The following is a 52,839-nucleotide window of genomic DNA, read 5'->3' as shown; positions in this document are numbered from 1 at the left end:
CCTGGTCCTGGAGGCGCACCGGGCCGGCGCCCTCGTCATCGGCGAGGACCTCGGCACGGTGGAGCCGAGAGTGCGTCAGGCGCTCGCCGAGCGCGGGGTGCTGGGCACCTCGGTGCTGTGGTTCGAACGGGACTGGGTGGGCGACGGCCGGCCGCTGGCCCCCGCCCGCTGGCGGGCCGACTGCCTGGCCACCGCCACCACCCACGACCTGCCGCCCACCGCGGCCAAACTGGCGGGCGCCCATGTCGAGCTGCGCGACCGGCTGGGCCTGCTGACCCGCCCGCTCGGGCAGGAGAGCGCCGAGGACGCCGCCGACACCGCCGAGTGGCTGGACGTGCTGGCGGGGCTCGGCTTCGACACCAAGGGCGAGGAGGCCGCCGTGGCCGCCCTGTACGGCTTCCTGCTGCGCACCCCCGCCCGGCTGGTCGGCGTATGGCTGCCGGACGCGGTGGGGGACCGCCGGCCGCAGAACCTCCCCGGGACCTGGGACCAGTACCCCAACTGGCGGCTCCCGCTCGCGGACGCGGCGGGCCGGCCCCTCACCCTGGAGGCGCTGAAGGCCTCGCCCCGGGCGAACGCCCTGCTGAGCGCGGTGCGGGAGGGGGCGCATCCCCGTACGGCACCCCCGGGCGCGCGCCCCGTTTAGGTGTTCGCTACGTTTGCACCGTGGACAAGAAGAACGCTCTGCGCGCCGCGGCCGTCACGGCCGGATCTGCGCTGATGATGCTGCTGATGACGTCTCCCGCGCTCGCGGTGACCCGCGACGACGGCGACGACCCGGGCCAGGGCATTAGCGCCGGCGTGACGATCGGCCTGTACGTGGTCCTGCCGGTCGTCATCTTCCTGGTCATCGCGGGCCTCGTGATGGTCGGCGACAAGTCGCGCAAGCAGCAGAAGCAGGGCTGACCCGCCGCCGGGGCGGCAGCACCGCTCCGGCGTTCTCAGTACCTTTCACATGACTTCCGGGGCGCCGGAGGTCCGCGGGCCGATGCCGTCGGCCGTGGGGCGGACCTCCGGCGCCCCGTCGTGCGCCCGGACGGGCGCCTCCGCCGGCCCGTGCATACGGGCCTAGACCGCGGCCAGCAGCTTGCGGAGCAGGCGCGACAGGACGGCGACCTCCTCCTGGCTCAGCCCGGTCAGCGCCGCCCGCTGCACCTCGACCCCGGCCGTGACCGCCTCGTCGATGAGGGCGAGCCCGCGGTCGGTGATGGTGACCTGCAGTCCGCGCCGGTCGTGCGGGTCGGGCTTGCGGCACAGCAGCCCGGCCTTCTCCAGCTTGTCCAGGCGTCCGGTCATGCCGCCGGTGGTGAGCATCAGCGTGGCCGACAGCTGGCGGGGTGAGAGCGTGAACGGCTCACCCGAACGCCGCAGCGTCGCCACGACGTCGAACTCGCCGCGTGAGATCCCGTACCGGCCGTAGGCGTTGTCCATGGCGTCGCCCATGGCCTTGGCGATCCGGTAGATGCGCCCGAAGAGCTCCATGGGGGCGGTGTCCAGGTCCGGGCGCACGGCGGCCCACTGGTCGATGATCGCGTCGACGGCGTCCTTGTTGGCCTCGTTCATGGCGGCAGTATCCCGATTCCCCTCGATCGTCCGCAAGAAAGTTGCTTGACGAAAAGTAGCTTAGGAGTAAGCTACTTGCTATCAACCTACTTGGGGGGCGGGGCGTTATGAAGGTCCAGGACCGGGTGCAGGGCGAGCGGCCGCTGCTCGTCGGCATCGGTATCAGCGCGATCGGGATCGGCATGTACGTGCCCTTCTCCCTCGTCTTCTTCCACCAGGTCACCGGCCTCTCCTTCGCCCTCGTCGGCCTGGTCCTGACCGTGACCGGCCTCGCCGGGCTCGCCGCCATGCCGCTGGCCGGCTCGGCCGTCGACCGCTTCGGCGCCAAGCGGGTCAACCTGCTGCTCTACGGGCTGCGCGCCCTCGGCTTCGCGCTCTACCCGCTGGCCCACTCGCTGCCCGCCTTCGCCGCGGTCGCGCTGGTCACCGCCCTCGCCGACCGGTCGTTCCCGGTGGTCCAGCAGTCCCTGATCGGCGAGGTGGCGCGCGGCTCCGCCCGCGACCGGCTCCAGGCCTCCCTGCGGGCCCTGCAGAACGCCGGGATGGGTGCGGGCGCCCTGCTCGTCTCCGGGGTGCTGGGGCTGTGGGGGACCGGCGCGTTCACGTACACCGCCTGGGGCAACGCGCTCGCCTTCGCCCTCGCCGGGCTGCTCGTCGCGCGGGTCCGCACGGTGCGCGGGGAGCAGCCGGCCGGTGCGGCGCGGCCGCAGGCCGGGTACCGGATGGTGCTGCGCGACCGGCCCTTCCTCGGGCTGACCGCCGCCAACTTCCTGACCGCGCTGGGCTACTCGGCCCTCTCCGTGCTCTTCCCGCTCTACATCGCGACCTGGCTGCACGGCCCCGACTCCGTCACCGGCGCCGCGTTCACCGTCAACACCGTCCTGTGCGCCGGGATCGGCGTCCTCGTCGCCGGCCGGGTCCGCCGCTCCGGAGCCCGCCGGACCCGCTCCGCGGCCCTCGGCTCGCTGCTCTTCGCCGCCGCCTTCGTCGGGCAGATCGTCCTCGGCACCGTCCGCCCCGGGCAGCGCGCCACCCTGGTGGCCCTGCTGGCCATCGTCGTCGTCTACACCCTCGGCGAGCTGGTGCACAGCCCCTCCGGCGGCGCCCTGTCCGTCTCCTCCGCCCCCGAAGCCGTCCGCGGCCGCTACCTGGCCACCTACCAGCTCTCCTACTCGCTGGCCACCGCCCTCGCCCCCTCCCTGTTCACCTCCCTGCTGTCCGTCGACGGCCGCCTGCCCTGGGCCGTCCTCGCCCTCGCCGCGGCCGGCGCCGCCCTCGCCCTGCTCCGCCTTGAGCGGCACCTGCCCGCCGAGGCCGTGCACGCCGAGCCGCCCGCCGCCGCCGTGGCCGCGGCTGCGGCCGGCGCCCGGCTGGGCGCCCCGCAGGCCCCGGCCGCCGCCTGACCGGCCGCCGCCTGACCGGCCGCCGCCTGACCGGCCGTCGCCTGACCGGCCGTCGCCCCAGCGGCCCGGACGCCGCCGCGCCCGCACCGTCCTCCACCGTTCCTCACAGCTCTTCCGAGGAGTCACCTGCCATGAAGCGCCTCGCCACCGTCGCCCTGACCGCGCTCGCCCCCGTCTCCTGGGGCACCACCTACGCCGTCGCCACCGAACTGCTGCCGCCCGACCGGCCGCTGTTCACCGGCGTGATGCGGGCCCTGCCCGCCGGGCTGCTGCTCACCGCCCTCTCCCGGACCCTGCCCACCGGCAGGTGGTGGTGGAAGTCCGCGGTCCTCGGCACGCTCAACATCGGCGCCTTCTTCCCGCTGCTGTTCCTCTCCGCCTACCGGCTGCCCGGCGGTGTCGCCGCCGTCCTCGGCTCCGCCGGACCCCTGTTCGTCGTCGGGCTCGCCGCCCTCCTGCTCGGGGAGCGGGCGCGGCTGCGGACCGTCCTGGCCTCCGTCACCGCCGCGCTGGGCGTGAGCATGGTCGTCCTCACCGCCCAGGCCCGGCTGGACGCCGTCGGCATCGCCGCCGGGCTCGTCTCCTCTGTCTCCATGGCCGCCGGCACCGTCATGACCAAGCGCTGGGGGCGGCCCGAGGGTGTCGGCCCGCTGGCCGTGACCGGCTGGCAGCTCACCGCCGGCGGGCTGGTCATCATCCCGGTCGCGGCCCTCGTCGAAGGGGCGCCGCCCGCGCTCGACGGCAGCGCCCTGCTCGGCTACGGCTACATGATGCTGATCAACACCGGGATCGCGTACTGGCTCTGGTTCCGCGGCATCGGCAAGCTCAGCGCCACCTCGGTCACCCTGCTCGGTCCGCTCTCCCCGCTGACCGCCGCCGTCATCGGGTGGGCCGCCCTGGGCCAGGACCTGACGCCCGTCCAGCTGCTGGGCATGGCGATCGCGTTCGGGGCCACCGTCACCGGGCAGCTGTTCGCCGCCAAGGCCGCCGCGCCCGCCGCACCCGCCGCCCCCGCCGTGTCCGCACCGGCGACCGCCACCGTACGCCGATCGTTCAGTTCTGCTGAAAAGACAGATCGAAACATTTCGATGGACCTGATCTATAAGGGGCTGCGACGGTAGGGACATCCCAGCCGAACACCAAGCCCCGAGGGGGAGACGCACCGTGGCCGTCATGGACCGGGTCCGCACCGCCGCCCACCACACCAGCACCACCGACACCGGCGCGGAGAAGGGGGCCGCCACCGGACTCGGCGTCCTCCTCGCGCTGGTCGCCACGGTGGTCTGGTCGGGCAGCTTCGTCGCCACCCGGGGCATGGCCGACAGCGTCCCGCCCGTCCAGGCCGTCTTCTGGCGGTGGGTCATCGCCGCCGTCGCGGTCGCCCCGTTCGCCGCCCGCCAGGCCTGGCGGCAGCGGGCGCTGATCCGCCGCCACCTCGGCTACACCGCCCTCGCCTCGCTGTTCGGGGTGGCCCTGTACAACACCCTGGTGCACCAGGCCGGGCTGACCACCTCCGCCTCCAACATGGGCATGATCATGGCCGCCTCCCCGGTCATCATGGCGCTGTACGCCCGACTCGGCGGCGAACGCCTCGGCGCCCGGCGCACCCTGGGCCTGCTGACCGCCGCCTTCGGGGTGCTGCTGCTCGTCGGCGACGGCTCGATCGGCTTCGACTTCGGCGCCGGCGACCTGTGGATGTTCGCCGCCGCCCTGTGCTTCGCCACGTACAGCGCCCTGCTCAGGCGCAAGCCCGCCGAACTCGGCGGCCTGGCCTTCCTGCTGACCACCTTCGTGCTCGGTGCACTGATGCTGGCCCCCGCGTACGCCGCCTCCCTGCACATCCAGGGCGGGTTCGAGGCCACGCCGGGCACCGCGGGCATGCTGCTCTACGTCGGCGTCATGTCCTCCGCGGTCGCCTTCTTCGCCTGGAACAAGGCCGTCTCGCTGATCGGCGCGGCCCGTGCCGGAGTCGTCTACTACCTCCAGCCGGTCTGCGTCGCCGGACTCGGCCTGCTGCTCCTCGGCGAGCGCACCGGCACCGCCCAGCTGCTGTGCATGGCGCTGATCCTGGGCGGCGTGGGCCTGGGGGCCCGGCGGTAGGTTCGGGCCCATGACCGAGTGGGACATCAAGAAGCTGCGGATCCTGCGGACCCTGGCCGAACGGGGCACCGTGACCGCGACGGCCGAGGCGCTGCACATGACGCCCTCGGCCGTTTCGCAGCAGCTGACCAACCTCGCCCGGCAGCTGGGCGTCGTCCTGCTGGAGGCGCACGGCCGCCGGGTCCGCCTCACGGACGCCGCGCACCTCGTCCTGCGGCACACGGACGCGGTCTTCGCCCAGCTGGAGCGGGCCGACGCCGAGCTCGCCGGGTACCTGGCCGGGGACGCCGGGGAGGTGCGGATCGGGGCCTTCTCCACCGCCGTGCCGGTGCTGGTCGTCCCCGCGGTCGCTGCCCTGCGCCGGACCCACCCGCAGGTGGAGGTACGGGTCCGGGAGACCGAGGCCGCCGAGTCCTACGAGCTGCTCTCCGCCGGGACGGTCGACCTGGCCCTGTCGCTCGCGGCCCACGCCCCGACCGCCCGCGACGCCCGCTTCACCCGGATGGTGCTGCTGGAGGACCCCCTCGACGTCGCCCTGCCCCCGGACCACCCGCTGGCCGCGGAGCCGGAGCTGCGGCTGGCGGACCTGTCCGGCGACCCGTGGATCTACGGGGGCAGCGGCCCCTGGCAGGAGATCGCCCGCAGCGCCTGCGAGGCGGCGGGCTTCGTCCCCGAACAGGCCCACGCCGCGGCCGGCTGGACCGCCATCCTCGCCATGGTCCAGGCGGGCATGGGCGTGGCCCTCGTCCCGCGCATGGTTTCCAGCCGCGCCTCGGGCGTCGCCGTCCGGGTCCTGGCCCACGACCGCCCCACCCGCCACGTCATCGCAGCCACCCGTCGCGGGGCGGAGACCGCCCCGGCCGTCGCCCGGGTGCTCACCGCCCTTCGGGAGGTGGCCGCGGCCCGGCGCGACCCGTGACGCGGCCGCCGTCGGGCCCGCCGCGCAGACGGGCGGGAATGCCGCGGGGCCCGGCGCGCCCTTGCGGGCGGGCACCGGGCCCCGCGGGGGTGTGCGTCAGGCGCGGCCGGCGGCGGCGTCCGCGGCCTGGGCCTTCAGGGCGCGCTCGACGCCCGAGCGGGACTCAGAGACCAGGCGGCGCAGGGCCGCGTTCGGCTCGGCCGAGGCCAGCCAGGCGTCCGTCGCGGCCAGCGTCTCCTCGGAGACCTGGAGCGAGGGGTAGAAGCCGACCGCGATCTGCTGGGCGATCTCGTGGCTGCGGCTCTCCCAGATGCCCTTGACCACCGCGAAGTACTTCTCCGTGTACGGAGCCAGCAGCTCGCGCTGGTCGGACTGGACGAAGCCGCCGATCACGGCCTCCTGCACCGCGTTCGGCAGGTCCGCGGACTCCACCACCGAGGCCCAGGCCGCGGCCTTCGCCTCGGCCGTCGGGCGCGCGGCCCGCGCCGTGGCCGCGTGGCGCTCGCCCGCCGCCGTCCGGTCGCGCTCCAGCTCCGCGGCGATCGCCGCCTCGTCCGCGCGGCCCGTCGCGGCCAGGCGCTCCAGGAACGCCCAGCGCAGCTCCGTGTCCACGACCAGGCCCTCGACCTCGGCCGAGCCGTCCAGCAGCGCCGCCAGGTAGGTCAGCTGGGCGTCGGTGCGGGCGGTCGCCGCGAAGGCGCGGGCCCACGCCAGCTGGTGGTCGCTGCCCGGCTCGGCGCCGCGCAGGTGCTCCAGGGTGGCCTCGGTCCAGGCCGCGAGGCCCTGCTCGCGCCACGCCGGGTCGGCGTACAGGTCCACGGCCAGCTTCACCTGGCGGTGCAGCGACTGGACCACGCCGATGTCCGACTCCTTGCCGATGCCCGACAGGACGAGGGAGAGGTAGTCGCGCGTGGCCAGCTCGCCGTCGCGGGTCATGTCCCACGCCGACGCCCAGCACAGCGCCCGCGGCAGCGACTCGGTGAAGTCACCCAGGTGAGCGGTGACGTTGGCCAGCGAGACCTCGTCCAGGCGGACCTTCGCGTACGACAGGTCGTCGTCGTTGAGCAGCACGACCGCCGGGCGGGTCCGGCCGACCAGCTCCGGCACCGCCGTCAGCTCGCCGTCGATGTCCAGCTCGATCCGGTCCGTGCGCACCAGGCGGCCGCCGTCGAGGTCGTACAGGCCGATCGCGATGCGGTGCGGGCGCAGCGTCGGCTGGCCCTGGGCGCCCGCCGGCAGCGCCGGGGCCTCCTGGGCGACCGCGAACGCGGTGATGACGCCGTCGGCGCCGGTCTCGATCCGCGGGCGCAGCACGTTGATGCCGGCGGTCTCCAGCCACGCCTTCGACCAGGCGGTCAGGTCGCGGCCCGAGGTCTCCTCCAGGGCGCCCAGCAGGTCCGACAGGCGCGTGTTGCCGAACGCGTGCGCCTTGAAGTACGCCTGCACGCCCTTGAAGAAGGCGTCCATGCCGACGTAGGCGACGAGCTGCTTGAGCACCGAGGCGCCCTTGGCGTACGTGATGCCGTCGAAGTTGACCAGGACGTCGTCCAGGTCACGGATGTCCGCCATGATCGGGTGCGTGGACGGCAGCTGGTCCTGCCGGTACGCCCAGGTCTTCATCGAGTTGGCGAACGTGGTCCACGCGTGCGGCCACTTCGTGCCCTCGGCGTACGCCTGGCAGGCGATCGAGGTGTAGGTCGCGAACGACTCGTTCAGCCACAGGTCGTTCCACCACTCCATGGTGACCAGGTCGCCGAACCACATGTGCGCGAGCTCGTGGAGGATCGTCTCGGCACGGGTCTCGTACGCCGCGTCCGTCACCTTCGAGCGGAAGACGTACTGGTCGCGGATGGTGACCGCGCCCGCGTTCTCCATCGCGCCCGCGTTGAACTCCGGCACGAACAGCTGGTCGTACTTGGCGAAGGGGTAGTCGTACGCGAACTTCTCCTGGAACCAGTCGAAGCCCTGCCGCGTCACGTCGAAGATCGCCTCGGCGTCGAGGAACTCGGCGAGCGAGGGCCGGCAGTAGATGCCGAGCGGTACGACCTGGCCGTCCTTGCCCTCGTAGGTGCTGTGCACCGAGTGGTACGGGCCGACGATCAGCGCGGTGATGTACGTCGAGATGCGCGGGGTCGGCGCGAAACGCCAGACGTTGTCCTTGACCTCGGCGGGCTCCGCCCCCTCAGGAACGTCCCGTGGGGAGTTCGAGACGACCGTCCAGCCCTCGGGGGCCGTCACGGTGAACTGGAACGTCGCCTTCAGGTCGGGCTGCTCGAAGCTGGCGAACACCCGCCGCGCGTCCGGCACCTCGAACTGGGTGTACAGGTAGGCCTGCTGGTCGACCGGGTCGACGAAGCGGTGCAGGCCCTCGCCCGTGTTGGTGTAGGCGCAGTCCGCGACGACCTTGAGCTCGTTGGCCCCGGCCTTCAGGCCCGCCAGCGCGATGCGCGAGTCCCGGAACACCGCGGCCACGTCCAGCGAGGTGCCGTTGAGGACGACCTCGTGCACGGCCGGCGCGACCAGGTCGATGAAGGTTTCCGCGCCCGCCTCCGCGGACCGGAAGCGCACGGTGGTCACGGAGGGGTACGTACCGCCCTCCTGCGCCCCGCTCAGGTCGAGGTCGATCTCGTAGGAGTCGACGGTCAGCAGCTGCGCCCGCTGCCGAGCCTCTTCACGGGTCAGATTCGTGCCAGGCACGCGTTCATCTCCTTCGATGGTGACGTTCCCGGCCATCCTTGCACGCGGGCCCGACCACCGCGCCGGTGTAACCCGAGGGCGAACGCTGCGTCGGGCCGCTGTGGGGTGGCACCCGCAGTAGCTCTGTTGGCAGCATCCAGGGTATGAAGATCAAACCGGATGGCGGACCGTGCCGGCCGGGTGGTTCTTGCCGTCGTTCCGGTGACTTCGAACGTCCAGCATCTCCGCACGTTCCAGATCTTCCTGGCCGCGGCGGACTGCGGTCTCGACCTCGACTCCAAGGCACGGTGCGAGCAGATCCGGGCGCTGGACCTGTCCAGGTTCGGACGGCGGATCGGCGCCGTACCCGCGCAGGCGTTGAAGGAGATCGACCGGGCGCTGCGCCGGCAACCGGCGCTCTGGCCGCAGACGCACCGAGGGCGGCACCGTGACGGTGCCGCCCTCGGTCGTGCGGGGCAGGGTCAGCCCTGCTGGAGCTCCTCGGCGACCAGCTCGGCGATCTGGACCGCGTTCAGGGCCGCGCCCTTGCGCAGGTTGTCGTTGGAGAGGAACAGCGCCAGGCCGTGCTCCACGGTCTCGTCCACGCGGATGCGGCCCACGTACGAGGCGTCCTTGCCGGCCGCCTGCAGGGGGGTCGGGATCTCCGACAGCTCCACGCCCGGGGCGTCCTTCAGCAGCTCGTACGCGCGCTCCACGCTGATCGGGCGGGCGAAGCGGGCGTTGACCTGGAGGGAGTGGCCCGAGAAGACCGGGACGCGCACGCAGGTGCCGGAGACCTTCAGCTCCGGGATCTCCAGGATCTTGCGGGACTCGTTGCGGAGCTTCTGCTCCTCGTCGGTCTCGAAGGAGCCGTCGTCGACGATCGAGCCGGCCAGCGGCAGCACGTTGAAGGCGATCGGGCGCTTGTAGACGCCGGGCTCGGGGAACTCGACGGCCTCGCCGTCGAAGGCCAGCTGGTCGGCCTGCTCGGCCACCGCGCAGGCCTGGGTGCGCAGCTCGGCGACACCGGCCAGGCCCGAGCCGGAGACGGCCTGGTAGGTGGTGGCGACCATGGAGAGCAGCCCGGCCTCCTCGTGCAGCGGGCGCAGCACGGGCATGGCGGCCATGGTGGTGCAGTTCGGGTTGGCGATGATTCCCTTGGGGCGGTCCTTGATCGCGTGGGCGTTGACCTCGGAGACCACGAGGGGGACCTCGGGGTCGCGGCGCCAGGCGGAGGAGTTGTCGATCACGACGGCGCCCTGGGAGGCGACCTTCTCGGCGAGGGCCTTGGAGGTGGCGCCGCCCGCGGAGAACAGCACGATGTCCAGGCCGGTGTAGTCGGCCGTGGCGGCGTCCTCGACGGTGATCTCCTTGCCCTCCCACTCCAGGGTGGAGCCGGCGGAACGGGCGGAGGCGAACAGCCGCAGCTCGTCCACCGGGAACTTGCGCTCGGCGAGGATGCTGCGCATGACTCCGCCGACCTGGCCGGTGGCTCCGACGATTCCAACCCTCACGGTGACTCCTTCTGGTGCGTACGACGCGGGCGCGCTGAGGCCATCATGCGTTCGACCCCACGAGGCTTGTCCAATCCATTGTCCGAGGAGCGGACCGGGTTCCGATTGTGAACCCGCGTGACGAATCCGTGGCGGCCCTGTTGCGACTTCCCTGAACACCCGTTTTGCCTGGTCGAGGCCGGTTACGGTCCGTTCTGCCGTTGTCCGCTATACGGGCATCTGTTCCGCACTTCGAACTCGGGGAGAATCATCGTGCGTGACTTCCGCCGTCGCCACCGCCGGTCGATACCGGCCCTCGCCGCCCTCGCGGCCGCAGCCGTCGCCGTACCCGCCCTGCTGACCGCCACCGCGGCCCCGGCGGCCGCCCGCCCGCACGAGGGCCGGCTCGCCAAGGAGCTGGTGAAGGAGGTCACGGCGCGCGGCGCCTACCGCCACCTGGCGAAGTTCCAGCAGTTCGCCGATGCGGCCGCCGGCACCCGCGTCGCCGGCTCGCCCGGCCACGCGGCCTCCGCCGCGTACGTCCACGACACCCTGGAGAAGGCCGGCTACCAGGTCTCCTACCAGGACTTCGACATCTACGAGGCCCGCACGAAGACGGAGAAGGCCACCGTCCTCGGGAACCAGCCGCGCGAGCTCGCGACCGCCGCCTTCAACTACACCCCCTCCACCCCGGCCGGCGGCCTGACCGCCCCGATCGCCCCCGCCCGGGTCGACGAGACCCCGGGCTGCGACGCCGCCGACTATCCGGCCGGCGTCTTCGCCGGGAAGATCGCCCTGGTCAAGCGGGGCGCCTGCACCTTCGTGGAGAAGCAGCGCGCGGCCGCCGCGGCCGGCGCCGTCGGGCTGATCGTCTACAACCACAGCGGTACCACCCCGGTGCGCGGAGGGTTCTCCACCCCCGCGAACGGGATCATCCCGAGCGCTGGCATCACCCTCGCCGACGGGGAGGCGCTGACCGAGGCCGCTGCCAAGGGCGAGGTTCAGGTCCGTCTGGAGCTGGACCAGGAGCACATCAAGCACCCCACCCGCAACGTGATCGCCGAGACCCGCGGCGGCCGCGCCGACCGGGTCGTCACGGTCGGAGCCCACCTGGACTCGGTCATGGAGGGCCCGGGCATCAACGACAACGGCTCCGGCTCGGCCGGCCTGCTGGAGGTGGCCCTCAAGCTCGCGGAGGCGACGAAGGGCAAGGGGAAGCAGCCCGCGAACAAGGTCCGCTTCGCCTGGTGGTCCGCGGAGGAGCTGGGCCTGCTGGGCTCCGAGCACTACGTGGCGCAGCTGTCCGCGCAGCAGAAGAAGGACATCGCGCTCTACCTCAACTTCGACATGATCGCCTCGCCGAACCCGGTGCAGTTCGTCTACGACGGCGACGACTCGGACCGGACGGGCGCGGGCGCCGGGCCGGCCGGCTCGGCCCAGATCGAGGCGTTGATCAACGGCTTCCTCGACCGCAAGGGCGCGCCGCACGAGGGCACCGACTTCGACGGCCGCTCCGACTACGGCCCGTTCATCGCGAACGGCATCCCGGCCGGGGGCACCTTCACCGGCGCCGAGGGCATCAAGACCGCCGAGCAGGCCAAGCGGTACGGCGGCACGGCGGGGGTCCCGTACGACCCGAACTACCACGGGGCCGGCGACACGCTGAAGAACCTCGACCTCAAGGCCTTCGACACCAACCTGGACGTCATCGCCCACGCGGTGGGCACCTACGCCCAGGACCTGAGCTCGCTGGGGAAGTAGGGCCGCGGCACGCGGAAGGGGCGGGCGCCCGATGGCGCCCGCCCCTTCGTCATGCAGTCACACGGTCATGCAGTCATGCAGTCACCGTGTTACGGGGTGACCTTCTCGATCTGCACGCTGCCGGTGCCGGCGGCGGTGCCGCGGCCGTTGAGCAGCTTGATCTCGCCGAAGAACTGCCGACCCTCGGGGGCCGCGCTGTTCGCCACGACATTGGCCGCCACCGCCGCCGAGGCGCCGTTGGCCAGGTTCACCGCGGCGGCCTCGTCGACCTGGACGGAGCCCAGCGTCGAGGAGAAGTACACGTCGCGGTAGTTGTACGTGGTGGAGCCGGACGGAACCGCGTAGCCGGCCACCTCGATGGTGTACGTGCCGGCGGCCGGGTTGAGCAGGGTCACGGCCTCCTCGGAGTCGCCGTCCGCGGAGGAGCCCACCTTCACGCCGTCCTTGAGGACGGTGAGGTCGAGGTCGGCACCGGTGTCGGAGACGCCGCCGATGGCCACGTCCAGGCGGGAGACGCCCTCACCGATGGTGACGGTGGTCGTCTGGGTCTCGCCGTTGGCGATGGTCGGCTTGGCGACCTTCGCGGAGCCGAGCGGGCCGCCCTGGAGCTTGCCGCCGGAGATGGCCGCGCCGTCGTTCTTCACGGTCCACTGGACCGGGGCCGGGGTGCCCTGCTTGACCTCGGGCAGGACCTTGACCGCCGGGTCGAAGCCCGCGCCGAGGACGGAGACGTCCAGCTTGAACGGGTTGTCGAGCAGCGGCGACGTGCGGCGGGACTCGACCTCGATCTCCCAGACGCCCGGCGTCGGGTTCTCGTACGAGCGCAGGTCGGGGCGGCACTTGTTGGCCGGGTTGTCGTAGTTCGGGTAGCACTGGGTGGTGGCGCTGTCCTCGACGCCCACGCCGTACGGGTGGATCGAGATGAAGCGCGTCTGGCTGCCCGCCGCGAGACCGCCGAGGGCGACCTCGAGGGACTTCGCGCCCTGCGGCACGGTGACGAAGTACGACTTGTGGCTGTTGCGCTGCACGGACGAGGTGTCCGACAGGGTGAACGACGGCTTCGCCAGCGGGGTGGAGACGACGACGGTCGACAGGATCTGCTTGTCGATGCCCTCGGTGGTCTCGTCGTCCAGCTGCAGGATGCCGCTGTGCACGCCGGCCGTCTTGGCGTTCGCCTCGACCTTGATGGTGACGGGCTTGTTCAGCGGCAGGGTGACGTAGTCGTAGCCGCCGACGACCTTGAAGGTGCCGTCGTTGTTGCGCCAGCTCAGGTTGTGGCGGGTGCCGTACTTGACGCCGGTGGTGCGGGTGACGACGACGTCGTAGACCTTCTTCTGGCCGACCTTGAGGCCGCCCTCGCGGTCGTAGATGCCGGTGCCGAAGCCGGGGGTCTTCAGGAACTGGTCGATCGCGGTGTCGACCGGCGCCTTGACGGTGAACTCCTCGGCCTTGGCGCCGCGCTGGATGGACTCCCACGCGCCGTTGATGTCGATCAGGCCCGCGCCCTGGGCGTGCGCCGGGACGTCCTCGATCTTCTTGGCGGTGCTGGTGAGCGCCACGCGCAGGCTCGCCGGGGTCAGCTTGATGTTCTGCTGCTTGGCGGCCGAGATCAGCAGGGCGCTCGCGCCCGCCGCCTGCGGCGAGGACATCGAGGTGCCCTGGAGCATCGAGTAGCCGGCCGGCAGGTCGTAACCCGCCTCCTTCACCGGGGAACCGGGCAGCCAGGTCTGCGTGGTGTTGATGGCCGCGCCGGGGGCGGTGATGGTCGGCGTGAAGCCGCCGTCCTCACGCGGACCGCGCGAGGAGAACGGGAACATGTTGTACTTCTTGGTCACGCCGGAGCCGTAGTTGGCGGCCCACGTCTCCTTGGAGACGGCGGCACCCACGGAGATGACCTTGTCCGCGAGGCCGGGGTCGCCGATGGTGTTGACGCCCGGGCCCTCGTTGCCCGCCGAGATGACGAGCTGGACGCCGTAGGTGTCGATGAGGTTCTTGTAGAGCTCGGCACGGGCGTTGTTGCCGTCGTTCAGCGCCGGCAGGCCGCCGATGGACATGTTGACGATGTCCACGCCGCGGTTGACGACGAGGTCGATCATGCCCTCGGTCAGCGCGATGTTGGTGCAGCCGCCCGACCAGGAGCAGGCGCGCGAGGAGACGATCTTCGCGCCGGGCGCCTCGCCGTTCATCTTGCCGCCGAAGAGGCTGTTGGCGGCGGTGATGCCGGCGACGTGCGTGCCGTGCTCGGACTCGATGATGCCGATGTTGACGAAGTCGGCCTTCTTGCCGACCCAGTCCCCGCCGAGCGGGTCCATCGGGACGTCCTTGCGGATCTGGATCACGAACGGGATGCGCTCGACGACGTCGGTCGCCGGGTTGTCCGTGCCGAAGTAGCCGATCTGGAAGCCGTCCTTGTACGGCTTCATCGGCTCGTTGTTCGTGAAGTCGTTGTCCTGGTCGGTGTCGACGCGGACGGTCCCGGCGGCCGGGTCGTAGAGCATGCCGAACTTGTCGGTGGTGTCGCCGTCGCGGTTGACGTCGCCCTTCATGTCACCGGTGGCGGTGATCGACTCGCTGAAGCGGCTCCACTGGAAGTTGCCCTCGGGCGCCTTCCAGCTCTGGCCGCCCGCGGTGAAGGAGCCGCCGGAGGGGGCGACCGGGGTGATCTGCGCGCGCCACGTGGCGTCGTTGTCGGCGATCGGGTCGGTCGCGGTGACCCAGTCGACGATCTTGCGCTCGCCGGTGGTGGTCTTCTGCAGCGCCGGGTGGGCGATGTCGACGCCGGAGTCCAGGATGCCGATGGTCACGCCGCGGCCGTCGGCCTGCGGGTTCTTCGCGACGAAGTCCACCGCACCGGTCTCGAAGGACGGGTTGTACGGGTTCTTCGCCGGGGTGTTCTTGTCCGGCGCCGGGTAGCTCTCGGTGGCGGTCTTCTGCGCCTGGCCGGACTCCTTGCCCGCGTCGGGGCGCGGGTCCGGGAGCTGGATCTCGTGCTTGAGGTCCAGGGCGTGCACGGAGGACAGCTTGGCGGCCGCCTTCAGGGCGGCTTCGGCCTTGCCGGTCGGCAGGGTGGCGCGGACGTAGCCGAGCTTGTCGTTGGTCTGGCCGACCGACGCGCCCTGGACCGCGGTGAGCTGGTCCGCGACCTGCTTGGTCTGGCCGGGGGCGGTGGCCACCATGACGGTGACGGTCGCGTCGCCCTTGGCCTTGGCCTCCTGCAGCAGTTCGGCGTCGGCCGAACCGAGCTTCTGGTCGGCCGACTTGACGGCCGGACCGGTGCCCGGCGTACCGGTGCCGGTGCCGGTCGCCGCGAACACGGGCATGGCGCCCGCGGTCGCGAGAGCGGCCACCAGACCGGCCGCGGCCGCGACGCGTGCGACGCGCCGGGCCCCGGATATCGAACTGGGGGATTCGAAGGTCATCAGCATCCCTGGATAAGTGAAAGATACGGTCCGGATTTCGGTGCCGGATGACCGGTCAGCTTTGCGCACGTGACAGGTGTTTGGGGAGCCTTGTCATTGACCGAGACCTGACATGGCGGACACCCGCCAGGTCGCTGTGTGCGCCACTGGGGACGTATCGGGGCATAACGCTGCGAAACGCAGGGGCTGATGAGTTGCTTTGTCGACTTACCGGCCTTGTGACACGTGTGAGCCGTCGATCACCTGCGGGGCGGGGTGTGACAACTTTCGGCGTCTCAGCGCTCGCGCGTGCGCGCGTAGTGGCGCGAGGCCTTCGCCCGGTTTCCGCACACGGCCATCGAGCACCAGCGCCGCGTGCCGTTGCGTGAGGTGTCGTGGAAGTGCAGCACGCAGGTCTCCCAGGCGCACTTGCGGATCCGCTCGGGGGAAGTGCCCAGCAGCTCCAGGTAGTTGCGGGCGGCCGTCCAGGCGGGGCCCCACGACGGGTCGTCGAACTCGGCCCGCTCGCCCGGACCTTCGGCGGTCAGCGTCGCGCGGATGCGGCCGTGCTCCAGCACGGCGTCCACCAGGGTGCGCGCACTGTCGTCGGTCGGGTCGGCGACCGCCCGGGCCAGGGCCTCGCGGGCGGTCAGCAGGTGGATCAGGGTCGGCGCGTCGGCGCGGAAGCGGCGCTCCAGCCCGACGCTGCGCAGCCAGAGGGCGAGGCCCTCCATCCGGGTCAGCCCGAAGGCGCCGGCGAAGAGGTCGGTGAGCTCGCCCTCGCGCATCCAGCGGGTGTTCAGCAGGTCCAGGCAGATCGGCTCGCCGGTCAGGGGGCGGGGATCCGTCGCCTCGGTCGCCATCTCGCCCCTCCTTCATGCCCTGTACGGACTGCTCTGCCCGCCTTGCTAACCCGTCAAGGGTACGTGGCCGGTTGACGGGCGCGCCTCTAACCATTAATGTCAATTTAGAAGGTTAGACAACATCGCCCGAACCTGAAGGGGGGACAGCCGTGACGGCTGTCATCAGCACGCTGCGCACCGGCCACATCGGCCTCAACGTCACCGACCTCGCCCGCTCGCTCGCCTTCTACCGCGAGGCCCTGGGCTTCGAGCTGCTCGGCGAGGGCACGGAGGAGGGCCGCCGCTTCGCCTTCCTCGGACAGGACGGCGAGCTCGTCCTCACCCTGTGGCAGCAGGCCGAGGGCGCGTACGTCCCGACCGCGGCCGGACTGCACCACCTGGCGTTCACCGCCGGCGGGATCGACGAGGTCGAGGCCTACGAGGTGCGGCTGCGCGAGCTCGGCGTCGCCTTCGCCTATGACGGCGTCGTCGCCCACCGCGAGGGCTCCGCCTCCGGCGGGATCTTCTTCCACGACCCCGACGGCACCCGCCTGGAGATCTCCGTACCCAAGGGCGCCGAAGGCGCCTCCGCCCCCACCGCGGGGGCTCCCACCTGCGGCTTCTTCTAAACCCTCGTAAGTCGCATCCTCGACAGGAGGTCACCGTGGACCGTGTGGACCGCTACCACCAGGGCTCGCTGGCCGTGCAGGAAAGGGTCGGCGTACGCGAGCTCGCCGAGCGCGTCGGCCGCTCGATCGGCGCGGGCATCAAGGACGTCGCCGCCGACTTCCTCGCCCGCCAGCCCCACCTGGTCGTCGGCGCCGCCGACGCGGCCGGGCGGCTGTGGGCCTCGCTGCTCACCGGCCCGCCCGGCTTCGTCCGGGCCACGGGCACCGACCGGATCGCGGTGACCGGCGGGCTCCCGGCCGGCGACCCGCTCGCCGGGGCGCTCGCCACCGCCGGCACCCGCGTCGGGACCATCGCCCTCGACCCGCGCACCCGCCGCCGGATGCGGCTCAACGGAATCCTGGAGCCGGCCCCGGGCGGGTTCGAGGTCGCGGCCGAGCAGGTCTTCGCCAACTGCCCCAAGTACCTCCAGAAGCGGCAGCCGCTGGAGCTCGCCGCCGAAGGGCCCGGGGTCGTACGGCGCGGGGCCGCGCTCACCGCCGGCCAGCAGCGGGCCGTCCGGGCCGCCGACACCTTCTTCGTCGCGACCACCGCCGAGGACGGTACGGACGCCAGCCACCGCGGCGGGCTGCCCGGCTTCGTGGAGGTGCTCTCGCCGGCCGAGCTGTCCTGGCCCGACTACCCGGGCAACGCCATGTTCCTCACCCTGGGGAACCTGGCCGCCGACCCGAGGGCCGGGCTGCTGTTCCCGCACTGGGAGACCGGTGCGGTGCTCCAGCTCAGCGGCCGGGCCCGGACGGAGTTCGCCGCCGACGGCAGCCGCAGCGTCCGCTTCCGCATCGAGTCCGTGGTGGAGGCCCTGCACCCCGGACGGCTGCGCTGGAGCGCTCCGGAGTACTCGCCGGCGAACCCGGCGCCGCCCTCTCACCGCGGCAGCACCACCAGGTAGGCGGCGGGCTCCCGGCCGCCCGAGGCGGTCAGGGCGGCGCGGATGACCGCGGCCTGCTGCTCGGGCCAGTCGCGGAGCTTGCGCGGGGTGATGTGCAGGACGGTCACCCCGAGCCGCTCCAGCGTCTCGCGCTTGCGCACCGCCTCCGACCACTCCTCGTCCTCGCCCTGCCGGGGCGCCCGGGTGTCGATCTCCACGGCGACGGCCTGCTCCGGCCAGTACGCGTCCACCCCGCCCAGGTGCGGGCCGCCGGGCAGGCGCAGGTCCACGTTCCAGACCGGCTCGGGGAGCTCGTGGCCGCCGACCAGCTGGTACAGCCGGTCCTCGGCAATGGCCCGCCCCTCGGCGAGGAGGGACTCGACGGCGTCCACGACGTGCGGCCGGTTCAGCAGCCGTGCCACCGTCAGCTCCCGCACGACGGCCGCCGGTTCGCAGTGCCCGGCGCGGACGGCCTCGCTGAGCAGGCGGCGCACGGTGCCGGCGTCGGACAGCTGGGCCACCGCGTCGGCCAGGGCCCGGGCCACCGGGGCCACGGGCAGGCCCGTCACCTCCAGGGGGCGGGGCGGGGTGTGCGTGCGGACGATCCGCACCGTGCCGACGGAGCGCAGGCGGCGGGTGTGCGGGACGAGCACGTCGATCTGGGGGAGGGAGAGCAGGGCGGGGGCGGAGGCGAACCGGTACAGCGCGAGCGCCGCCAGGCCGGTGATCATGGCCTCGCCGCCGCGGCGGGCCGCGTACAGCAGGGAGGCGTGCAGCCGCTCCTCGGTCGTCGCGACGCCGGGGTGCAGGAGGAAGACGCCCGGGAGGATCTCCTGCCAGGAGCGGTCGGCGGCGTCGGAGGCGCTGACGCCGTGCTCGCGGAGCTGCGCGAGGGTCAGCACGCGGGGGCGGCTGTCGGCGAGGTGGGCGAGGGGGAGGGGTGCGTTGTGGTTCATGTCGCGGAGTTTCCCGCCCGGGGGCGGCTCCCTAACCACTGTTACGGTTCCGTCGACAAATCAGGACAAGCCCGCACTAAAGTACGGCCGTTCGATCGCCGATACCGCTGTTCGCCTGTCGGGGTCGCCGCTGCGCGGGGCCCGTCCCCTCCCTGCCCCTTCCCGAAACCGGGGCTCCGCCCCAGACCCCGCGCCTCAAACGCCGGCGGGGCTGATTTCAGCCCGCGCGGCGTGTGAGCGCTTTCGGGAAGGGGCGGGGCTGGGGAACGGCTCCGCGCAGCGGTCAGCGGTCAGCGGTCAGGCGGTGGCGGCGGCCGCGTCGCAGGACTGGGCGCGCAGGGCGCGGGCCAGGTCGTCGCGGGCCTCCAGGACCAGGCGCCGCAGCGCCGGGGCGGCATCCGCGTGCGCCGCCAGCCACGCGTCGGTGGCCTCCAGCGTCCGCGGATCGTCCTGCAGCGCCGGGTACATCCCGCGCACCACGTGCATCCCGATCTGGATCGACCGCTCCGCCCAGATCCGCTCGATCACCTCGAAGTAGCGGTCGGCGTACGCGGCCAGCAGCCCCCGCTGCGACGGCTGCTGCATGCCCGCGATCGTCGCCTCCACCAGCGCGTTCGACAGCGCGTCCGACTCCACGACGGCGGCCCACGCCTGGTCCTTGACCGCCTCCGAGGGCCGCGCCGCCAGGCACCGCACCTGGTGCCGCTTGCCCGAGGCCGTGTCGTCGCGCGCCAGCTCCGCGTTCAGCGCGGCCTCGTCCACCGCGCCGTGCGCGGCCAGCGGCAGCAGGAAGTCCCAGCGCAGCTCCTGGTCGACCTCCAGCCCGTCGATCCGCGCCGACCCGTCGAGCAGCCCCAGCAGCAGCTGGAAGTCGCCCTCGCTCGCCGCGCCCGCGGCGAAGAACCGGGCCCACGTCAGCTGGTGCTCCGACCCCGGCTCGGCCCGCCGCAGCTCCTGCAGCGCCCCCGCCGCCAGCACCCGGCCGCCCTGCTCGCGCCATTCGGGCGCCGCGTAGTGGGTGACCGCGGTGAGCGCCTGCGCGTGCAGCATCTGCAGCACGCCGACGTCGCTCTCCCGGCCGGCGTGGGCCAGGACGAGGGAGACGAAGTCCCGGGCCGGCATCAGCCCGTCGCGCGTCAGGTTCCACAGCGCCGACCAGCACAGCGCCCGCGCCAGCGTGTCCGCGACGTCGCCGAGCCGCAGCCGCAGCGTCTCCAGCGAACGCTCGTCGAAGCGGATCTTGCAGTAGGTCAGGTCGTCGTCGTTGACGAGAACCAGGTCGGGCCGATCCTGCCCGGCCAGCTCCGCCACGGTCGTCCGCGCGCCCGCGACGTCCGCCTCGGCCTGCGCGTAGCGGACCAGCGCCCCGTCCTGCAGCCGGTACAGGCCGACCGCGACCCGGTGCGGGCGCAGCTCCTCGCCCTCCTGGAGCACGGCCAGCTCGGTGATACGCCCGCCGGCGTCGTACGTCACCACCGGCGTCAGCACGTTCACGCCCGCTGTCTGCAGCCACGCCCGCGACCACTCGGCCATGTCCCGCCCGGAGACCTCGCCGAGCACCGACAGCAGGTTGTCCAGGGTGGTGTTGCCGTAGGCGTTGGCCTTGAAGTAGCGCCGCGCGCCCTCCAGGAACGCCTCCCGGCCCACGTACGCGACGAGCTGCTTGAGGACGGCCGCACCCTTGGAGTACGTGATGCCGTCGAAGTTGAGCTTGGCGGCCTCCAGGTCGCGGATGTCGGCCGTGATCGGGTGGGTGGAGGGCAGCTGGTCGGCCCGGTAGGCCCACGCCTTGCGGTTGTTGGCGAAGGTGACCCACGCCTGGTCGAAGCGGGTCGCCTCCACCTGCGAGAAGGAGCCCATGAAGTCCGCGAAGGACTCCTTCAGCCACAGGTCGTCCCACCACTTCATGGTGACGAGGTCGCCGAACCACATGTGGGCCATCTCGTGCAGGATCGTGTTGCAGCGCCGCTCGTACGCCGCCCGGGTGACCTTGCCGCGGAAGATGTACTCCTCGCGGAAGGTCACCATCCCCGGGTTCTCCATGGCGCCCAGGTTGTACTCGGGCACGAAGGCCTGGTCGTACTTGCCGAACGGGTACGGGAAGTCGAAGTGCTCGTGGAAGAAGTCGAAGCCCTGCTTGGTGACGAGGAAGACGTCGTCGGCGTCGAAGTGCTTGGCGAGCCCCTTGCGGCACATCGCGCCCAGCGGGATCGTCAGGTCCCCGCGGGTGTAGGTGTCCGTCACGTAGTGGTACGGGCCCGCCACCACACAGGTGATGTACGTGGAGATCGGCGCGGTCTCGGCGAACCGCCAGACCCCGCCCTCGCGGGACTCCTCGGCGCCGTTGCTCCACACCTGCCAGCCCTCGGGCGCGGTCACCTCGAAGCGGTAGGGCGCCTTCAGGTCCGGCTGCTCGAAGTTGGCGTAGACCCGCCGGGCGTCGGCCGGCTCGTACTGGGTGTAGAGGTAGACCTCGCCGTCCTCGGGGTCCACGAAGCGGTGCATGCCCTCGCCGGTCCGGCTGTACGCGCAGTTCGCGTCGACGACGAGGACGTTCTCGGAGGCCAGGCCGTCCAGGGCGATCCGCGCCCCGTCGAAGACGGCGGCCGGGTCCAGCTCCCGCCCGTTGAGGGTGACGCAGTTCACGGACGGCGCGATCAGGTCCGCAAACGTGGAGGCGCCCGCCGCGGCGGCCCGGAAGCGGATCGTGGTGACCGAGCGGAACGTCCGCGGGCCCTGCTCCGGCTCGGCCTCGTCGACGGCCGACCGCAGGTCGAGCACCACCTCGTACCCGTCGACGGACAGCAGTCCGGCCCGCTCGCGGGCCTCGTCACGGGACAGATTCTCTCCGGGCACGTGCACTCCTTCGTGCGTGGTCGCGATACCTGATCGAATCCTCCCACGGGGGAATGCGGGCGGGTCCGGGCCGGTTGGGCAGGAGGAACACGACCAGACATGCCTTACGTGACGCAAGGAGAGACATGGCCGACACCCAGGTGCGCGAGAAGACCCCGGTCGACTTCTGGTTCGACCCGCTCTGCCCCTGGGCCTGGATGACCTCCCGCTGGATGCTGGAGGTCGAGAAGGTCCGTGACGTCGAGGTCCGCTGGCACGTGATGAGCCTCGCCGTCCTCAACGAGAACAAGCTGGACGAGCTGCCCGAGCGCTACCGCGAACTGCTCGGCCCCAAGGGCTGGGAGCCCGTCCGCGTCGTGATCGCCGCGCAGCAGAAGCACGGCGACGAGGTCACCGGCAAGCTCTACACCGCGCTCGGCACCCGCATCCACAACGAGGCCCTGGGCGCGACCCGCGAGGTCATCGCCGCCGCGCTGGACGAGGTCGGCCTGCCGGCCGAGCTGATCCGCTTCGCCGACTCCGACGAGTACGACGAGGTGCTGCGCGAGTCCCACAACAACGGGATCGAGCGCGTCGGCCAGGAGGTCGGCACCCCGGTGATCTCCGTGCCCGGCGCCGACGGCTCGGAGGTGGCCTTCTTCGGCCCGGTCGTCACCCCGACCCCGCGCGGCGAGGCCGCCGCCCGCCTGTGGGACGGCACCCTCCTGGTCGCCTCCACCCCGGGCTTCTACGAGATCAAGCGGACCCGCGACAAGGGCCCCAGCTTCGAGTAGTCCTTGCCCGACCCACGTACAGGAGACCCCCGTGAGTCACGTCCTCACGGGGGTCTCCTGCTGAACACGCCCGCACGCGAAGGTTGAGAAGACGATCACGAGGCGGGCGGGCCGGTGGCTGCGGTCAGCCCTTGGCGGGGATCAGCAGCGGGGTGTTGGCCTTGGCGTCGGCGTAGCGCCTGGCGACGTCCTGCCAGTTGACGACGTTCCACATCGCCTCGATGAAGTCCACCTTCTGGTTCTTGTACTGCAGGTAGAAGGCGTGCTCCCAGGCGTCGAAGACCAGGATCGGCACCGAGGCCTGGCCGACGTTGCCCTGGTGGTCGTAGATCTGCTCGACGATCAGGCGGCCGCTGATCGGCTCGTACGCGAGCACGCCCCAGCCGGAGCCCTGGGTGGCGGAGGAGGCGAAGGTCAGCTGCTTCTTGAACTTCGCGAAGGAGCCGAAGGACTCGGTGATCGCGTCCGCGAGCTCGCCCACGCCGTCGGCGGCCGTCGGCTCGCCGCCGCCCTCGCCGGTCTTGGGGCTGGCCATGTTGTGCCAGTAGATGCTGTGCAGGATGTGGCCGGAGAGGTGGAACGCGAGGTTCTTCTCCAGGCCGTTCAGCGCGCCCCAGTTCTCCTTGTCGCGCGCCTCCTCCAGCTGCTCCAGCGTGTCGTTGGCGCCCTTGACGTAGGCCGCGTGGTGCTTGTCGTGGTGCAGCTCGATGATCTGCGGGTTGATCACCGGCTCGAGAGCCGAGTACTCGTACGGAAGCTCGGGAAGCGTGTAGATGGCCATGCGTGTGATCCGGTCCCCTCAGCGTGCCAACTGCTTATTGCAATCAATGCGCAACTGCACGCTAGCAGTATCTATTCCGGGTTACGTGCAAGGGGGACCTCCGTAAACACGCAGGCGGGCCCCGTGCGTTCGCACGGGGCCCGCCTCATGGGGCCGTGACCGCTGTGATCAGGTGCCCGTGGCAAGGGCCCGCCGGGCCCGGATCTCGCGCACCCACGCCACCAGCAGCACCATGGCCGCCGCGCCCGAGGACCACAGCAGCTGCGGCCGCGCCGAGTCGTCGAACAGCATCAGCACCAGCACCGCCGCCATCGCCAGCAGCGCCGTCCACGTCAGGTACGGGAAGCACCACATCGGCAGCGTCAGCCGCTCCGGCATGTCCCGCTCCAGCACGCGCCGCAGCCGCAGCTGCGACACCGCGATCAGCGCCCACACGAACAGCAGCACCGCACCGACCGCGTTGAGCATGTAGAGGAACACCGTGTCCGGCCACAGCAGGTTCAGCACCACCGACACGAAGCCGAAGGCCACCGAGGCGAACACCGCCCGGCGCGGCACCCCGCCGGCCGACACCTTCAGCAGCCCCGCGGGCGCCTCCCCGCGCTCGGCCAGCGAGAACACCATGCGCGAGGACCCGTACAGGTTGGCGTTGAGCGCCGACAGCAGCGCCACGAACACCACGATGTTCATGATCTGCCCGGCCGCCGGGATGCCGATGGAGTCCAGGACGGCGACGTACGGGCTCTGCCCGGGCTCCAGCGAGTCCCACGGCAGCAGCGTCACGATGACCAGCATCGAGCCGACGTAGAAGAAGAGGATGCGCCACACGGCGCTGCGCACGGCGCGGGACACCGAGCGCGCCGGGTCGTCCGACTCGGCGGCCGCGATGGTGACGACCTCCAGGCCGCCGAAGGCGAAGATGACGGCGAGCATGCCCGCGACCACCCCGCCGGCGCCCTGCGGGAAGAAGCCGCCCTGCCCGGTCAGGTTGGCCAGGCCGACGGGGTCGGTGTCCGGCAGCAGCCCGAGGATCGCGAGCGTGCCGAGGACGAGGAACAGGACGATCGCACCGACCTTGAGGGCGGCGAACCAGAACTCGAACTCGCCGAAGTTCTTCACCGCGGCCAGGTTGGTGACCGTGAAGACCACCATGAACACCAGCACCCAGAGCCACTGGTCCACCGCCGGCACCCAGCCGTGCGCGATCTTCGCGGCGCCGGTGGCCTCCACGGCCAGCACCACGACCAGCAGGAACCAGTACAGCCAGCCTGCCGAGAAGCCGGCCCAGCGCCCCAGCGCCCGCTCCGCGTACACGGAGAAGGAGCCGGAGGCGGGCATCGCCGCCGACATCTCGCCGAGCGCCCGCATGACCAGCATGGCCAGCGCACCGGCCAGCAGGTAGGAGCAGATGATGGCCGGCCCGGCGATGCCGATGCCGGCGCCGGAGCCCACGAACAGCCCGGCGCCGATCACGCCGCCGAGGCCCAGCATGGTCAGGTGGCGCTGCTTGAGGCTGTGGCTGAGGGGTTCCGCGGGCAGTTCTTGCTCGCGGGGAGGTGCGTCGGGCAGACGGTCGCGCATGAGTGGATGCTCGTACTCTCGTGCTCGGCAGCGGCGGTGGGGCTCTCCGCAGGGGAATTGGCGGGACCCTACAGTCTCACCGGTCGGCGCCCATCCGCGCAAAACGGACGTGGGGTCTGTTCTGACTCGTGATACGGATCACGGTGCCTCGGGGTGTAACCGAGGACTTTGTGCACTCCCAACCAAACCGGGGAGTAGGGCTTTGTGTCGGGCGGCGGTGGGGCGGCGCGGCGGCGCGCACTAGCGTCGGTGATCGTCCCGTCACCCCTCATGGTGATCGTCCCGTCACCTCTCATACATCCGCGGAGCCTTCTGATGAGCACTGCTTCCGTCACCGTCCGCCCCGGCGCCGTCCTGGCCGACCTGCTGCCCGCGAGCCGCGTCCGCGACGTCGCGCTCGTCGTCGGCGGAGCCGCCCTGACCGGCCTGGCCGCGCAGCTCTCCGTGCCCGTCCCCGGCTCCCCGGTCCCGGTCACCGGCCAGACCTTCGCGGCGCTGCTCGTCGGCACCGCCCTCGGCGCCCGCCGCGGCTTCCTCTCGCTCGGGCTGTACGCCCTGCTCGGCGCGGCCGGCATGCCCTGGTTCGCGCAGGGCACCTCCGGCGCGGGCGGCGCCTCCTTCGGCTACGTCCTCGGCATGGTGCTCGCCTCCGGCATCGTCGGGGCCCTCGCCCGGCGCGGCGCCGACCGCTCGGTGCTGCGCACCGCCGGCGCGATGGCGCTCGGCTCCGCCGTGATCTACGCGGTGGGCGTGCCGTACCTGGTGCTGGCCACCGGGATGTCCTTCGGCGCGGCCGTCGCGGCGGGCCTGACCCCGTTCCTGGTCGGCGACGCCCTGAAGGCGGCGCTGGCCATGGGCGCGCTGCCGACCGCATGGAAGCTGGCGGGACGCCGCGGCTGACCCCGTACGGACTTCCCTGCCGGCGCCTGCGCAGCAGCCCCGGACCGCGCGCTCGCGGTCCGGGGCTGCTGCCTTTGCGGGGGCCGGTCAGGCGGCGTCGACCGCGGCCTCGGCAGCGGTGTCGGCAGCGACCTCGCCCTTGCGGCGGGCGTTGCGCACCACGCCGACGGCGATCACGACGGCGGCGACGAGCAGGGAGTACAGCACCGTCTCGCGGTTGTCCTTGTCGTACAGCATGTAGCCGAGGACGAAGGTGATCATCGCGGCGGTGGCCCAGGTCAGGTACGGGAAGAGCCACATCTTCACCGTCAGCTTCTCCGGGACCTCGCGGACCAGGATCTTGCGCATCCGCAGCTGGGTCAGGCAGATGACCAGCCAGACGAAGAGCGCGATCGCGCCGGAGGAGTTCAGCAGGAAGCTGAAGACCGTGTCCGGGGAGGTGTAGTTGAAGTAGACGGCGATGAAGCCGAACACCACCGAGCCCAGGATGGCGGCCGTGGGCACGCCGTTCTTGCTGGTCTTGGCGAAGGCCTTGGGCGCGTCACCGCGCTCGCCCAGCGAGAACGCCATGCGGGAAGCGGTGTACAGGCCCGAGTTCAGGCAGGACAGCACGGCCGTCAGGACGATCACGTTCATGATCTGGCCGGCGTGGGCGATGCCGATCGAGTCCAGGGCGGCGACGTAGGAGCCCTTGTCGACGATCGACTTGTCGTTCCACGGCAGCAGGGTCAGGACGATGAAGATCGAGCCCAGGTAGAAGACGCCGATGCGCCAGATCACCGAGTTGGTGGCCTTGGTGACCGCGCGGCGCGGGTCCTCGGACTCGCCGGCCGCCAGGGTGACGATCTCGCTGCCCATGAAGGAGAAGACGACCATCAGCACACCGGTGAGGACCGAGCCCCAGCCGTTCGGCATGAAGCCGCCGGCGTCGGTGAGGTGGGCGAAGCCCGCGCCCGGGTTGTCCGAGCCCGGCAGCACGCCGAAGACGGCGAGCATGCCGACGACCACGAAGGCGCCGATGGCGACGACCTTGATGCCCGCGAACCAGAACTCGAACTCGCCGTAGGAGGCGACGGAGCCGAGGTTGGTGGCCGTCAGGACCACCATCACGATCAGGGCCCAGGCCCACTGCGGGACGGCCGGGACCCAGCCTTCGAGGATCTTCGCGCCGGCGGTCGCCTCCACGGCGAGCACCACGACCCAGAAGAACCAGTACAGCCAGCCGATGGAGAAGCCGGCCCAGCGGCCCAGCGCCCGGTCGGCGTAGGCCGAGAAGGAGCCCGAGTTCGGGCTGGCGGCGGCCATCTCGCCGAGCATGCGCATCACGAAGACGACCATCGCGCCCACGAGGAGGTACGAGATCAGGATGGCGGGGCCGGCCTTGGCGATACCGCCGCCGGAGCCGACGAACAGGCCGGCGCCGATGACACCGCCAATGGCGATCATGGAGAGGTGGCGGTTCTTGAGACCGGCCTTGAGACCGTCGGAGGGCTGGGCGGAACCGGGTTCGCCGGTGGGGCCGCCTGCCTTCTGAAGGGTCGTCGTGGTGCTCATGGACGAATCCTTAGGTTCTCGGGTGGAGAGTTCCGGCATTCAAACCCGAGACCTGCGCCGGTCGGAAGACCCGCGTCCGGATCGTTGCGAAGGACCAAGGTCCCGGACCTTGGTCCCACCGTGTCTCATCTGCACTCTTTGGGTTTACTTGAGCTTTAGAAGTGACTTACGCGACACCCTGCCGTGATCTGTCGGGGTCCCTCGTGACACACTCGGGGCATGCGCGTGTACCTCGGATCCGACCATGCCGGCTTTGAGCTCAAGAACCACCTGGTGGACTGGCTCAAGAACAACGGCCACGAGCCCGTCGACTGCGGGCCCCACATCTACGACGCCGTCGACGACTACCCGCCGTTCTGCCTGCGCGCCGCGGAGAAGACCGCCGCGGACGCCGACAGCCTCGGCATCGTGATCGGCGGCTCCGGCAACGGCGAGCAGATCGCCGCCAACAAGGTCAAGGGCGTCCGCGCCATCCTGGCCTGGAGCGTCGAGACCGCGAAGCTCGGCCGCGAGCACAACAACGCCAACGTGATCTCCGTCGGCGGCCGGATGCACACCCAGGAGGAGGCCACCTCCTTCATCGAGGCCTTCCTGGCGACCCCGTACTCCGGCGAGGAGCGCCACACCCGCCGCATCGACATGCTCTCCGCGTACGAGCAGACCGGCGACCTCCCCCCGATCCCGGCCCACCACCCGCAGGACCAGTAGGACATGCGTGCCGCCGGACCCGCGGGGTCCGGCGGCACTGCCGTTCCCGCGTTCCCGCGGCCGACCCGGAGGCGGCCGCGGAGGCAGACCCGAGGAGAGCAGCCGTGCCCGAGGGGCATACGATCCACCGCCTCGCCCAGGACCACACCGAGCGGTTCGCCGCCCGGCCGGTCCGGGTGAGCAGCCCGCAGGGCCGGTTCGCCGAGAGTGCCGCGCTGCTCGACGGGCGGGAGCTGGAGAGTGCCGAGGCGCACGGCAAGCACCTGTTCCTGGAGCTCGGCGACGCCTGGATCCACATCCACCTCGGCCTCTTCGGCAAGCTCGGCTTCGGCCCGGTGCCGGCCCCGCCGGCCGCGGACACCGTACGGCTGCGGCTGCTGAACGAGGAGCACCACGCCGACCTGCGCGGTCCGACGGCCTGTGCGCTGATCGGCGAGGCGGAGAAGAAGGCGATACACGACCGGCTCGGGCCGGACCCGCTGCGGGCCGCCGACGACCCGGACCGGGCGTGGAAGCGGATCTCCCGCTCCCGCACCACCATCGCCGCGCTGCTCATGGACCAGAAGGTCGTCGCCGGGGTCGGCAACGTGTACCGCGCCGAGGTCCTCTTCCGGCACGGCATCGACCCGTACCGGCTGGGCAAGGACGTCGCCCGGGCCGAGTGGGACGCGATGTGGGCGGACCTGGCGGTGCTGATGCGGGAGGGCGTGCGGAAGAACCGCATCGACACCGTGCGCGACGAGCACCTGCCGGAGGTCATGGGGCGGCCGCCCCGGGTCGACGACCACGGGGGTGAGGTGTACGTCTACCGGCGGGCGCACCTGCCGTGCCACGTCTGCGGCTCGGAGATCCGCACCGCCGACCTCGCCGCCCGCAACCTCTTCTGGTGCCCGGGCTGCCAGACCCGCTAGCCGCGGCCGGGCGGTCCCGCTGCGCGGAGCCCTTCCCCGCCCCGCCCTTTCACCGTTTCCCGGGGCTCCGCCCCGGACCCCGCGCCCCAAACGCCGGCGGGGCTGGATTTCCAGCCTAGAAGCGGTGGCTGAGCCAGGGGGTGACATCGCCCGCGAAGGCCCGGGAGGCTTCGCGCAGAGCGCCCGGGCGGAGTTCACGGACCCGCCCCGCCCCCGCGAGGGAGGCCAGCGTGATCCCGCCGAGGTACGCAGAACCCAGCTCCCGCACGGACAGGGCCAGCTCGGCCGCGTCCCCCGTACGCACGCATCGCACCCCACCCCCCGCGCCGCCCGCGGCCGTCAGCCGCCACCGCCCCGCGTTCCACGGGCAGAAGCCGTCCTCCACCTCCAGCACCACGTCCACCGCGGCCCCGTACCCCCGCGCCTCCAGCGCCCCCGGCAGATCCACCACCCGCAGGTGCAGCGCGTCCCGCTGCAGCACCCGTACCCGCCGCACGTCGTTCACCAGGTGCAGCAGCGGATCGTCCACCGGCCGGTCGTTCGCCCGTACGTGCCAGGTCAGGTCCATCTCGAAGAGGTACCGCCACAGCGCCGCGTACGCAGCCGGGTGCAGCGCGTCCACCGCGTCGACCAGGACCTTGCCGTCCGCGCCGCTCAGCTCCCAGTCCATCCGCAGCCGGTACCGCGCGTACCCGACGACCTCGCCGCCCGCGTCCTCGGCCACCACGCACTTCAGCGGCGACGCCCCCTCCCGCCGCGACTGCGGGTCCACCAGCGCCAGCCGCTCCCACCCCGGCTGCCGGGCCGGCATCCCCGGCCGGTCCTTCACCAGGGCGGCGTACACCCGCTCGCAGTCGGCCAGGGCCTTCTCCGGGTCCACGAGCCGCAGCCGCACCCCGTCCGTCCCCGGCGGCACCTCCAGTCGGACCCGGGTGGTGTCGATGTCGACCGACAGGGCGTAGGCGGCCGTGCCGTAGCCGAAGCGCCCGTAGATCTCCGGCTCCGAGGCCGTCAGCACGGCGACCGGCTCGCCACCCGCACGGATGTCGTCCAATTGGCGGCGCATCATCGAGGTCAGCACGCCGCGCCTGCGGTGGGTCGGCGCCACGCCGACCATCGTCACGCCCGCCGCCGGGACGAGGGCGCCGCCCGGCACCGACAGCCGGAAGCTGAACGCCCCGGCCGAGCCGACGCAGCTCTGCCCGTCCCAGACGCCCAGCGAACGCTCGGGCTCCGTCAGGGAGCGGTAGAGCGCCCGCTCCTCGGGGGATTCCGGCACGCCTCCGAACGCCAGTTCAAGGTGCTCGTGCCAGACATCCCACTCGTCAGCCTGCAATACGCGCGTATCAAGAGCCATGCGGCATCCCTACCAGGGCAATACGTCCCGGTCGATCTGTTTTCGGACCCTCCCAGGGCCGCCGGAAGGCCGTCCGAAGGCGGTCGGAGGGCAGCGGTACGGGGGTACCGCTGCGCGCCCGCAGTCATGATGGATAGGGTCCCGAAAGACATGGCCGGAGCACGTGTGGAGACGCTCTTGGCCCGGGCGCGCATGCTGTCGCACCGGGCACGCACCGCCCTGCGCAAGTCCGCCGTCGACTACTTCCGCGGCGACGCCTCCGACTGGCTGGCCTTCGCCGGGCTGCTCGCGACCGTCCCCGCCATCGCCTGCGGCACCCTCATGCTCCCGGTGTGGTTCTCGCCCGCCGCCCTCGTCCTGCCCATCGTCGCGGGCGGCCTGCTGCTGCGCCCCGCCAGCCTCCTCGCCCTGTACGCGGCCTCCGCGGCCGCCCTGATCGTCGAGGCCCTCGTCCTCGGCCCCTACACCGAGGGCCCCGCCCGCGTCACCCCCGGCACCGTCCTGGTCGTCGCCGCCTGCGGATTCTTCGGGCTCGTCATCGCCCAGTTCCGCAGCCGCGTGGGCGTCCCCTGGCGGCGCGGCGGCACCATGCTCTTCGACCTGCGCGAACGCATCCGCGTCCAGAGCAAGCTGCCCACCCTGCCCCGCGGCTGGCACCGCGAGATGGCCCTGCGCCCCGCCGGCGGCCAGTCCTTCTCCGGCGACTTCGTCGTCGCCGCCCGCACCAACGGCGGCCGCACCCTGGAGGTCGTCCTGACCGACGTCTCCGGCAAGGGCATGGAGGCCGGCTCCCGCGCCCTGCTCCTGTCCGGCGCCTTCGGCGGCCTCCTCGGCGCCCTGCCCCCGCACGGCTTCCTGCCCGCCGCCAACGGCTACCTCCTGCGCCAGGACTGGGACGAGGGCTTCGCCACCTCCATCCACCTCGTCCTGGACCTCGAGAGCGGCGACTACGAACTCCTCTCCGCCGGCCACCTGCCCGCCCTGCAGCTCTCCGCGGGCACCGGCCGCTGGCAGGAGAAGTCCGGCGAAGGCCCGCTGCTCGGCGTCTACGACGGCGCCGCGTTCGAACCCACCCGCGGCAACCTGCGCCGCGGCGACGTCCTGATGCTCTTCACCGACGGGCTCGTCGAGACCGCCGACCGCGACATCAGCGAGGGCATCGACCGCCTCACCGGAGAGGCCGACCGGTACGTCGCCGCCGGCTGGGAGGGCGCCGCCTGGCACCTCATCGAGAAGGTCGCCAAGGACGTCAACGACGACCGGGCGCTGCTCCTGATCCGCCGCGCCCCGTAGGCGCGTCCTTGGTGGGGTTTCCCCCACCCCGGATGCGCCGGGCCCCGCCATGGCCGCCGACCGGCCCCGCTCCGTAGCGTCGAGGCGCGAGCACGACACGACGACACGGCGGAGGCGGTTGACCCATGGGGTTCCGGAGCAGCAGGCGGCAGCGCGAGAGCGGGCAGGCGGCGTACGACACCACGGCCGCCGTCGAACTGCGCGGCGTACGCAGGGAGTACGGGCGCGGCGCCGCGGCGGTCCACGCGCTGCGCGGGATCGACCTCAGCCTGCCGCGCGGCAGCTTCACCGCCGTCATGGGCCCCTCCGGCTCCGGCAAGTCCACCTTCCTGCAGTGCGCCGCCGGACTCGACCTTCCCACCGCCGGCTCCGTCCGCCTCGGTGGCAGCGAGATCACCGGCATGAACGAGAACGAGCTCACCGAGCTCCGCCGCAGCCGCCTCGGCTTCGTCTTCCAGGCGTTCAACCTGCTGCCCTCCCTCACCGTCGAGCAGAACGTGCTGCTCCCGATGCGGCTCGCCGGCGGCGGCACCTCCGGGCAGGTCCGCGCCCGGGCCGCCGACCTGCTCGCCCGCGTCGGCCTCGACGGCAAGGGCAGCCGCCGCCCCGCCGAGCTCTCCGGCGGCCAGCAGCAGCGCGTCGCCATCGCCCGCGCCCTGATCACCCGCCCCGACGTCGTCTTCGCCGACGAGCCCACCGGCGCCCTCGACACCACCACCGCCGCCGAGGTCCTCGGCCTCCTGCGGGCCGCCGTCGACTCCCTCGGCGCCACCGTCGTCATGGTCACCCACGACCCGGCGGCCGCCGCCCACGCCGACCAGGTGCTCTTCCTCGCCGACGGGCTCATCGCCGACCGGCTCCCGAACAGCTCCGCCGCCACCATCGCCGCCCGGATGACCGCCCTCACCGCACCGGCGTACGCGGGAGCAGCCGCCTGATGCCGCGACGGGACACCGGCCGCCCCCGAGGTCGTCGCCGTCTACACCCGCGGCCTCGGCCTCGGCCTCGGCCAGGTCACCCTGCCGGCCGCGGACCTCGCCGGCCGCACCACCGCCGGGCGCCCGACGGAACTCCTGGTCCGCGGCCCGGTCCCCGCCGCCGTGGCGGGCGGCGCGATCCCGGCCGCGCAGTGGACGGCGCAGCAGAGCCTGGACCGGGCCCTGGGCGCCTGGGCCAACACCACCATGGCGGCCGTCCTCGGCGGCTTCGCGGCCGTCGCCGCCGCCAACACCCTGGTGATGACGGTCCTCGACCGCCGCCGCGAGCTGCGGATGCTGCGCCTTATCGGCTCCACACGCCGCCAGGTGCTGCGCATGCTGCGCTGGGAGGCCCTGCTCATCGGCGGCGCGGGCACCGCCCTCGGCACCGCGATCGCCCTGGCCACCCTGACCCCGCTGACCAGGGCGGTCACCGGAGCACCCCCGCACATCCCGCCGCTGCTCCACACCTCCATCGCGGCGGCCGTGCTGGGCCTCGGGCCGGCCGCGACGCTGATCCCGGGCCGCTGGGCGCTGCGGGCCGCGGGCCGGCCCTGAGACGAGCCCGAGGGGTGTTCCGGCCGCCCCGGGCCGCCGTCAGTCGAAGCGGATGTGCCGGACGCCGACCAGTGCGCGCCGCAGCCGCCCGCGCAGCGCGCCGTCGGTGTCCGGGGCCGCCCGCAGCCCCGACAGCTCCGCGACCCGGCCCGCGACCTGGGACACCGTCAGGCGGTCCGTGGCCAGGTGGTCGGCGAACTCCGGCGCCCGCAGCGCCTCCAGGCAGCCGTCCAGCCGGGACACCGCGAAGCTCTCCCGCTTCAGCCCGAGCCCGAGACCGCGCTCCCGCAGCCGGCGCAGTACGGTCTCCCGCTCGGCCAGCAGCGCGAAGTGCCGTACGTCGTGGCCCGCCTCCCGCAGCCGCCCCACGGTCTCGTCCAGGTACCGCGGCTCGGTGACCGTCATCGGCACCAGCACCGGCCCCGGATGTCGGCTCGCGGCCAGGTCCAGCACCTCGAACACGCCCTGCCGCCACGCCGGCAGGTCCTGGAAGTCCCCGCGCAGCGGCTCCGGCAGCATCCGGTGCAGCCCGAAGCCCACGTGCTCCGGATCGCACACCACACTGCCCGGCAGCCGCCGGTGCAGCTCGTACGCGGTCTGCGTCTTCCCGCCCCCGAAAGGCCCGTTGAGCCAGACGATCACCGGGCCGCCGCCGACCAGGCGCTGATGCCCAGCCTGCCGGTGTTGCCGAGGTCCACCGGGGCCGTCAGCTCCACGGTCACCCGGGGCGCCCCCGGCTTGGGCGTCACCTCCACCGCCCAGCCCTCTACGGCGGGCACGGTGGAGTCGGTCACGGTGTTGCGCCACAGCATCCCGAAGGACGCCTCCTGCCCCGGCTGGAGCGTCACCCGCTCGGCGGGCGCGTCCATGCTCGGCACGCCCGTGGTGATGTCGGCCGAGCCGTGCTTCACCTCCGCCTCCACCGGCGCCCGCTTCTTGTCCAGCAGCCTGATCTGCGGATGGCCTTCCAGCTCGTACGGCGCGGTGCCGCAGTTGACCAGCCGTACGCTCGCCATCCGCAGGCCCATCGCGGCGTCCCCGCCTCCTTCGAGCACCCGCACCCCGCCCTCGGGGCACGCCCCGGCGGACGCCGGGGCCGACGGTCTCGCCGCGGCCGGTCCTCCACCGGAGGGGGACTGCGGTCGCTCCCAGCCCGGGCCGCCCGGCCGGGTCTCCCGACTGCTCGGCCCCGGTGCGGCCGCCGGGGCGGGCGGTGTGCTGCATCCCGCCAGCGCGGCCACGGCCGCCGCGACCCCAATGAGCCCTGCTGTCCTGCGTATTGCACCCATCCACCGACCGTACGACACCCCTGGGCACCACGCCGCCCCCGCCGCCCCACCGGCGTGGCGCCGCCGCCCGAGCCGCGCGAGTGCCGCCCCTGCGACCTCCACCGTCCCGCGCCGCCGGCGCCCCGACCCCGTCGGGGCCGTGCCGTTGCCGGGCCGTGCCGGCGGGCCGCTGACCCCGGCCGGGCAGTGCCGGCGCCGGCCGCCGGTCCCGGCCGGGCAGTGCCGGCGGCCGCGGGCCGCGGACCGGCCACTTTCGCCGGATTGGCCGGTCCGCCCCGGCCGCCCGGCCCCTACCGTGCCGCGCATGGACCGCACCCTCGCCGCCGACCTCGCCCGCCTCCCCGAGCTCCTCGAGACCACCCGCCGCGCCGCCGCCGACGCCCTCGCAGCCCTCGCCGCGCGTCCCGTCGTACCGCCGCCCCCGGCGCAGCCGCCGGCCCCCGAGCCGCTCCCGGACCGCGCCGCCGGCACCGAGGCCGCCCTCGACGCCTTCGCCCGGCGCTGGGCGCCCCGCCTGTCGGCCTCGGCCGGCCCCCGCTACCTCGGCTTCGTCACCGGCGGCGCCACCCCGGCCGCCCTCGCCGGCGACTGGCTGACCGCCGCCCACGACCAGAACTCCAACTCCGCCCTCGACGGCGCCGGCCAGGGCCTGGAGCGCGAGACCGTCGGCTGGCTCCGCGAGCTGTTCGGACTCGGCGCCGCGCAGAGCGGCGCATTTGTCAGCGGCGCCACCCAGTCCAACACCACCGGCCTCGCCATCGCCCGCGAATGGCTCGGCGAACGCCTCGGGGTCTCCCCGGCCGAGGACGGGGCCGCCGCCCTCGGACCCGTCCGCGTGCTCTCCGGCGCCCCGCACTCATCCATCGCCAAGGCCCTGTCCGTCCTCGGCCTCGGCCGCGCGAGCCTCGTACCGGTGCCCACCCTGCCCGGCCGCGAGGCCGTCGACCCCGCCGCCCTCGACCGCGCCCTCGCCGACACCCCCGGCCCCGCCGTCGTCGTCGCCAACGCCGGCACCGTCAACACCGTCGACTTCGACGACCTGCGCGCCGTCGCCGCCCTCAAGGACCGCCACGACTTCTGGCTCCACACCGACGCCGCCTTCGGCGCGTTCGCCGCGCTCTCCCCGCAGTACTCCCACCTCGTCGACGGCCTCGACGCCTCCGACTCCGTCTGCGTCGACCTCCACAAGTGGCTCAACGTGCCCTACGACAGCGCCGTCCAGTTCACCCGCCGCCCCGACCTCCAGGCCCGCGTCTACCAGAACGCCGCCGCCTACCTCGGCCCCCTCGGCGAGACCCCCGACCTGGTCCACCTCACCCCCGAGAACTCGCACCGGCTGCGCGCCCTGGCCGCCTGGTTCACGCTGTGCGCGTACGGCCGCGAGGGCCACCGCGAGATCGTCGAGCGCGACATCGCCTGCGCCCGGGCCCTCGGCGCGGAACTGGAGCAGGACCCCGCCTTCCGCCTCCTCGCCCCCGTCCGCCTCAACGTCGTCTGCTTCACCCTCGCCGACGACCCGACGCAGGCCCGGCTCACGGCCCTGAGGGAGGCTGCGGCGGCCGAGGTGTTCGTCACCCCGACCGTGTACGCGGGAACCCCCGCCCTGCGCGCGGCGTTCTCCAACTGGCGCACCACGGAGTCGGATGTGCACCGCGCGGCACGGGCGCTCCGCGCGGCGGCGCACCGGACGGCGAAGGGAACCGAACCGCATGACAAATGAGTCGCTCACCCTTGCGGAGGTCGAGGCCCTGGCGCGCGCCGCGCACGAGGGGCAGACCGACAAGGCGGGGCGGCCGTACGCGGAGCACCTCGCGGCGGTCGCGGAGGGCGTCCGCACCCGCGGCGGCAGCGCGGAGCAGCAGGCGGCGGCCTGGCTGCACGATGCCGTCGAGGATGACGCCCTCAGCCGGGCATGGCTGGATTCAGCCGCTCTCCCGCAGTCGGTGAAGGACATGGTCCTGGCGGTCACCAAGCGCCCGGGGGAGCCGGTCGAGGAGTACGCGGCCCGCATCCTCGCCACGCCGGGAGCCTTGCTGGTCAAGGAGGCGGACCTGGCCCACAACGCCGATCCCGTACGCCTGTCCGTCCTGGACGCGCCCACCCGCGAGCGCCTCACGGCGAAGTACGCCCGCGTGCGCTCCCTCCTGGGCCTGCCCACGCCGTGACGCGCCGCTGGCGGAAAACCGTCGCCGATGGACGCTCAGGCGGCGGATAGCGGGGCCCTGTTGGTGGGAGGATGGTCCATGTGGGGGTGTGCGCGGCCGTGCGCCCCAGGCCGAGCCGGGGACGACCGAAGGTGTGATCAGTAGTGGCCATTTCGCTGTCAGTGGTGGTTCTGTTGGCGGTCATCCTGGTGGTGCTGATCCGCGGCAACCACATCAAGGCGGGCCCGGCGATCGTCGCCGTCCTCTTCGGCTTCTTCCTGGCCTCCAGCTCCATCGCGCCGGACGTCAACCGCTTCCTGAACTCCCTCGCGGACACCATCGCGGGCATCAAGCTCTAGCCGTGAGATGCCATGCGGCGCGCCGGACGTTAGCCTGAAGGCGGCATCAGTACGGCGTAACGGACCGAGACTCTCTCCCTCGGCGTCCCGTACGACCCTGCCGCGGGTATCGGAGCCGTCACGCCTTCACCGGCCGTATCGGCACCATCCAAGGCAGGTTGAACGATGAACCGCACACGCCGTCTTGCAGCACTCACGCTCCTCGCCGCCCCCGCGCTCGCGGTGGGCCCGGCCATGGCCGCACAGGCCGCGACCACCACAGCCCCCGCCGCCGCGACGTGCAACGTCGAGGTGGATTCAGCCGGCAAGTACCACCTGTGGGGCCAGGGATTCCCCGCCGGCACGACAGTGACCTACTCCGGGTCCACTTCGGGTTCGGTCACCGTCAACAAGCAGGGGAGGTTCGACCTCGGCGGTCTGAGCGGGAACACGTACGTGGTCAAGACGGCCGACGGCAAGACCACGGTCAACTGCACACCGGTCATGCACTGACCCAACGCTGCAACGCCGAAGGGCCAGGCCGAGGAAACCTCCTCCGACCTGGCCCTTCCGCTGTTCAGAGCGGGTGACGGGAATCGAACCCGCGTAGCTAGTTTGGAAGACTAGTGCTCTACCATTGAGCTACACCCGCAACGCATGCGCGCAGGTCCGGGGGCTGCGGCACGGAGAGCATCCTAGCGGGTCGGGGCGGGGGAGTCACACCGCATTGCGTGCCCGTACGCGGGCCGGGCTGCGGGCGGCCTGAAAGCTTCGTGTAAACGCCGCGTGTCGGAGGGTCTCCGGCCATGTACCCTACGTGTCGCACCGACGGGGTGTGGCGCAGCTTGGTAGCGCGTCCGCTTTGGGAGCGGAAGGTCGTCGGTTCGAATCCGGCCACCCCGACCACCACCATCGCCATCGCGAAGATCGCGTTGTGGGCTGATTGCCGCTTGCGGTTACTATGCAAGCTGCGTGCCCGTGTGTCTGATGTACCGGGCCCGATCCGCTGAAACGCTGAATCGCAGCGACAGCAGACCCCAGCAGTCAGCCACAAGGAGACCGAACCGTGAAGAGCGCCGTGGAGACCCTGAACCCGACTCGGGTTCGGCTCACTGTCGAGGTGCCCTTCGAGGAGCTCAAGGACAGCCTCGACGCGGCGTACAAGAAGATCAACCAGCAGGTCACGGTGAAGGGCTTCCGCAAGGGCAAGATCCCGGCCCGCGTCATCGACCAGCGCTTCGGCCGCGGTGCGGTGCTGGAGGAGGCCGTCAACGACGCGCTCCCGAAGTTCTACACCGAGGCCGTCAACGAGGCCGACCTGAACCCGCTGGGCCAGCCCGAGGTCGACATCACCGAGCTGAAGGACGGCGAGCTGCTGGCCTTCACCGCCGAGGTCGACGTTCGTCCCGAGATCGAGATCCCGGACTTCTCCGGCATCGAGGTCGAGGTCGACGCGGTCGAGGTCTCCGACGAGGACGTCGAGAAGTCCGTCGAGCAGCTGCGGAACCGCTTCGCGTCCACCAAGGACGTCGAGCGCGCCGCCGCCGAGGGTGACGTCGTCACCATCGACCTCGAGGCCAAGGTCGACGGCGAGGTCCTGCCGGACGGCGTCGCCTCCGACGTCTCCTACACCATCGGCTCGGGCGAGCTCCTCGACGGCATCGACGAGGCCGTCAAGGGCCTCGAGGCCGGCGGCGAGGCCACCTTCACCTCGCAGCTGAAGGGCGGCTCCGCCGAGGGCAAGGACGCCGAGGTCACCGTCAAGGTCACCAAGGTCTCCGCCAAGGAGCTGCCGGAGCTGGACGACGAGTTCGCGCAGATGGCGAGCGAGTTCGACACCCTCGAGGACCTCAAGGCCGACAGCCGCAAGCGCCTCGAGAACATGAAGCAGTACGACCAGGCCACGCAGGCCCAGGAGCGCGTCCTGGAGAAGCTGCTGGAGCTCGTCGAGGTGCCGATCCCCGAGAAGCTGCTCGAGGACGAGGTCAACACCCGCAAGCACAACCTGGAGCACCACCAGCTCGGCCAGATGGGCCTGACGCTGGAGAAGTACCTGGAGTTCCAGGGCAAGACGGTCGAGGAGTTCGAGGCCGAGACCAAGGAGCAGGCGATCAAGGGCATCAAGACCCAGTTCGTCCTGGACGCCCTGGTCAACAAGGAGAAGCTGGGCGTCAACCAGGAGGAGCTCACCGAGCACCTCATGCGCCGCGCCGCCTCCTCCGGCATGTCCCCCGACCAGTTCGCCCAGGCGGTCGTCGAGGGCGGCCAGGTCCCGATGCTCGTCGGCGAGGTCGCCCGCGGCAAGGCGCTGGCGCTGGTCGTCGAGGCCGCCAAGGTCGTGGACAGCAACGGTGAGGTCGTCGACCTGTCCGACGAGGAGGACGAGGCCGAGGCCGCGGCCGAGACCGTCGAGGCCGCCGCCGAGGGCGACGCCGCCGAGGGTGAGGACGAGGCCAAGTAAGGCCGCGCCGCACCGGCGCCCGGCAGTGGCGCCGAGCAGTACCCCGGAGGGCCCGTACGCAGCAGCGTGCGGGCCCTTCCGCTTGTGTGCCGGGAGGGCTCCCCCGAGTCCGCCCGTGAGGCTTCCCCACGCCTTCCCGAGCTTTCCCCGGGGCTTCGCGGAAGGCCTCCGAAAGGGCCCCGGAGCTTGCGCTCCGAGCGAACAGTTCGGGAAGCGGGATGGCGTTGTCCGACCTGCGCGTTAGGGTCCATGAATACGAGGGCACGGGAGTACCCGGACGCCGGCGGACAGCTCCGCACCCAACCGGTCCGCGCCCCAGAACGAAACGCTGAGACGGCATGTCGCCGTCGGAGACGAGCAGGTGGATACGTGACGAATCTGAAGCCTTACGCCGCGGGTGAGCCGTCCATCGGTGGCGGCCTCGGCGACCATGTCTACAACCGGCTGCTCGGCGAGCGCATCATCTTCCTCGGCCAGCAGGTCGACGACGACATCGCCAACAAGATCACGGCGCAGCTCCTCCTCCTGGCCGCGGAGCCGGAGAAGGACATCTACCTGTACATCAACAGCCCCGGCGGCTCGGTGACGGCGGGCATGGCGGTCTACGACACCATGCAGTACATCCCGAACGACGTCGTCACCATCGGCATGGGCATGGCGGCCTCCATGGGCCAGTTCCTGCTCACCGGCGGCGCCCCGGGCAAGCGCTTCGCGCTCCCGAACACCGACATCCTGATGCACCAGGGCTCCGCCGGCATCGGCGGCACCGCCTCGGACATCAAGATCCAGGCCAAGTACCTGCTGCGCACGAAGCAGCGCATGGCGGAGATCACCGCGCACCACTCCGGTCAGACCGTGGAGACCATCATCCGCGACGGCGACCGCGACCGCTGGTTCACGGCGGAGGAGGCCAAGGAGTACGGCCTCATCGACGAGATCATCTCCGCCGCGTCCCTGGTCCCGGGCGGCGGCGGCACCGGGGCCTGATCCCGGCCCCGGCGGTGGCGGGGCCCGCACCGCGGCCCCGTACGCCCGCCCGCACCAGGCAAGCCTCAGCCCGCAGAACGCCACCAGGATGGTGAACACCCAGATGCACATGAACAACCTCTCTCCCGCGAGCGGCCTCTACACCGGGCCGCAGGTCGACAGCCGCTACGTCGTCCCCCGCTTCGTCGAGCGCACTTCCCAGGGCGTGCGCGAGTACGACCCGTACGCGAAGCTCTTCGAGGAGCGCGTGATCTTCCTCGGCGTGCAGATCGACGACGCCTCCGCCAACGACGTCATGGCGCAGCTGCTGTGCCTGGAGTCGATGGACCCGGACCGCGACATCTCGATCTACATCAACAGCCCCGGCGGTTCCTTCACGGCGCTGACGGCCATCTACGACACGATGCAGTTCGTGAAGCCGGACATCCAGACGGTCTGCATGGGCCAGGCGGCCTCCGCCGCCGCGGTCCTGCTCGCCGCCGGCACCCCGGGCAAGCGCATGGCCCTCCCGAACGCCCGCGTGCTGATCCACCAGCCGTCCGGCGGCACCGGCCGCGAGCAGCTCTCCGACCTGGAGATCGCGGCCAACGAGATCCTGCGCATGCGCGACCAGCTGGAGACCATGCTGGCCAAGCACTCGTCCACGCCGATCGAGAAGATCCGCGAGGACATCGAGCGCGACAAGATCCTCACGGCCGAGGACGCGCTGGCGTACGGCCTGATCGACCAGATCGTCTCCACCCGCAAGATGAACGCGGTCTGATCCTTGCCGCCAATTGGCGCGGACACGCCGCAGGATTCGGCTGTGTGAACCGCGCCAAGGGGGCCCCGTACGGGGCCCCCGGCAAGGTACCGTCGGATATGAGGCACCAGGAGCGCTGAACCAAGCGTCTCCCAGGCGAAGGGGAAGCACCTCGTGGCACGCATCGGTGACGGCGGCGACCTGCTCAAGTGCTCGTTCTGCGGAAAGAGCCAGAAGCAGGTGAAGAAGCTCATCGCAGGACCCGGTGTGTACATCTGCGACGAGTGCATCGACCTCTGCAACGAGATCATCGAGGAGGAGCTCGCGGAGACGAGCGAGGTGCGGTGGGAGGAACTCCCCAAGCCCCGCGAGATCTACGAGTTCCTGGAGAGCTACGTCGTCGGCCAGGAGCCGGCGAAGAAGGCGCTCTCCGTGGCGGTGTACAACCACTACAAGCGCGTCCAGGCCGGCGAGAACGGCGGCGCGCAGGGCCGTGACGACGCCATCGAGCTGGCGAAGTCCAACATCCTGCTGCTGGGCCCCACGGGCTCCGGCAAGACGCTGCTCGCCCAGACCCTGGCCCGCATGCTGAACGTGCCGTTCGCCATCGCCGACGCGACGGCGCTGACGGAGGCCGGCTATGTGGGCGAGGACGTCGAGAACATCCTGCTGAAGCTCATCCAGGCGGCCGACTACGACGTCAAGAAGGCCGAGACCGGGATCATCTACATCGACGAGATCGACAAGGTCGCCCGCAAGAGCGAGAACCCGTCGATCACGCGCGACGTCTCGGGCGAGGGCGTCCAGCAGGCCCTGCTGAAGATCCTGGAAGGCACCACGGCCTCGGTCCCCCCGCAGGGCGGCCGCAAGCACCCGCACCAGGAGTTCATCCAGATCGACACGACGAACGTGCTCTTCATCGTGGGCGGCGCCTTCGCCGGCCTCGAGAAGATCATCGAGTCGCGTGCGGGGGCCAAGGGCATCGGCTTCGGCGCCACCATCCGCTCGAAGCGGGAGATCGAGGCGAGCGACCAGTTCCAGGAGGTCATGCCGGAGGACCTGGTGAAGTTCGGGATGATCCCCGAGTTCATCGGCCGCCTCCCGGTCATCACCTCGGTGCACAACCTGGACCGGGAAGCCCTCCTCCAGATCCTGGTCGAGCCGCGCAACGCGCTGGTGAAGCAGTACCAGCGGCTCTTCGAACTGGACGGCGTGGAGCTGGACTTCGAGCGCGAGGCCCTTGAGGCCATCGCCGACCAGGCGATCCTCCGCCAGACGGGTGCGCGCGGGCTGCGCGCCATCATGGAGGAGGTCCTGATGTCGGTGATGTACGAGGTCCCGTCCCGCAAGGACGTGGCCCGCGTGGTCATCACGGCCGACGTGGTCCGCTCGAACGTGAACCCGACGCTGGTCCCCCGCATCGTCCCGAAGGACCAGGGCCCGCAGGAGAAGTCGGCGTAGTCTCACGTGTACACGAGGAGGGGTGCCCCCGAATGCCCGGGGCGCCCCTCCTCGTGCGTGATCGGCCAAAGGTAAACGCAAATCGGTCAGATGGTCGAAATATTCTGGATCGTCCGCCCCATTCGTGATCATCTTGGTCTGGCAGTGAAGTGCCGAACCGAGGGAGCGTGTGGTGTCCAAGATCAAGCGTGCGGTGGGGGTCGTCGCAGCAACGGCGTTGGCGGGAGCCCTCCCGGTCCTTGCGGCATCGCCCGCGCAGGCCTCGTACACGGACTGCACCAACTACATGGAAAACCTGGGCTATGTCGTAGGCCCGCATGTGCGGGATGCGTGCAGCAACGGCGAAAACGGGACCTTCGGCGAGATCATTTGCCAGAACATCCTGTATTCACTGTCCGTGAAGTTCGATGACGCCAATGAGGCTTGCTACCAGGCCTCGCGTGACTGACGCCAACGGACCAAGGGCCCAGTGTCGTACTGGGCCCCTGCCGGCGGATCAGACCTTGGTCCGCGAGGTGTTGTAGAGCTTCGCAGCGAGCTTGGCGACGTCATCCTGCGTGCCGTGGGTGCCGCCGGTCAGGATCGCCGCCTGGTCCAGTTGGTTGACGACTCCCAGAGTCGAGTGGTCGGCCCAGGCGCAGAAGGGGACCACCACGGAAGTCGGCTCTCCGGGCTTGACGGACTTCGTCGCGGTCATCTTGACGTCGACGCACTTCATGAGCGCGCCCTTGAATCCCTCCGGCGTGAAGTCCTTGGGGGAGCCGACCTTCTCGTACTTCAGGCCGAGCTTGTCGAGCTCAGGGTTGGGTGCGCCGATCTGGGCGAAGTAGGCGTCGAGAGTCTTCGCCGGATCATCGAGCTGGCCCCAGTACCCGTTGGCGGTCAGCTGCTTGGCCTTGCCCTTCTCGCCGTTCAGGTACTGCGTGGTCCCCGCCGAGCGCGCTTCCTTGATGCCCATGGCGTCGACCTTGGTTTTGTGCTCGCCCACGAGCGGGGCGTCGCTGCCGGGGACGCCCGCCTTCTCGTTCTTGGCGAAGCTGTCGACCGATGCCGGGAACGCCAGCTTGTAGCCCTTCGTGGCCGAGTCGACCGATCCGCCCGAGCCGCCGCCCACCAGGTACCAGCCGCCGCCCGCGATGACGGCCACGGCGACGATCACGCCGATGACGACGCCGGCCTTGGACTTCTTCGGCGGCTGGGCGCCGTACGGGGGCTGCGGCGGCATGCCCGGCTGCTGGTAGCCGTACGCCGGCTGCGGCTGCTGCGGGAAGCCCATCGGGGCCGTCGGCGGCTGCTGCGGGTATCCCGGGGGCGGCGGCGGAGCCTGCTGCGGGTAGCCGTAACCGGGCTGGGGGGCGGGCTGACCGTAAGGGTTCGGCGGCGGCGGGGGCTGCTGCCCGTAAGGGCCCGGCTGCTGAGGCTGCTGTCCGTACGGCCCTGGCTGGTTGTAACTCATCCCGCGTCCCCCTGTGAGGCTGGCTTCGCTTATCCGTTCCACACATCCTGGCGGAAGGCGCGGGTGCCCGGGGCGGCGGCCCCCTCCTGCGCAGGTTTTCATGACGCGACTGTTACCGGTGGTCTCGCGTATCGGACGTACCGGGACGGCCGCCCGGCCGGCCGGCAGGCCGGGGCAGGAGTCCGGGGCCCGGCGCCCCGGAGCACGTCAAGCCTCTAAACTGTGCCCGTGACCGAGAACACGCAGACACCCAGCAGCCCCAACTCCGAACTGCCGACCGCCTACGCGCCGGCCGAGGTAGAGGGAGAGCTCTACGAGCGCTGGGTAGAGCGTGGGTACTTCACCGCCGACGCGGCGTCCGAGAAGCCCGCGTACACCATCGTCATCCCGCCGCCGAACGTCACCGGCTCCCTCCACCTGGGCCACGCCTTCCAGCACACGCTGATGGACGCCCTGACCCGCCGCAAGCGCATGCAGGGCTTCGAGTCCCTGTGGCTGCCCGGCATGGACCACGCCGGCATCGCCACCCAGAACAAGGTCGAGCAGCAGCTCGCCGAGGAGGGCAAGTCCCGCCACGACCTGGGCCGCGAGGAGTTCGTCGAGCGCGTCTGGCAGTGGAAGGAGGAGTACGGCGGCAAGATCCTCGGGCAGATGCGCCGCCTCGGCGACGGCGTCGACTGGTCGCGCGAGCGCTTCACCATGGACGAGGGCCTGTCCCGGGCCGTCCAGACGATCTTCAAGAAGCTCTACGACGACGAGCTGATCTACCGCGCCGAGCGCATCATCAACTGGTGCCCGCGCTGCCTGACCGCCATCTCCGACATCGAGGTGGAGTACCAGGAAGACGCCGGCGAGCTGGTCTCGATCCGCTACGGCGAGGGCGAGGACAGCCTCGTCGTCGCCACCACCCGCGCCGAGACGATGCTCGGTGACACCGCCGTCGCCGTCCACCCCGACGACGAGCGCTACCGGCACCTCATCGGCAAGCAGATCAAGCTGCCGCTGACCGACCGGACCATCCCGGTCGTCGCCGACACGCACGTCGACCCCGAGTTCGGCACGGGTGCCGTCAAGGTCACCCCGGCCCACGACCCGAACGACTTCGCGATCGGCCAGCGCCACGACCTGCCCTCCATGACGATCATGGACGAGCACGGCGTGATCACCGTCCACGGCCCCTTCCTCGGCCTGGACCGCTTCGAGGCCCGCTCCGCGGTCGTCGGCGCCCTGCGCGAGCAGGGCCGCATCGTCGCCGAGAAGCGCCCGTACATGCACTCCGTCGGCCACTGCTCGCGCTGCAAGACCACCGTCGAGCCGCGCCTGTCCATGCAGTGGTGGGTCAACGTCAAGCCGCTGGCCCAGGCCGCCGGCGACGCCGTCCGCGACGGCCGCGTCGCGATCCACCCCGCCGACATGTCGAAGCGCTACTTCGACTGGGTCGACAACATGAACGACTGGTGCATCTCGCGCCAGCTGTGGTGGGGCCACCGCATCCCGATCTGGTACGGCCCGGACGGCGAGATCGTCTGCGTCGGCCCCGACGAGCAGCCGCCGACGGGCGAGGGCTGGCACCAGGACACCGACGTCCTCGACACCTGGTTCTCCTCCGGCCTGTGGCCGTTCTCCACCCTCGGCTGGCCGGAGAAGACCCCGGACCTGGCGAAGTTCTACTCCACCGACGTCCTGCTGACCGGCCACGACATCATCTTCTTCTGGGTCGCCCGGATGATGATGTTCGGCCTGTACGCGATGGACGGCGAGGTCCCGTTCAAGACCATCGCCCTGACCGGCCTGGTCCGCGACGAGCGCGGCAAGAAGATGTCGAAGTCCTTCGGCAACGTCGTCGACCCGCTGGACTGGATGGACAAGTACGGCTCCGACGCCGTCCGCTTCACCCTGGCCAAGGGCGCCAACCCGGGCACCGACGTCCCGATCGGCGAGGACTGGGTCCAGGCCTCCCGCAACTTCGCGAACAAGATCTGGAACGCCACGCGCTTCGCTCTGATGAACGGCGCCACGATCGAGGGCGAGCTGCCGCCGACTTCAGCGCTGTCGGCCACCGACCGCTGGATTCTGTCCCGCCTGAACAAGACCGTGGCGCAGGTCGACGCGTACTACGAGGACTTCCAGTTCGCCAAGCTCAGCGAGGCGCTGTACCACTTCGCGTGGGACGAGGTCTTCGACTGGTACGTCGAGCTGTCGAAGACGACGTTCTTCGCGGGCGGCGAGGGCGCCAAGGCATCCGGCCGGGTCCTCGGCGAGGTCCTGGACGTCCTGATGCGCCTGCTGCACCCGGTCGTCCCGTTCGTCACCGAGACCCTGTGGACCACCCTGACCGGCCGCGAGTCCATCGTGGTCGCCGAGTGGCCCGTCGACAGCGGCTTCCGCGACGAGGCCGCCGAGGCCGAGATCGAGAACCTCCAGGCCGTGGTCACCGAGGTCCGCCGGTTCCGCGCCGAGCAGGGTCTGCAGCCGGGCCAGAAGGTCCCGGCCCGCCTCGACCTGTCCGGTACGGCGCTGGCGGCGCACGAGGCGGCCATCCGCCAGCTGCTCCGCCTCCAGCCGGAGGGCGAGGGCTTCAGCGCCACCGCCACCCTGCCGGTCGCCGGCGCCACCGTCGCGCTCGACCTGTCGGGCACCATCGACGTCGCCGCCGAGCGCAAGCGCCTGACGAAGGACCTGGGCGCCGCCGAGAAGGAGAAGGCCCAGGCCGAGGCGAAGCTGGGGAACGAGGCCTTCCTGGCCAAGGCCCCCGACAACGTCGTGGACAAGATCAAGGGCCGGCTGGCCAAGGCCGAGGTGGACATCGCCCGGATCCAGGCCCAGCTGGACGCGCTGCCCGCCGCCTAGCAGCCCCGAGCAGTGACGCCGAGGCCCCCGCACCCGACCGACGGTGCGGGGGCCTTCGCGTCCCGCGGTCCAGGCGCCCGCCACGCCACTTCGGAGTGCCGATCGTCACGTTTTCGGACGGGATGGCTGATCGGATCACCGGTGCGGACCCCCGATGATGGAGGGCATGCACGTCAAGCCCGTCGTCCCGGCGTTCCACCGGGCCGTGGCCGCAGGCCGCCGGCTCTCCGCGAGCTGGGCCGGCTCGCAGCGCGCGCTGGACGGGCTCACCGCGCTGAGCTGCCTCGCCCTGATGGCGCTGGACCTGCCGGGCCTGGCCGCCGCGGACAACTCCCTGAACGGCCCCATGGCCGCCGCCGTCCTCGCCGCCGGGGCGGCGACCCTCGTGGTGCGCCGCCGGGCGCCGTGGGTCGCGTACGCCACCGCGCTGCTCTTCATCGGCTGGCTGCACGAGCTGACGCTGATCCAGTTCGCCCTGTACTCGGTCGGCCGCTACCGGGGCCGCCGCGCCGGCGTCCTCGCCACCGTCGGGTACGTGGCCTTCGCGCTGGCCGTGTTCTGCCTGCCGGGCTGGCCCGAGCCGCAGGCCGCCACCCTCAGCGCCTTCCTCGGGCTGATCGTGCCGATCGGTGTCCTCGCCTCGGCCGTCGGCATCGCCGCCTACCGCCACGACCTGGTGGGAGAACTCGCCGCCCGGCGGGCCGAGGCGGCCGTGCTCCAGGCCGTGCAGCAGGAGCGCACTTCGGTCGCGCGCGACGTCCACGACTTCGTCGGCCGCGAGCTGACGCTGCTGACGGTGCGCTCCGAGGTGCTGTCGGCCCGGGCGCGCGCGACCCCGTACGCCAAGGATTTCGAGGAGCTCGCCGACACCGCGCGCCGCGCCCACCTCGTCCTGAACGAGATCATCGTGCAGCGCGGCGGCCCCGACGCGACGCCCGGCGTCGACGGCCTGCCGGCGCTCGCGGAGGAGAGCGGGCGGGCCGGCACGCCCGTACGGCTGGCGCTGGACCCACAGGTGCACGGGCTGTCGCCGCTGCGGCAGGCAGCGGTCTACCGGGTGGTGCAGGAGTGCCTGACCAACGCGGCCAAGCACGCGGGCGGTGAGCCGGTCGACGTCCGGATCCAGGCGGACGGCACGCAGCTGCGGATCTCGGTGACCAACGGCCTGCCCGCCCGCGGGCCGGCCCGCGCGCCGGTGTCGGCGGGATCCGGCACCGCGAGCATGGCCGAGCGCGTCTCCAGCCTCGGCGGCACCCTCACGGCCACCCGCACGCACGAGGCGTACGAGGTCGTCGCCACCCTCCCGCGCGGCTAGGGCCCGTCCGACCGGGGTGCCTACACCGTCGCCGGGGCCAGCAGTCCGCCCAGCGTGTCGAGGTCCTCGACGCACTTGCCCGAGCCGAGGGCCACGCAGTCCAGCGGTGCGTCGGCGACGAAGACCGGGATGCCCGTCGCGGACGCCATCCGCAGGTCCAGGCCCGGCAGCAGCGCGCCGCCGCCCGTCAGCACGATGCCGTGCTCCATCACATCGCCGGACAGCTCCGGCGGGCAGTCCTCCAGGGTGGTGCGCACCGCGGCGATGATCGCCCCGATCGGCTCGTCGAGGGCGGCCCGCACGTCCGCCGCGCCGAGTTCGAGCGTCTTCGGCATGCCGCCCACCCGCTCGCGGCCGCGCACGGTGTACGTGCGCGTCTCCAGCTCGGGCCGGTCCGGGACGGGCCAGGCCGACCCGATGGCGATCTTGAGGTCCTCGGCGGTGCGCTCGCCGATGAGCAGCCCGTGCTCCTTGCGGACCCAGTCCGTGATCGCGGCGTCCAGCCGGTCCCCGCCGACGCGCAGCGACTGCGAGGTGACGATCCCGCCGAGGGAGATCACGGCGACCTCGCAGGTGCCGCCGCCGATGTCGACGACCATCGAGCCGCGTGGCTCGGCGACGGGCAGGCCGGCCCCGATCGCCGCCGCCATCGGCTCCTCGATCAGGTGCACGGTGCGGGCGCCGGCCCGCGTCGAGGCGTGGATGATGGCCCGCCGCTCGACCGGGGTGACCCCGGACGGCACGCAGACCACCATGCGGGTGCGCGTGCGCTTGCCGGGCACGGCCTTGCGGACGAAGTGCCGGATCATCTCCTCGGCGGCCTCGTAGTCGCAGATCACCCCGTCCTTCAGGGGACGGATGGCGGTGATGGAGCCGGGGGTGCGGCCGATGGTCTCCTTGGCCTCGGTCCCGACGGCCAGGGCCGTGGTGGTGCCCGCCCGGACCGCGACCACGGACGGCTCATTGAGGACGATGCCGTGCCCCCGCGCGTAGACGAGGGTGTTGGCGGTCCCCAGGTCCACGCCTATGTCCCGGCTGGTGGCGGTCTTGCTGGTGCTGGCCTGCGGCATTTGTTCCCCAATCTCCCGTCCGCAAGGCTTGCATAACGATCCGGTCGCTCCCGTCGCCGAAGGTCCCGAAACGGCCGGGTAGAAAGTCCCGCGGGCCCCCGTCCGTAGACTGGCCCTGTGAGTGAGCAGCAGCCCGAGAGCCACGGTCCCGAGGACCACGACGACAGCCTCGACATGTTCGACCGGATCGTGGCGGAAGAGTCCGACCGCGACCCCGACCTGGCGGTGATCGAGGCCGGCAGCCGCACCCTGCGCGCCCAGGCCGCACCGCCCCAGGGCGAACCGGCCCCCGCACCCCTGGACCCGGAGACGGCCGCGGCGCTGCGGGAGGTGGAGCAGGAGCTCTCCACCCGCTGGGGCGAGACCAAGCTGGAGCCGTCCGTCTCGCGGATCGCCGCGCTGATGGACGTCCTGGGCGAGCCGCAGCGCGCGTACCCCTCCATCCACGTCACCGGCACGAACGGCAAGACCAGCACCTCCCGCATGATCGAGGCCCTGCTGAACGCCTTCGAGCTGCGCACCGGCCGGTACACCAGCCCGCACGTGCAGTCGATCACCGAGCGCATCAGCCTGGACGGGGCGCCGATCTCCGCCGAGCGCTTCGTGGAGACGTACTACGACATCAAGCCGTACGTGGAGATGGTCGACGCCTCCGAGGAGTACCGGCTGTCGTTCTTCGAGGTCCTCACCGGCATGGCGTACGCGGCGTTCGCGGACGCCCCGGTCGACGTGGCGGTCGTCGAGGTCGGCATGGGCGGCAGCTGGGACGCGACGAACGTGATCGACGCGGCGGTCGCCGTCATCACCCCGATCAGCCTGGACCACACCGACCGGCTCGGCTCCACGCACGGCGAGATCGCGCAGGAGAAGGGCGGCATCATCAAGCAGGACGCCACCGTGATCCTGGCGCAGCAGCCGGTGGACGCGGCGCAGGTGCTGCTGAAGAAGGCCGTCGAGGTCGATGCGACGGTGGCCCGCGAGGGCATGGAGTTCGGCGTCGTCTCGCGCGAGGTGGCGGTCGGCGGGCAGATGCTGACGCTGCGGGGCGTGGGCGGCGAGTACGAGGGGATCTTCCTGCCGCTGCACGGCGCCCACATGGCGCACAACGCGGCGGTGGCGCTGGCCGCGGTGGAGGCCTTCTTCGGGGTCGGCGCGCAGCAGTCGCGGGAGCTGGACCTGGAGACGGTGCGCCGCGGCTTCGCCTCGGTGACCTCGCCGGGCCGGATGGAGGTCGTCCGCCGCAGCCCCACGGTGATCCTGGACGCGGCGCACAACCCGGCGGGCGCGCAGGTCACGGCGGAGGCGGTGACGGAGGCGTTCGGCTTCAGCCGGCTCATCGGCGTCGTGGGCGCGAGCGAGGGCAAGGACGTGCGGGGGGTCTTCGAGGCCTTCGAGCCGATCTTCGCGGAGGTCGTGGTCACCGAGAACTCCAGCCACCGGGCGATGTCCGCGGACGAGCTGGCGGCCATCGCGGTCGAGGTCTTCGGGTCGGAGCGGGTGCAGGTGGAACCGCGCCTGGACGACGCCCTGGAGGCGGCGATCACCCTCGCGGAGGAAGAAGCCGAGTACGGAGGGGCCGGGGTCCTGGTGACCGGCTCCGTGATCACGGTGGGCGAGGCTCGCCTGCTGCTGAAGAGGGGCTGACGGATGCGCACGCTGTGTGCCTCGACCTTGATCGGCGAGTTCTTCGTGATCGGTTTCGCGGGGCTGGTCGCCATGAAGAACCCGGACCTGACCCAGGCCCAGGTCTGGACGGTCTGCGGGATCTCCATGCTGCTGTCGGTGCTGCTGTGCGGGATGCTGTCGCGCCCGGGCGCGGTGCAGATCGGCTGGGCGCTGCAGATCGGCCTGATCCTGAGCGGGTTCATCGTCCCGATGATGTTCTTCCTCGGTGCGGTCTTCGCCGGCCTGTGGTGGTGCTCGGTGCACTACGGCCGCAGGATCGACACGATCAAGGCCCGCTGGGCCGCCGACCGGGCCGAGGCCGAGGCCGAGGCGTAGGGGCCGTCCGGCCCTGATCCACCGGGCCGGCCCCGGCAGGGCCGGCGGGGGCCGGGCGGTGCGGGGCCCGGGGCTCGGCGCAGCCGGGCCACCGGCGGGCTGTAGCCTCGTACCACCGCACCCGTTTGCCGCAAGGAGCCGCAACCATGTCCCAGCGCACGCTCGTCATCCTGAAGCCCGACGCCGTCCGTCGCGGCCTGGTCGGCGAGATCATCGGCCGCATCGAGCGGAAGGCCGGCTGGACCATCCCCGCCATGGAGCTGCGCACGCTGGAGCGGGAGACGCTGGAGACGCACTACGCCGAGCACGTGGGGCGCCCCTTCTACGAGCCCCTCATGGGCTTCATGGCGAGCGGCCCGGTCGTCGTCCTCGTCGTCGAAGGGGAACGCGCGATCGAGGGCGTCCGCCAGCTGGCCGGCCCCACCGACCCGATCGCCGCGGCGCCCGGATCCATCCGCGGCGACTTCGGCACCATCACCCGCGAGAACCTGATCCACGCCTCGGACTCGGAGGAGTCCGCCGAGCGCGAGCTGAAGCTTTTCTTCCCGTCCCTCTGACGGGCTAGAGCGTGCCTTCCTGACGTAACATCAGCCGAATAGCGCTCATGACCTGGGGCGACCGAAGTAATTTCGGTCGCCCTTCGGTATAGCCGGACCCGCGCGGGAACGCATGGACAGGACACGACGTCACCACTAAGGGGACGGGTTTCCGTTCCGGCGGGATTGCCGCCAGTCCCGTCGCGCGATGCCCGACCTGCGGCACTACGATGGGGCCTCCACCCACCCACCACCTCGCCGACCTGACAGCATCAGCTATCAACTGGAAGGCCAGACGCTCCTCATGGGGAACAAGGGGAACAACATGTCGTTCATCGGCCGTGACATGGCGATCGACCTCGGGACCGCCAACACGCTGGTGTACGTGAGGGGCCGGGGGATCGTCCTGAACGAGCCGTCCGTGGTCGCCATCAACACGAACACCGGTGGCATCCTGGCGGTCGGCTCCGAGGCGAAGAAGATGATCGGGCGCACGCCCGGCAACATCGTCGCCGTCAGGCCCCTCAAGGACGGCGTCATCGCCGACTTCGAGATCACCGAGCGCATGCTCCGGTACTTCATCCTCAAGATCCACAAGCGCCGCTACCTGGCCCGCCCGCGCGTCGTGGTCTGCGTCCCCTCCGGTATCACCGGAGTGGAGCGCCGCGCCGTCATCGAGGCGTCCACCCAGGCCGGCGCCCGTCAGGTGCACATCATCGAGGAGCCCATGGCCGCGGCCATCGGCTCGGGCCTGCCCGTGCACGAGGCCACCGGCAACATGGTCGTCGACATCGGCGGCGGCACCACCGAGGTCGCGGTCATCTCCCTCGGCGGAATCGTCACGGCACAGTCCATCCGCGTCGCCGGCGACGAGCTCGACAACGCGATCATCCAGCACATCAAGAAGGAGTACAGCCTCCTCCTCGGCGAGCGGACCGCCGAGCAGATCAAGATCACCATCGGCTCGGCGTACGACCTCGACAAGGACGAGCACACCGAGATCCGCGGCCGCGACCTCGTCTCCGGCCTGCCCAAGACCGTCGTCATCTCGGCCGCGGAGGTGCGCAAGGCCATCGAGGAACCGGTCAACGCCATCGTCGACGCCGTCAAGACCACCCTCGACAAGTGCCCGCCGGAGCTCTCCGGCGACATCATGGACCGCGGCATCGTCCTGACCGGCGGCGGCGCCCTGCTGCGCGGCCTCGACGAGCGGCTGCGCCGTGAGACGGGCATGCCGATCCACATCGCCGAGGACCCCCTCGACTCGGTCGCGC

The 52,839-nt window shown here is 71.7% G+C and carries 46 protein-coding genes, 2 tRNA genes and 1 pseudogene (1 of these 49 cut by a window edge); 33 read left to right on the top strand and 16 right to left on the bottom strand.

Annotation, left to right across the window (positions count from 1 at the left end):
* Together AB0F11_RS09165 and AB0F11_RS09160 are read left to right on the top strand one after the other, a co-directional pair.
* Positions 1-646 (top strand): 4-alpha-glucanotransferase (locus tag AB0F11_RS09165; RefSeq protein WP_362169971.1); only part of this gene is annotated, 646 nt, incomplete at its 5' end.
* A 20-nt stretch (positions 647-666) separates the two neighbouring features.
* Positions 667-906 carry a hypothetical protein gene (locus AB0F11_RS09160; RefSeq protein WP_362169969.1) on the top strand — a complete coding sequence of 80 codons (240 nt, stop codon included), beginning with the start codon at positions 667-669 and terminating at the stop codon, positions 904-906.
* Between the two features lie 162 nt (positions 907-1,068).
* On the opposite strand, the gene AB0F11_RS09155 is transcribed toward AB0F11_RS09160, so the two are convergent.
* Positions 1,069-1,563, bottom strand: coding sequence for a MarR family transcriptional regulator (locus AB0F11_RS09155; RefSeq protein ID WP_362169967.1), 495 nt, complete (start codon positions 1,561-1,563; stop codon positions 1,069-1,071).
* Between the two features lie 107 nt (positions 1,564-1,670).
* Here AB0F11_RS09155 and AB0F11_RS09150 point away from each other — a divergent pair, with 107 nt between their 5' ends.
* The 4 genes from AB0F11_RS09150 to AB0F11_RS09135 all read left to right on the top strand — a co-directional run bounded on the left by AB0F11_RS09150 (position 1,671) and on the right by AB0F11_RS09135 (position 5,985).
* A complete protein-coding gene (locus AB0F11_RS09150; RefSeq protein WP_362169965.1) occupies positions 1,671-2,966 on the top strand; it encodes an MFS transporter in 1,296 nt (431 codons plus the stop codon).
* Between the two features lie 131 nt (positions 2,967-3,097).
* On the top strand, positions 3,098-4,087 hold the full coding sequence (locus tag AB0F11_RS09145; RefSeq protein ID WP_362169963.1) for an EamA family transporter: 990 nt from the start codon (positions 3,098-3,100) through the stop codon (positions 4,085-4,087).
* A gap of 52 nt (positions 4,088-4,139) precedes the next feature.
* Complete coding sequence (locus AB0F11_RS09140) at positions 4,140-5,066, top strand: DMT family transporter (protein WP_362169986.1); 927 nt, start codon at positions 4,140-4,142, stop codon at positions 5,064-5,066.
* A 10-nt stretch (positions 5,067-5,076) separates the two neighbouring features.
* On the top strand, positions 5,077-5,985 hold the full coding sequence (locus AB0F11_RS09135; protein ID WP_362169961.1) for a LysR family transcriptional regulator: 909 nt from the start codon (positions 5,077-5,079) through the stop codon (positions 5,983-5,985).
* Positions 5,986-6,081: 96 nt separating this feature from the next.
* Here the strand turns inward: AB0F11_RS09135 and pepN (AB0F11_RS09130) are convergent, their stop codons facing one another.
* Entirely contained in the window at positions 6,082-8,682 is a 2,601-nt protein-coding gene (gene pepN / locus AB0F11_RS09130) for an aminopeptidase N (RefSeq protein ID WP_362169959.1), read from the bottom strand.
* Positions 8,683-8,841: 159 nt separating this feature from the next.
* On the opposite strand from pepN (AB0F11_RS09130), the pseudogene AB0F11_RS09125 reads away from it, so the two are divergent.
* Positions 8,842-9,057 (top strand): annotated as a pseudogene (locus AB0F11_RS09125) (type II toxin-antitoxin system PemK/MazF family toxin); the annotation flags it as partial.
* An 86-nt stretch (positions 9,058-9,143) separates the two neighbouring features.
* Here AB0F11_RS09125 and AB0F11_RS09120 read toward each other — a convergent pair.
* A complete protein-coding gene (locus AB0F11_RS09120; protein ID WP_362169957.1) occupies positions 9,144-10,175 on the bottom strand; it encodes an aspartate-semialdehyde dehydrogenase in 1,032 nt (343 codons plus the stop codon).
* A gap of 252 nt (positions 10,176-10,427) precedes the next feature.
* Here AB0F11_RS09120 and AB0F11_RS09115 point away from each other — a divergent pair, with 252 nt between their 5' ends.
* Positions 10,428-11,915, top strand: a complete 1,488-nt coding sequence (locus AB0F11_RS09115) for a M28 family metallopeptidase (RefSeq protein ID WP_362169955.1) — start codon at positions 10,428-10,430, stop codon at positions 11,913-11,915.
* A gap of 89 nt (positions 11,916-12,004) precedes the next feature.
* Here the strand turns inward: AB0F11_RS09115 and AB0F11_RS09110 are convergent, their stop codons facing one another.
* Together AB0F11_RS09110 and AB0F11_RS09105 are read right to left on the bottom strand one after the other, a co-directional pair.
* Complete coding sequence (locus AB0F11_RS09110; protein ID WP_362169953.1) at positions 12,005-15,334, bottom strand: S8 family serine peptidase; 3,330 nt, start codon at positions 15,332-15,334, stop codon at positions 12,005-12,007.
* Between the two features lie 275 nt (positions 15,335-15,609).
* Entirely contained in the window at positions 15,610-16,176 is a 567-nt protein-coding gene (locus AB0F11_RS09105; RefSeq protein WP_362169951.1) for a CGNR zinc finger domain-containing protein, read from the bottom strand.
* Positions 16,177-16,325: 149 nt separating this feature from the next.
* On the opposite strand from AB0F11_RS09105, the gene AB0F11_RS09100 reads away from it, so the two are divergent.
* Both AB0F11_RS09100 and AB0F11_RS09095 read left to right on the top strand, forming a co-directional pair.
* On the top strand, positions 16,326-16,784 hold the full coding sequence (locus AB0F11_RS09100) for a VOC family protein (RefSeq protein WP_362169949.1): 459 nt from the start codon (positions 16,326-16,328) through the stop codon (positions 16,782-16,784).
* Between the two features lie 44 nt (positions 16,785-16,828).
* Complete coding sequence (locus AB0F11_RS09095) at positions 16,829-17,731, top strand: pyridoxamine 5'-phosphate oxidase family protein (RefSeq protein ID WP_362169984.1); 903 nt, start codon at positions 16,829-16,831, stop codon at positions 17,729-17,731.
* Here AB0F11_RS09095 and AB0F11_RS09090 read toward each other — a convergent pair.
* Both AB0F11_RS09090 and pepN (AB0F11_RS09085) read right to left on the bottom strand, forming a co-directional pair.
* On the bottom strand, positions 17,707-18,666 hold the full coding sequence (locus tag AB0F11_RS09090; protein WP_362169947.1) for a hypothetical protein: 960 nt from the start codon (positions 18,664-18,666) through the stop codon (positions 17,707-17,709). The two genes, AB0F11_RS09095 and AB0F11_RS09090, sit on opposite strands and share 25 nt — an antisense overlap.
* Positions 18,667-18,963: 297 nt before the next feature.
* Positions 18,964-21,522: an aminopeptidase N gene (pepN, locus tag AB0F11_RS09085; RefSeq protein ID WP_362169945.1), complete on the bottom strand. Its 2,559-nt coding sequence runs from the start codon at positions 21,520-21,522 to the stop codon at positions 18,964-18,966.
* 125 nt (positions 21,523-21,647) lie between these two features.
* Between pepN (AB0F11_RS09085) and AB0F11_RS09080 the strand changes: the two genes are divergently transcribed.
* Positions 21,648-22,295: a DsbA family protein gene (locus AB0F11_RS09080; RefSeq protein WP_362169943.1), complete on the top strand. Its 648-nt coding sequence runs from the start codon at positions 21,648-21,650 to the stop codon at positions 22,293-22,295.
* Positions 22,296-22,419: 124 nt separating this feature from the next.
* Here the strand turns inward: AB0F11_RS09080 and AB0F11_RS09075 are convergent, their stop codons facing one another.
* Positions 22,420-23,076, bottom strand: a complete 657-nt coding sequence (locus AB0F11_RS09075) for a superoxide dismutase (RefSeq protein ID WP_362169941.1) — start codon at positions 23,074-23,076, stop codon at positions 22,420-22,422.
* A gap of 168 nt (positions 23,077-23,244) precedes the next feature.
* Entirely contained in the window at positions 23,245-24,657 is a 1,413-nt protein-coding gene (locus AB0F11_RS09070) for an amino acid permease (protein WP_362169939.1), read from the bottom strand.
* 315 nt (positions 24,658-24,972) lie between these two features.
* Between AB0F11_RS09070 and AB0F11_RS09065 the strand changes: the two genes are divergently transcribed.
* Positions 24,973-25,557, top strand: a complete 585-nt coding sequence (locus AB0F11_RS09065) for a biotin transporter BioY (protein ID WP_362169937.1) — start codon at positions 24,973-24,975, stop codon at positions 25,555-25,557.
* Between the two features lie 87 nt (positions 25,558-25,644).
* Here the strand turns inward: AB0F11_RS09065 and AB0F11_RS09060 are convergent, their stop codons facing one another.
* Complete coding sequence (locus AB0F11_RS09060) at positions 25,645-27,111, bottom strand: amino acid permease (RefSeq protein ID WP_362169935.1); 1,467 nt, start codon at positions 27,109-27,111, stop codon at positions 25,645-25,647.
* Positions 27,112-27,330: 219 nt separating this feature from the next.
* On the opposite strand from AB0F11_RS09060, the gene AB0F11_RS09055 reads away from it, so the two are divergent.
* The gene (locus tag AB0F11_RS09055) at positions 27,331-27,819 is read left to right on the top strand and encodes a ribose-5-phosphate isomerase (protein WP_361909573.1); all 489 of its coding nucleotides are present in this window, start codon (positions 27,331-27,333) and stop codon (positions 27,817-27,819) included.
* A gap of 104 nt (positions 27,820-27,923) precedes the next feature.
* A complete protein-coding gene (locus AB0F11_RS09050; RefSeq protein WP_362169933.1) occupies positions 27,924-28,730 on the top strand; it encodes a DNA-formamidopyrimidine glycosylase family protein in 807 nt (268 codons plus the stop codon).
* A gap of 115 nt (positions 28,731-28,845) precedes the next feature.
* Here AB0F11_RS09050 and AB0F11_RS09045 read toward each other — a convergent pair whose 3' ends face one another.
* Positions 28,846-30,087: a GNAT family N-acetyltransferase gene (locus AB0F11_RS09045; protein ID WP_362169931.1), complete on the bottom strand. Its 1,242-nt coding sequence runs from the start codon at positions 30,085-30,087 to the stop codon at positions 28,846-28,848.
* Positions 30,088-30,237: 150 nt separating this feature from the next.
* Between AB0F11_RS09045 and AB0F11_RS09040 the strand changes: the two genes are divergently transcribed.
* The 3 genes from AB0F11_RS09040 (at position 30,238) to AB0F11_RS09030 (ending at position 32,915) form a co-directional block, all read left to right on the top strand.
* Positions 30,238-31,380 carry a PP2C family protein-serine/threonine phosphatase gene (locus AB0F11_RS09040; RefSeq protein WP_362169929.1) on the top strand — a complete coding sequence of 381 codons (1,143 nt, stop codon included), beginning with the start codon at positions 30,238-30,240 and terminating at the stop codon, positions 31,378-31,380.
* A 125-nt stretch (positions 31,381-31,505) separates the two neighbouring features.
* The gene (locus AB0F11_RS09035) at positions 31,506-32,318 is read left to right on the top strand and encodes an ABC transporter ATP-binding protein (protein WP_362169928.1); all 813 of its coding nucleotides are present in this window, start codon (positions 31,506-31,508) and stop codon (positions 32,316-32,318) included.
* A gap of 162 nt (positions 32,319-32,480) precedes the next feature.
* A complete protein-coding gene (locus AB0F11_RS09030) occupies positions 32,481-32,915 on the top strand; it encodes an FtsX-like permease family protein (protein WP_362169926.1) in 435 nt (144 codons plus the stop codon).
* Between the two features lie 39 nt (positions 32,916-32,954).
* On the opposite strand, the gene AB0F11_RS09025 is transcribed toward AB0F11_RS09030, so the two are convergent.
* Both AB0F11_RS09025 and AB0F11_RS09020 read right to left on the bottom strand, forming a co-directional pair.
* On the bottom strand, positions 32,955-33,557 hold the full coding sequence (locus AB0F11_RS09025; RefSeq protein ID WP_362169924.1) for an AAA family ATPase: 603 nt from the start codon (positions 33,555-33,557) through the stop codon (positions 32,955-32,957).
* A complete protein-coding gene (locus AB0F11_RS09020) occupies positions 33,554-34,204 on the bottom strand; it encodes a DUF4232 domain-containing protein (protein ID WP_362169922.1) in 651 nt (216 codons plus the stop codon). Before AB0F11_RS09020 ends, AB0F11_RS09025 begins: the two co-directional genes overlap by 4 nt.
* A gap of 304 nt (positions 34,205-34,508) precedes the next feature.
* Between AB0F11_RS09020 and AB0F11_RS09015 the strand changes: the two genes are divergently transcribed.
* The 4 genes from AB0F11_RS09015 (at position 34,509) to AB0F11_RS09000 (ending at position 37,199) form a co-directional block, all read left to right on the top strand.
* Positions 34,509-35,924, top strand: a complete 1,416-nt coding sequence (locus AB0F11_RS09015; RefSeq protein WP_362169920.1) for a pyridoxal-dependent decarboxylase — start codon at positions 34,509-34,511, stop codon at positions 35,922-35,924.
* On the top strand, positions 35,914-36,369 hold the full coding sequence (locus AB0F11_RS09010) for an HD domain-containing protein (protein WP_362169918.1): 456 nt from the start codon (positions 35,914-35,916) through the stop codon (positions 36,367-36,369). The genes AB0F11_RS09015 and AB0F11_RS09010 overlap by 11 nt, the downstream gene beginning before the upstream one ends.
* A gap of 143 nt (positions 36,370-36,512) precedes the next feature.
* Positions 36,513-36,707 carry a hypothetical protein gene (locus tag AB0F11_RS09005; RefSeq protein ID WP_030159386.1) on the top strand — a complete coding sequence of 65 codons (195 nt, stop codon included), beginning with the start codon at positions 36,513-36,515 and terminating at the stop codon, positions 36,705-36,707.
* 165 nt (positions 36,708-36,872) lie between these two features.
* Complete coding sequence (locus AB0F11_RS09000; protein WP_362169916.1) at positions 36,873-37,199, top strand: hypothetical protein; 327 nt, start codon at positions 36,873-36,875, stop codon at positions 37,197-37,199.
* A gap of 68 nt (positions 37,200-37,267) precedes the next feature.
* Here AB0F11_RS09000 and AB0F11_RS08995 read toward each other — a convergent pair.
* Positions 37,268-37,338, bottom strand: a tRNA-Gly gene (locus AB0F11_RS08995).
* 177 nt (positions 37,339-37,515) lie between these two features.
* Between AB0F11_RS08995 and AB0F11_RS08990 the strand changes: the two genes are divergently transcribed.
* The 6 genes from AB0F11_RS08990 to AB0F11_RS08965 all read left to right on the top strand — a co-directional run bounded on the left by AB0F11_RS08990 (position 37,516) and on the right by AB0F11_RS08965 (position 42,785).
* Positions 37,516-37,592: transfer RNA gene (locus tag AB0F11_RS08990), tRNA-Pro, on the top strand.
* A 160-nt stretch (positions 37,593-37,752) separates the two neighbouring features.
* Positions 37,753-39,147, top strand: coding sequence for a trigger factor (gene tig, locus AB0F11_RS08985; protein WP_362169914.1), 1,395 nt, complete (start codon positions 37,753-37,755; stop codon positions 39,145-39,147).
* Between the two features lie 369 nt (positions 39,148-39,516).
* Positions 39,517-40,134, top strand: coding sequence for an ATP-dependent Clp protease proteolytic subunit (locus AB0F11_RS08980; RefSeq protein WP_361909492.1), 618 nt, complete (start codon positions 39,517-39,519; stop codon positions 40,132-40,134).
* 88 nt (positions 40,135-40,222) lie between these two features.
* A complete protein-coding gene (locus AB0F11_RS08975) occupies positions 40,223-40,897 on the top strand; it encodes an ATP-dependent Clp protease proteolytic subunit (protein ID WP_361909489.1) in 675 nt (224 codons plus the stop codon).
* 153 nt (positions 40,898-41,050) lie between these two features.
* Entirely contained in the window at positions 41,051-42,337 is a 1,287-nt protein-coding gene (gene clpX, locus AB0F11_RS08970; RefSeq protein ID WP_030297265.1) for an ATP-dependent Clp protease ATP-binding subunit ClpX, read from the top strand.
* Positions 42,338-42,509: 172 nt separating this feature from the next.
* Positions 42,510-42,785 (top strand): hypothetical protein, encoded by a 276-nt coding sequence (locus tag AB0F11_RS08965; RefSeq protein WP_362169911.1) that lies wholly within the window; start codon positions 42,510-42,512, stop codon positions 42,783-42,785.
* Between the two features lie 48 nt (positions 42,786-42,833).
* Here AB0F11_RS08965 and AB0F11_RS08960 read toward each other — a convergent pair whose 3' ends face one another.
* On the bottom strand, positions 42,834-43,793 hold the full coding sequence (locus AB0F11_RS08960; RefSeq protein WP_362169909.1) for a hypothetical protein: 960 nt from the start codon (positions 43,791-43,793) through the stop codon (positions 42,834-42,836).
* Between the two features lie 228 nt (positions 43,794-44,021).
* Between AB0F11_RS08960 and AB0F11_RS08955 the strand changes: the two genes are divergently transcribed.
* Both AB0F11_RS08955 and AB0F11_RS08950 read left to right on the top strand, forming a co-directional pair.
* Positions 44,022-46,643, top strand: coding sequence for a valine--tRNA ligase (locus AB0F11_RS08955; RefSeq protein WP_362169907.1), 2,622 nt, complete (start codon positions 44,022-44,024; stop codon positions 46,641-46,643).
* A 166-nt stretch (positions 46,644-46,809) separates the two neighbouring features.
* Complete coding sequence (locus AB0F11_RS08950; protein WP_362169905.1) at positions 46,810-47,958, top strand: histidine kinase; 1,149 nt, start codon at positions 46,810-46,812, stop codon at positions 47,956-47,958.
* Positions 47,959-47,978: 20 nt separating this feature from the next.
* Here AB0F11_RS08950 and AB0F11_RS08945 read toward each other — a convergent pair whose 3' ends face one another.
* A complete protein-coding gene (locus AB0F11_RS08945; protein ID WP_362169903.1) occupies positions 47,979-49,028 on the bottom strand; it encodes a rod shape-determining protein in 1,050 nt (349 codons plus the stop codon).
* Between the two features lie 174 nt (positions 49,029-49,202).
* Here AB0F11_RS08945 and AB0F11_RS08940 point away from each other — a divergent pair, with 174 nt between their 5' ends.
* The 4 genes from AB0F11_RS08940 to AB0F11_RS08925 form a co-directional block, all read left to right on the top strand.
* A complete protein-coding gene (locus AB0F11_RS08940) occupies positions 49,203-50,672 on the top strand; it encodes a folylpolyglutamate synthase/dihydrofolate synthase family protein (RefSeq protein ID WP_362169982.1) in 1,470 nt (489 codons plus the stop codon).
* A gap of 3 nt (positions 50,673-50,675) precedes the next feature.
* On the top strand, positions 50,676-51,029 hold the full coding sequence (locus AB0F11_RS08935) for a DUF4233 domain-containing protein (protein ID WP_362169901.1): 354 nt from the start codon (positions 50,676-50,678) through the stop codon (positions 51,027-51,029).
* A gap of 146 nt (positions 51,030-51,175) precedes the next feature.
* Positions 51,176-51,586, top strand: a complete 411-nt coding sequence (gene ndk, locus AB0F11_RS08930; protein WP_361909466.1) for a nucleoside-diphosphate kinase — start codon at positions 51,176-51,178, stop codon at positions 51,584-51,586.
* Between the two features lie 304 nt (positions 51,587-51,890).
* Positions 51,891-52,839 carry the 5' portion of a rod shape-determining protein gene (locus AB0F11_RS08925; protein WP_008738981.1) on the top strand. The gene runs 71 nt beyond the window's last position, so only the first 949 of its 1,020 coding nucleotides appear in the window; its start codon is at positions 51,891-51,893; its stop codon lies off the right edge, out of view.

Source organism: Streptomyces sp. NPDC032472 (assembly GCF_040636955.1).
Classification (GTDB): domain Bacteria; phylum Actinomycetota; class Actinomycetes; order Streptomycetales; family Streptomycetaceae; genus Streptomyces.
This window is presented reverse-complemented; position numbering and strand designations above follow the sequence as displayed.

What these genes read in the sequence shown, in the direction of transcription:
- AB0F11_RS09000 (WP_362169916.1), top strand. Translation starts at nt 36,873, where the DNA reads ATGAACCGCACACGCCGTCTTGCAGCACTCACGCTCCTCGCCGCCCCC.
- AB0F11_RS09065 (WP_362169937.1), top strand. Translation starts at nt 24,973, where the DNA reads ATGAGCACTGCTTCCGTCACCGTCCGCCCCGGCGCCGTCCTGGCCGAC.
- AB0F11_RS08935 (WP_362169901.1), top strand. Translation starts at nt 50,676, where the DNA reads ATGCGCACGCTGTGTGCCTCGACCTTGATCGGCGAGTTCTTCGTGATC.
- AB0F11_RS08975 (WP_361909489.1), top strand. Translation starts at nt 40,223, where the DNA reads ATGGTGAACACCCAGATGCACATGAACAACCTCTCTCCCGCGAGCGGC.
- AB0F11_RS08940 (WP_362169982.1), top strand. Translation starts at nt 49,203, where the DNA reads ATGTTCGACCGGATCGTGGCGGAAGAGTCCGACCGCGACCCCGACCTG.
- AB0F11_RS09020 (WP_362169922.1), bottom strand. Translation starts at nt 34,204, where the DNA reads ATGGGTGCAATACGCAGGACAGCAGGGCTCATTGGGGTCGCGGCGGCC.
- AB0F11_RS09010 (WP_362169918.1), top strand. Translation starts at nt 35,914, where the DNA reads ATGACAAATGAGTCGCTCACCCTTGCGGAGGTCGAGGCCCTGGCGCGC.
- AB0F11_RS08945 (WP_362169903.1), bottom strand. Translation starts at nt 49,028, where the DNA reads ATGCCGCAGGCCAGCACCAGCAAGACCGCCACCAGCCGGGACATAGGC.
- AB0F11_RS09080 (WP_362169943.1), top strand. Translation starts at nt 21,648, where the DNA reads ATGGCCGACACCCAGGTGCGCGAGAAGACCCCGGTCGACTTCTGGTTC.
- AB0F11_RS09055 (WP_361909573.1), top strand. Translation starts at nt 27,331, where the DNA reads ATGCGCGTGTACCTCGGATCCGACCATGCCGGCTTTGAGCTCAAGAAC.
- AB0F11_RS09045 (WP_362169931.1), bottom strand. Translation starts at nt 30,087, where the DNA reads ATGGCTCTTGATACGCGCGTATTGCAGGCTGACGAGTGGGATGTCTGG.
- AB0F11_RS08960 (WP_362169909.1), bottom strand. Translation starts at nt 43,793, where the DNA reads ATGAGTTACAACCAGCCAGGGCCGTACGGACAGCAGCCTCAGCAGCCG.
- AB0F11_RS09110 (WP_362169953.1), bottom strand. Translation starts at nt 15,334, where the DNA reads ATGACCTTCGAATCCCCCAGTTCGATATCCGGGGCCCGGCGCGTCGCA.
- AB0F11_RS09140 (WP_362169986.1), top strand. Translation starts at nt 4,140, where the DNA reads ATGGACCGGGTCCGCACCGCCGCCCACCACACCAGCACCACCGACACC.
- AB0F11_RS08950 (WP_362169905.1), top strand. Translation starts at nt 46,810, where the DNA reads ATGCACGTCAAGCCCGTCGTCCCGGCGTTCCACCGGGCCGTGGCCGCA.
- AB0F11_RS09135 (WP_362169961.1), top strand. Translation starts at nt 5,077, where the DNA reads ATGACCGAGTGGGACATCAAGAAGCTGCGGATCCTGCGGACCCTGGCC.
- AB0F11_RS09105 (WP_362169951.1), bottom strand. Translation starts at nt 16,176, where the DNA reads ATGGCGACCGAGGCGACGGATCCCCGCCCCCTGACCGGCGAGCCGATC.
- AB0F11_RS09150 (WP_362169965.1), top strand. Translation starts at nt 1,671, where the DNA reads ATGAAGGTCCAGGACCGGGTGCAGGGCGAGCGGCCGCTGCTCGTCGGC.
- AB0F11_RS09090 (WP_362169947.1), bottom strand. Translation starts at nt 18,666, where the DNA reads ATGAACCACAACGCACCCCTCCCCCTCGCCCACCTCGCCGACAGCCGC.
- AB0F11_RS09075 (WP_362169941.1), bottom strand. Translation starts at nt 23,076, where the DNA reads ATGGCCATCTACACGCTTCCCGAGCTTCCGTACGAGTACTCGGCTCTC.
- AB0F11_RS09060 (WP_362169935.1), bottom strand. Translation starts at nt 27,111, where the DNA reads ATGAGCACCACGACGACCCTTCAGAAGGCAGGCGGCCCCACCGGCGAA.
- AB0F11_RS09155 (WP_362169967.1), bottom strand. Translation starts at nt 1,563, where the DNA reads ATGAACGAGGCCAACAAGGACGCCGTCGACGCGATCATCGACCAGTGG.
- AB0F11_RS09040 (WP_362169929.1), top strand. Translation starts at nt 30,238, where the DNA reads ATGGCCGGAGCACGTGTGGAGACGCTCTTGGCCCGGGCGCGCATGCTG.
- AB0F11_RS09145 (WP_362169963.1), top strand. Translation starts at nt 3,098, where the DNA reads ATGAAGCGCCTCGCCACCGTCGCCCTGACCGCGCTCGCCCCCGTCTCC.
- AB0F11_RS09035 (WP_362169928.1), top strand. Translation starts at nt 31,506, where the DNA reads ATGGGGTTCCGGAGCAGCAGGCGGCAGCGCGAGAGCGGGCAGGCGGCG.
- AB0F11_RS09070 (WP_362169939.1), bottom strand. Translation starts at nt 24,657, where the DNA reads ATGCGCGACCGTCTGCCCGACGCACCTCCCCGCGAGCAAGAACTGCCC.
- AB0F11_RS09015 (WP_362169920.1), top strand. Translation starts at nt 34,509, where the DNA reads ATGGACCGCACCCTCGCCGCCGACCTCGCCCGCCTCCCCGAGCTCCTC.
- ndk (WP_361909466.1), top strand. Translation starts at nt 51,176, where the DNA reads ATGTCCCAGCGCACGCTCGTCATCCTGAAGCCCGACGCCGTCCGTCGC.